The organism is Nonlabens sp. Hel1_33_55 (assembly GCF_900101765.1).
Lineage (GTDB): Bacteria > Bacteroidota > Bacteroidia > Flavobacteriales > Flavobacteriaceae > Nonlabens.
The window spans coordinates 2827231-2884901 of sequence record NZ_LT627735.1; the positions used below are offsets into that span (position 1 = coordinate 2827231).

The following is a 57671-nucleotide window of genomic DNA, read 5'->3' on the forward strand; positions in this document are numbered from 1 at the left end:
AAACAAGCTACCGGGACAGTTGTGGAAGCATTCCTTGATAAAGGTCGAGGTTATGTATCTACGATATTAGTTCAAGCAGGAACACTTCAAGTTGGAGATTATGTTCTTGCAGGCCGTACACACGGTAAGGTAAAAGCGATGCAGGATGAGCGTGGACATGATGTTGTTAAAGCGGGTCCATCAACGCCAGTTTCAATACTGGGTCTAGATGGTGCACCTCAGGCAGGTGATAAGTTCCATGTATTTGAAGACGAAAGAGAGGCAAAATCCATTGCATCCAGACGTACTCAATTACAACGTGAACAATCCGTTAGAACACAGAAAACATTGTCTCTTGATGAGATTGGAAGACGTATTGCACTTGGTGACTTTAAAGAATTGAACTTGATCCTTAAAGGTGATGTGGATGGATCTGTAGAAGCATTGACAGATTCCTTCCAGAAGTTATCTACTGAAGAAATTCAAGTCAATATCATACACAAAGCAGTTGGTGCAATCACAGAAAGTGATGTACTACTCGCAAGTGCTTCAGATGCGATCATCATTGGATTTAACGTTCGTCCGCAAGGGAATGCTAGATCTGTTGCAGATCAAGAAGAAGTGGATATTAGAATGTACTCGATCATCTATGATGCGATCAATGATCTTAAAGATGCTATGGAAGGAATGCTTTCTCCAGAGCTTAAAGAAGAGATTACTGGAGCTGCAGAGGTTCGTGCCACGTTCAAAATATCCAAAATTGGAACCATCGCAGGTTGTATGGTTCAAGATGGTAAGATCTACCGCAATAGCGGCGTGAGATTGATACGTGATGGTGTAGTAGTTTACACAGGTGAACTAGCTACATTGAAGCGATTCAAGGATGATGTCAAAGAAGTTGCCAAAGGATACGAATGTGGTATCCAGATCAAGAACTACAATGACCTTCAAGAAGGTGACGTGATAGAAAGTTTCCGTGAGATTGAAGTGAGAAAGAAACTTAAATAGGTTTCTAACAACGATAAATTAAAAAGCCGTTCCAAATTATTGGAACGGCTTTTTTTATAAATAGGGTTTAGATCTTGTTCTAGGCCTCACTCTATATTCATTAAAATAAAAATCCCTTTTGATTTAAGTCAAAAGGGATTTTCAGTATTTGAAATTCTAAGCGACTATGGTTTCAACACCTTGGCGTTAGGAAATGATTTTTTAATTTCCAACAAAGCACGGTCAGCTTCTAATCTGCTGCCGTACTTTCCTACCCATACTTTATGGTTGGGTGACTCATATCTGAGTTCTGATTTCCAATTTAAGCCTAACGCATCGTATCTAGACTTAATCGCATTGGCTTGTTGATTTTCTCCCTGGAAAATATGAATGGTATAACGATCGTTAAACGCACCGTCTTTATCCATGGAAATTTTAGTGGTTACAAGACGCTCTAAAGTGCTCTCGCTCACCTTGTCAGATGACTGTGCAACACCCAGTTGAATTGTAAAAATCAGAGCGCCAGCGCCTAATATGTTTTTAATGCTTTTTCTAATCATAGCAGTATGTTTGATGAGTTCGCTTTCGCGAAAGCGTGATTCTATTTAGAACCTTTATAAATTAATTTCTTCATTATCTCCTCCCAAAATTAAACCATTTATGACCTATTTTTGCAAGGCATTAAGGAAACAGTTGACTACTGTAAATATTGTGCCAAAGTTATCGTAATAATTATAGAACGAGATGACAAAAAAGAAATTACATATTTCACTATATCAGCTTATTATCGCATCCCTTTTTGTGGTTTTCTCCTTATCTGGAGTAACTGCTCAGGAAGATGCCACAACATCTGATGGTGAATCTGCAGCTCCTGTAGAGGCGACTGAAGCCACTGCCGATTCTGGCGCTGGAGGAAATGCAACACAAGGTGAGGCTCTTTTCAAAGCTAACTGTGCGTCGTGTCACAAGCTTTACAAGAAAGCAGTAGGTCCTGCGCTTTTTGAAGTGACTAAAAGACACGAGCGTGAGTGGTTGTACAAATGGATCAAGAATTCATCTGCATTAATTGCTAGTGGTGATGCAGAGGCTGTAGCTATCTACAACGAGTACAATCAGTCTAACATGAATTCGTTCCTTGGGCTTTCTAATAGCGATATTGATGATATTCTTGCTTATACTAATACGCCTAAGCCAGTTGCTCCAGAAATCATACAAGATGGGCCTACCGCTGCAGCAGGTGGTGGTTCTATGACAAACAATATAGTTCTAGGTGCACTAGCATTGGTTCTTGTTGTTTTGATAGTTGTTCTTTTTGCAGTGAATACAACTCTAAAAAGATTTGCTGCTGCTAATGGAATACAAACTGAGTTTGAAGAGGATAAGCCAGCAAGAACTCCCATCTGGCAGTCGTTTATTCAGAACCAATTCTTGGTTTTGGTTTCTGCGGTGTTCTTATTGTTAGCAAGTGCCTACTTTGTATACGGCGGCTTAATGAGTGTAGGTGTGGATCAAGGTTATGCACCTGTGCAACCTATTCACTATTCACACAGGATTCACGCTGGTGTGAGCCAGATTGAATGTAAGTACTGTCACTCAAGTGCTAGAGAATCTAAGCACTCTGGTATTCCATCTCTTAATGTGTGTATGAACTGTCACAAGTCTATCGCACAAGTTGCAGATGCAACACAAGCTGAAGGATTAGAAGAATACGGTATCGATTATAACAAAGAGATTCAGAAACTATACAAAGCAACGGGCTGGTCAGATGCAGAACAAGCTTTTGTAGGTGAAGAAGAGCCAGTTCGTTGGGTACGCATTCACAACTTGCCAGATCTAGCTTACTTCAATCACGCGCAACACGTTACTGCCGGTAACATCGCTTGTCAGGAATGTCATGGTCCTGTTCAAGAAATGGAAATAATGTATCAGTACTCACCATTAACCATGGGATGGTGTATCAACTGTCACCGTGAGACTACTGTTGATCTTGCTGGTAACGGATATTACGAAGAGATTCATAAAGAACTATCTGAACAACGCGGCGGTCGTCCATTGACCATCGCAGATTTAGGAGGACTTGAATGTGGTAAGTGCCACTACTAATATTATAGCTTAAGAGATTTATGGCTACTACTAAAAAATACTGGAAAAGCACGGCGCAACTCGATGAGAGCAATGAGATGATTAAAAATCTCGAGCAAAACGAGTTTGCTACTGCAATTCCTACTGAAGAATTCTTAGGGAAAGAAGAAGTGTTGGAATCATCCAGCACATCACGTCGTGATTTCTTGAAGTATGTTGGATTCAGTACCGCAGCAGCATCACTTGCTGCCTGTGAAGGTCCTGTAATTCATTCAGTTCCTTATGTGAACCAACCAGATCGTATCATTCCTGGTATGGCAAATTATTATGCCACTACGATTGCTAATGGTTATGATTTTGCAAGTGTTCTAATCAAAACTCGCGAGGGTCGTCCTATTAAAGTAGAAGGTAATAGAGATATACCTTCAAGAGGTAATGCAAATGCACGTGTTCACGCATCTGTACTGGATTTGTACGATAATAACAGGTTGAAAACTCCTTTAGTAAAAGGTAAAGAAGCAACCTGGTCAGAATTAGATAAAGAGGTTCGTCAGCAATTGAACGCAAACGCTGGAAAGCAGATTGTTTTCTTGACGCAAACTTTTGCAAGTCCATCGATTGCCCGTTTGATGGAAGAATTCAAAGCAGCTTATCCCAACGTTCGCCAAGTAACATACGATACGGTTGGAGAAGATGCAGCCCTTGATGCATTTGAAGCAAAATATTTCCAACGTGGTCTTGCAGATTACGATTTTGAAAATGCAGAATGTATCGTAGGTGTAGGTGCAGATTTTGTTGGTGACTGGCAAGGTGGTGGTTTTGATACCAACTACGCACAGTCTAGAGTTCCTAAAAATGGTAAAATGTCTCATCACGTTCAGTTTGAGGCAAACATGACATTATCAGGAGCTAACGCAGATAAGCGTTATCCAGTAACTCCTACAGAACAAAAACAAATTATAGCTGCTCTTTATAGTAAGGTAGTTGGTGGATCTGCCAACAATAACCTTTCTGAGAAAGTAAGCAAGGCTGTTGAAGAAACAGCACAAAAATTAAGAAGAGCTGGCAGCAACGCTGTGGTTCTTTGTGGATTGCCAGATCAAGGTGCACAACAATTAACGTTGGAGATCAATGAGCGATTAGGTAGCTCCATTATTGACACTTCTGCGCCTATTCTGACACGTCAAGGTAGTCGTCGTGCGGTGGAACAATTGGTTAGCGATATGGAAAGCGGTGCTGTAGGTGCTGTATTTGTCGCTGGCGTGGATCCGGTGTATAGCTATTCTGATAATGACGCTTTCGCGAAAGCGTGGAAAAATGTTCCTCTAACCGTGTCATTTGCATCTCGCTTGGATGCTACTGCAAAGGAGTCTATGTACGTTGCAACGACACCACATTATCTAGAATCTTGGGGTGATGTTGAAATGAAGAAAGGAACAGTTTCCTTGATGCAACCAACGATCAAACCATTGTTTGATACGCGTCAAATGCAGGATTCATTACTGACCTGGTCAGGAAGTGACGTTTCTTATAAAGATTACATAAAGACATTCTCTACAGGAAATGGATCTTCATGGAACCAATCATTACAAGATGGTTTCTATGCAGCTTCTGTTTCAGAGACATTATCTAATGGTGAACAAGTACCTAATATCAATAATGCATCTGCATTAAGAGATCTTTCAGGATCTAGCAATGATGGAGGTTTTGAATTGGTGCTTTATACTAAAATATCAATGGGTGACGGTACACAATCCAACAACCCATGGTTGCAGGAATTACCAGACCCGATAACAAGAACTACTTGGGATAACTATCTAACTATTTCTCAAAAAGATGCGGATAGATTAGGTATAGAGAATTATAACGTAGCTAATGGTGCCTTAGACGGGACTTATGCTATCGTAAAAATGGATGGTGTTGAACGTAAGATTCCAGCATTAATCCAGCCTGGACAAGCGCCAGGAACCATAGGTGTTGCTTTAGGATATGGTAGAACTGCCGGTATTCAGGAAGAAATGCAAACTGGTGTGAACGTTTTCCCTTTCTTTAAGAATGGTGTATCAGTTCAATCAGTAAGTGTCGAAGCAGCTGGTGGTATGCATGAGTTTGCCTGTACACAATTACAAAATACTATGATGGGTCGCGATATTATTCGTGAGACTGATCTGGCTACTTATATCACAGGTGACCAGCATGAATTTAACCCAATGCCTGAAGTTTCTTTGAATCACATTGAAACTCCGGTAACATCACCAGATGTCGATCTTTGGGAAAGTTTTGATAGATCTGTAGGACATCATTTTAATATGTCGATCGACTTAAATGCCTGTACCGGTTGTGGTGCTTGTGTGGTCGCTTGTCACGCGGAAAATAATGTACCTGTAGTTGGAAAAATGGAGGTACGTAGATCAAGAGATATGCACTGGTTGCGTATTGATAGATACTACTCTTCCACAGACAGCTTTGAGGATGATGAGTCTAAAAAAGACGGTTTCTCTGGATTGTTTGGAGATAATGGATCTTTAGGTGGATTTGGTGAGTTGGAGATTCCAGCAGACCAGCCACAAGTAGCTTTCCAACCATTGATGTGTCAACACTGTAACCACGCTCCATGTGAGACGGTTTGTCCAGTTGCGGCATCATCGCATGGTCGTCAGGGTCAAAACCACATGATTTATAACCGTTGTGTGGGTACGAGATATTGTGCTAACAACTGTCCATATAAAGTTCGCCGATTCAACTGGTTCCTTTATAATGGCAACGATGAGTTTGATTACCACATGAACAATGACTTAGGTCGCATGGTTATCAATCCAGATGTAACGGTAAGATCTCGTGGTGTGATGGAGAAATGTTCTATGTGTATTCAAATGACACAGATGACTATTCTTGAAGCTAAGAAAGATGGAAGAATGATAGAAGACGGTGAGTTTGCAACGGCATGTTCAAATGCTTGTTACAACGGTGCGATTAAATTTGGTGATATCAATGATAAAGATTCAGAGATTGCCCAATTGAAAAAGCAGGATCGTATGTATCACTTGCTGGAAGAAGTAGGAACAGAGCCTAACGTGATGTATCACGTTAAGGTAAGAAACAACGCATAATAACTAAGAAACTAACAAACGCATTATGGCTCATTACGAAGCGTCCATAAGAAGACCACTAGTTACCGGCGACAAGACGTATGCTGATGTGACTAGAGATATTGCCTTTCCTGTAGAAGGACCGGCAAATAAGCAATGGTGGTTGGTATTTACCATCGCCTTGATTGCTTTTCTTTATGGAATAGGATGTATCACTTACACGATATCTACCGGTATTGGAGTTTGGGGATTGAACAAGACCATCGGTTGGGCTTGGGATATTACTAACTTCGTTTGGTGGGTAGGAATTGGTCACGCAGGAACATTGATTTCGGCGGTATTGTTATTGTTCCGTCAGAAATGGAGAATGGCGATCAACAGGTCAGCAGAAGCGATGACTATTTTCTCAGTTATTCAAGCAGGATTGTTTCCAATCATTCACATGGGTCGACCATGGTTGGCTTATTGGGTATTACCTATCCCTAACCAATTTGGTTCTTTATGGGTGAACTTTAACTCACCATTACTTTGGGATGTATTTGCGATCTCTACGTACCTATCAGTTTCATTGGTGTTCTGGTGGACTGGTTTGCTTCCTGACTTTGCAATGATTCGTGATAGAGCTATCACTCCTTTTAATAAGAAAATTTACGGTATCCTGTCCTTTGGATGGTCAGGTAGAGCCAAAGACTGGCAACGTTTTGAAGAAGTATCCCTAGTACTTGCAGGACTTGCAACACCATTGGTACTTTCTGTACACACTATCGTATCCTTTGACTTTGCAACCTCAGTAATTCCAGGATGGCACACGACTATCTTTCCACCATACTTTGTGGCTGGTGCGGTATTCTCTGGCTTTGCAATGGTAAACACGCTTCTTATTGTAATGAGAAAAGTGTGTCATTTAGAAAATTACATCACTATACAGCACATTGAATTGATGAACCTGGTAATCATGATTACAGGTTCGATTGTAGGTGTCGCATACATTACAGAATTATTTATGGCTTGGTATTCTGGAGTAGAGTACGAGCAGTATGCTTTCCTTAATAGGGCGACTGGTCCTTATGCTTGGGCATACTGGGCGATGATGACCTGTAACGTATTCTCACCACAATTTATGTGGTTTAAGAAATTGAGAACCAGTATTATGTTCTCCTTTGCAATTTCCATTGTAGTAAACATAGGGATGTGGTTTGAGCGTTTTGTAATTATCGTTACCTCATTGCATCGTGATTATGTACCATCATCATGGACGATGTTCTCACCTACATTTGTTGATATAGGTATCTTTATAGGAACTATTGGTTTCTTCTTTGTCCTATTCCTTTTGTACTCTAGAACATTCCCAGTAATCGCTCAAGCGGAAGTAAAATCCATACTTAAATCGAGTGGAAATAAGTATAAGGAATTGAGAGAAAATAAAATGACGTCTAATCACGATGAAGCTTCCGGTGACCCGATAGCTCATCCTAGCGAGTAAATAATATGGCGACACATAAAATACATGCTTTATATAACGATGACGACATTTTGTTGAGCGCAGTAAAGCAAATTAGAGAGCAACATTATCATATTGAAGAGGTCTTTTGCCCTTTTCCCGTTCACGGTCTTGAGAAAGCAATGGGTCTTTCTGACACCAGATTAGCGATCAATGCATTTCTTTATGGAATAGTTGGTCTTGCTGTAGCTACGGTTATGATGAATTATATCATGATAGAAGACTGGCCTCAGAATATTGGTGGTAAACCTAGTTTTTCATATCTACAAAACATGCCGGCATTCGTGCCTATTATGTTTGAATTGACGGTATTTTTTGCAGCACACCTTATGGTGATTACTTTCTACCTACGCAGTAGATTGTGGCCATTTAAAAAAGCCGAAAATCCTGATGTAAGAACTACAGATGATCACTTTTTGATGGAGCTGGATGCGCATGGAGAAGATATTGATTCCATTACTAAGTTTTTATACGATACAGGTGCTGTAGAGCTTGTACTAATTGACAAAGAGAATCACTGATGAATAAGTTATTGAACATATTTCTAATAGCATTTGGAGCTTTGGTCGTTGTCTCTTGTGGAGATGATGGGACGAGAGAAGTGAGCCCTAAATCTGGCCGTAGTGTCCAGTATTTTCCTAACATGTATGAAGATGTTGGATACAGCACCTATTCAGAAGGTGAAGTTTTTAACAATGACATGGAAGCCCAGAAACCGGTTGATGGTACCGTTTCTCGAGGTTGGATGCCATATGATTACGAAGATACTAATGAGGGTTACGCTTCCGCGAAAGCGAACTTAAACAATCCTGTACCACTTACAGAAGCTCACTTAACTAACGGTCAAGCATTGTACGGTATTTATTGTGCGATTTGTCACGGCGCGAAAGGAGACGGCCAAGGACACTTGGTTCAAACTGAAAAGATTTTAGGGGTTCCTAGTTATGACGCTCGTGAGATTACACAAGGCTCTATTTACCATGTTATGTATTACGGTATTAATTACATGGGATCTTATGCATCTCAAACAAGTATAGAGGAGCGCTGGGAAATTGCCCATTATGTGGAAGCCTTACGTGCTGATTTAATGGGTGTGGCTAGACAGCCAGTGATGGATGAAGATGGTAAGGTAATGACGGTTGAAACTCCGGTAGCGCAGCAGGAAACTGATTCCCTTTCCACTCAAAATACAGATAATGATTCTGAGATAGAAGCAGATGTACCCCCAACTACTGGAAGTGCAGATGAAGAAAATGATAACACAAACCAAGGCCAGTAATAGGGTTCAAGAAGATATTATATATGTATACTCTTACAACTAAATTAAAAGTATTTGCTATTGTCCTTATAGTGTTGGGCGCTGTGTTCACCACGATAGGTTTTCTTGCAGTACCTGCAGATGAAGCTGCGGTAGAACAAATGCTTGCTGACGAGGCTGCCGCTCACGGTGGCGGTCATGGAGAATCCCATGAAATGAGTGAAGATCATTCAGGAGATCATAGCAACAACATGCATGAAGCAGAAGAAGCGCATATGGAGACTGGTTATGTAACTGACAATGACGTTGCTCACAGTGAAAATGCACATACTACGACACCTCATGAGGCAGAGGATCATACAGGTTCTCATGCAGAACATGTCTATCACCAATTGGTAAACCGTCCGTGGGCAGCTGTTTACGTCGCATGTTTCTTCTTTTTCATGATAGGATTGGGAGCGCTTGCTTTCTATGCAATTCAAAAGGTTTCACAGGCAGGTTGGTCACCAGTTCTTTTTAGAGTAATGGAAGGAATTAGCAGTTATATCCTACCAGGTGGTATATTAATGTTCATTTTATTGCTTGTCACTGGATTGGGATTGAATCATATTTTTACCTGGATGACTCCTGGTATAGACGATCCTACTAGCGAGGCATATGATCATATTGTTGCAGGTAAGACAGGATTTTTGAATGTTCCATTTTGGTTGATTCGCGCGGGTATATTTTTAGTAGGTTGGAATTTATACCGTTGGAACATACGTAGATTTGGTTTAAAACAAGACGATAAGCCAGAAGGTAATGTATGGTACAAGAAGGCGTTTAAGCACAGTGCGATGTTTTTAGTGTTCTTTATTGTAACTGAATCCATCATGGCTTGGGACTGGATCTTAAGCTTTGATCCACACTGGTTCTCTACATTATTTGGATGGTACGTATTTGCAAGTATGATTGTATCTGCAGTAACAACTATTGCTCTAGTAACGATTTTCTTGAAAGGAAAAGGTTATTTAGAATTTGTGAATGATTCACACATTCATGACTTGGCAAAGTTCATGTTTGGTTTCAGTATTTTCTGGACATACCTATGGTTCTCCCAATTCATGTTGATATGGTATTCCAACATTCCAGAAGAGGTGACTTACTTTGTAACTCGAATCGAAGACTACAACTTGTTGTTCTTCGGGATGGTAGCAATTAACTTCCTTTTCCCGTTATTAATCCTAATGAATTCCGACTTTAAACGAGTGAATTGGTTTGTTGTTACAGCTGGTATTTTTATCCTAATTGGTCACTATTTAGATATCTATGTGATGGTCATGCCGGGTACTGTTGGAGCATCTTGGTTTATTGGATTCCCAGAGATTGGTGCATTTATGTTCTTTGCAGGAATATTTTTGTGGTACGTTTTCAACACAATGACAAAAGCTCCATTACTAGCTAAAGGTGATCCATATCTAGGTGAGAGCAAACATTTTCATTATTAAAATTTCATAGAATAAAACTGTAATGACAGCATTTCTAATCATATTAATTGCAGCACTTCTTGCCGTTTCTATCTGGCAAATATCCAAGATTGTTAAACTTGGAAAAGCTCCAGATCCTGATACGGATCAAAGCGAAGTTGCTAACGATCTAGACAACAAACGTAATGGTCAAGGTATGTTGATCTTTGTGATCGCCATGTATATCATGATGATCGCATGTTTTATTGGCTATCAGGACTTTTTCTTACCAGATGCAGGATCTGCTCATGGTGCAGAATATGATAACCTTTTGTTATTGACAACGGTGGTTATCATGATTGTTCAATTTCTTACACAAGCACTTCTACATTGGTTCTCTTATAAGTATCATGGAAAGAAAGGTCAAAGAGCGTTGTTCTATGCAGACAATGATAGACTTGAATTTATTTGGACTGCCATTCCCGTTGTAGTATTAGCTGGATTGATTTTGTGGGGTCTATTTTCTTGGAACGATATCATGGATGCAAATCTGGACGACGATCCATTAATAGTTGAAGTTTACGCTTATCAATTCAATTGGAGGTTTAGATATAGTGGTGTAGACAACACTTTGGGAGACGCTAATGTCCGTTTTATTGATGGGGAAATAGGGAATTCTCTTGGAATCGACCCAACTGATGCAGACGGGATGGATGATTCTGTCACCACTGAACTTCATCTTCCTGTTAACCGACCTGTATTATTCAAGTTTCGTTCGCAAGATGTATTACACTCTGCGTACATGCCGCATTTTAGAGCACAGATGAACGTAGTACCAGGAATGGTAACTCAATTTAAGTTCACTCCAACGGTAACTTCTGAAGATTACAAGTCCACGGAATTTATGACTGAAAAAGTTCGTAAGATTAATGGGATTCGACGACAAAAAAGTAAGGAAATGATCGCTGCAGGAGATGTAGGTTTGGATCCTTATGAATTTGAATATTATTTGCTTTGTAACAAAATTTGTGGAATAACCCACTATAACATGCAAGCAAAAATTGTCGTAGAGACAGAAGAAGAATTTAATGAGTGGTTAGCTGCTCAGGAAACATTTGATCAAACATTAGCGAAAGCTGAAAATTAATATTTATGGGACAAGCTGTTGCAGTTGCGCACGATGACCACGGACATGATGATGGGCATCACCACCACAAAGAAACCTTTGTAACTAAATACATTTTTTCTCAAGATCATAAGATGATCGCAAAGCAGTATTTGATTACTGGTTTGATCATGGGAACAATTGGTATTGCAATGTCTCTATTGATGAGAATGCAAATTGCCAATCCAGAGGAGCCTAACGTAATCTTTCAAGCATTATTAGGAAGCTGGGTAAAAGAAGGAGTAATGGAACCTAGTATTTATCTAGCCCTTGTTACTATTCACGGTACCATCATGGTATTCTTTGTTCTTACCGCTGGTTTAAGTGGTACGTTCTCAAATTTCTTGATTCCCTTACAAATTGGTGCGCGAGACATGGCCTCAGGATTCCTCAATATGGTGTCTTACTGGTTATTCTTTGTGTCTTCTGCGATCATGATTGGATCATTATTCGTTGAATTAGGACCAGCAGCAGCAGGTTGGACAATTTATCCACCGCTTAGTGCATTACCAGAGGCGATGCCAGGATCTGCAATGGGTATGACCTTATGGTTGGTTTCAATGGCGATCTTTATTGCATCTTCTCTTTTGGGTTCCTTGAACTATGTAGTTACGGTAATCAATTTGAGAACAAAAGGTATGTCCATGACGAGATTGCCTTTGACCATTTGGGCATTCTTTGTAACGGCTATTATTGGAATTGTTTCTTTCCCAGTATTATTTGCAGCCGCTTTACTTTTGATAATGGATAGAAGTTTTGGAACTTCTTTCTTTTTGTCTGACATTTATATACAAGGAGAGGTTCTTGCTAATCAAGGAGGTTCTCCAGTTTTATTTGAGCACCTTTTTTGGTTCTTAGGTCACCCAGAGGTTTATATTGTATTACTTCCAGCACTTGGGATTACCTCAGAGATTATTGCAACCAATTCACGTAAACCTATTTTTGGTTATCGTGCGATGGTAGCTTCCATACTTGCGATCGCTTTCCTATCTACGATTGTTTGGGGTCACCACATGTTTATTTCAGGTATGAATCCATTCTTGGGATCTGTATTTACATTTACTACGCTATTGATTGCTATACCATCAGCGGTAAAGGCATTTAATTACATAACAACGCTTTGGAAAGGTAATTTACAGATGAATCCTGCGATGCTGTTTTCCATTGGACTGGTATCGACTTTTATAACAGGTGGACTTACTGGAATCATTCTAGGAGATAGTACACTCGACATTAACGTTCACGATACGTACTTTGTAGTTGCTCACTTCCACTTGGTAATGGGTATATCTGCTCTTTACGGACTGTTTGCTGGAGTTTATCATTGGTTCCCTAAAATGTTTAACCGCATGATGGATAAGAATCTAGGTTACGTCCATTTCTGGATGACTGCAGTTGGAGCTTATGGAGTATTTTTCCCTATGCACTTTGTAGGTATGGCAGGTCTTCCTAGACGTTACTATACTAACACTAACTTCCCGTATTTCGATGATCTAGCAGATACGAATTCCTTGATCACATACTTTGCAATCTTCACAGCAGTAGGTCAATTGTTCTTTGCTTATAACTTTGTTAAGAGTATCTTCTTTGGTAAGAAAGCACCGGCAAATCCATGGAAATCCAATACATTGGAATGGACAACTGGAGACAAACACATTCACGGTAACTGGGTTGGAGCAATTCCACATGTTCACAGATGGCCGTATGACTATTCTAAACTGAATGAAGAAGATGAATATGTAATCGCTGGACAAGACTATGTGCCGCAGCATATACCTTTACAACCTAAGGAAGAAGAAATGAATCACTAGGTGAATTCAAAACCTAATAAAAAAGGTGGAGCAATTGCTCCACCTTTTTTGATTTACATATGTTCCATTTAATCACCTGTCAACTTTTACAGGATTACAGGATTTGATTAGCTATGGAATTGTTTATTCCATCTGCTAAGTGACAATTATGCCTCACCTCGTGCAGGATAATCCTTATCCTCTATAAAGTCGATTGCTTTAAGAAGATCATCCAACTGTGGTCTTGCAAATGGCATGGTTTGAACAGCACTGCAATAGAGCGTCCCATCTTTTTTAATCAGAAATAGTCCTGGTTCAGAGAATAATTCTGGCTCCTTATCGCTTATTCCTTTAGACAGATAAAGTCCCCATTCTTTTGCCTGCTCTTTACTCAGTTCAAATCCTACAGGTATACTCTCAATATCCCATTCCTCGCCAGTTTTTTTAGCTCGCTCTTCTGTATCCATACTTACTGCGATCACATTGACGCCGCGATCTACAAATTCTGATAATTTATCCTTGAGAGATTCCAGTTGCTTCTTACAAACTGGACAGTGATAGCCACGATAAAATACCATTAAGGTATACTTTTCTGGGTCTTGCTTTTCCATCGACCACTTTGTGTCGTTAATCAAATCAAGCTCTAAATGCGGTACTTTTTGAGTAGGTTTCATATTTTTATTTTCAATATAACACCAGCTGCTTTTCTTTCTACTAAAATTAAGGTAATTGGTAAAATGTTGAGAAGTGTACCGCTTTCGCGAAAGCGAAAATCCAACTAACAAATCTACTATCGACTATCTTTGACATATGAATGAGCATCTTGACGCGACCAGTGAAAATTTTTCCAATGAAGAGCACGATATAGAACGTGCGTTGAGGCCACTTTCCTTTGACGATTTTGCCGGTCAAGATCAGATTCTTGAAAACCTCAAGGTTTTTGTTCAAGCCGCAAATCAACGCGGTGATGCACTTGACCACACGCTTTTTCATGGACCTCCAGGATTAGGTAAAACAACACTCGCTCATATACTAGCGGCAGAATTAGGTGTTGGGATCAAGGTCACATCTGGACCAGTTCTTGACAAACCTGGAGATCTCGCTGGATTACTGACAAACCTTGATGAGCGCGACGTTTTATTCATTGATGAGATCCACAGACTTAGTCCTATAGTAGAAGAGTACCTCTATAGTGCTATGGAAGACTACAAGATCGATATCATGATCGAGACTGGTCCCAATGCGCGTACGGTGCAGATCAATCTCGCACCGTTTACATTGATAGGTGCAACTACACGTAGCGGTTTGCTCACGGCTCCCATGCGAGCTAGATTTGGGATTTCGTCAAGATTGCAGTACTATACGACTGAACTTCTTTCCACGATCGTAGAGCGCAGCTCTGAGATTCTGCAAGTTGAAATTGACAAGGAAGCTGCTATTGAAATCGCAGGTAGAAGCCGCGGAACACCTAGGATTGCAAATGCACTTTTAAGACGCGTACGTGATTTTGCCCAAATCAAGGGAACCGGGAATATCGATCTGGATATCGCCAGATATTCGCTAAAAGCTTTAAATGTTGACGCGCACGGATTGGACGAGATGGACAATAAGATATTGACTACTATTATTGATAAGTTTAAAGGTGGACCTGTAGGAATTACTACCTTATCTACGGCAGTATCAGAAAGTGCAGAAACTATTGAAGAAGTCTACGAACCATTCTTGATTCAACAAGGCTTTATCATCCGTACGCCACGCGGACGTGAGGTCACAGAACACGCCTACAAACATCTAGGTAGAACACCTAATGCAAGAATGGGCGGTCTTTTCGACCAATAGATCTATGCGTAACATTCACAAAGTATCGGCGATAAGGTTTTTGTCTAAATCTGCTCAGATTTATAAAGACCCATTACCATTTCACAGAGAAAACTTCCAGCGTTACGGCCAGACATTCAAGATTAGCCCAAAACCTGGATTGACCATTCATTTTACCTGCGATACAAAGCTCACACAACATATTCTCCAGAAGAATCAGCGCAATTATCATAAATCCAGCTTACAAACACACGACCTGGCAAAATATATAGGTCATGGATTGCTCACTGCAAACGGTGAAGAATGGAAAGCAAACCGAAAGCTAGTTCAACCTGCTTTTTATAAAAAACAACTCGCTGGTATCATGGATTCCATGCATCAGGTGATACAGCAGGAATTAAGGAATATTGTCCCTGGCAAAGCCATGGATATTCATAAAGTCTTTAGTGACCTCGCATTTAAGGTCGTTGCCCGCAGTTTGTTTTATTTGGAGGACATGGACGAGCGCATCAATCGGTTACAGCAAATTACTGAAGAAGCTCAAAAGATGCTCATCAAGGAATTGCGATTGCCATTCCTGCAATGGTATTACAACCGTCGCTGGCTTTCTGGAAATAGGAGTATTGCCTATCACATGGAATTGATTGATGAGGCAAGAGGCATTCTCTTGGATATTATCGAACAGCGCAGGAAAGAAAATAAAACCTATGGAGACCTGCTGGATATGTTATTGCAATCTACCTATGAGGATGGTACCCATATGAGCGATGAACAGCTCATAGATGAAATTTTGGTATTATTTATTGCAGGCCATGAAACAACAGCAAATGCGTTGACATTTGCCACTCAACTATTGGCACATCACCCAGAAAAAGCACGAAAGGTTCAGGGTGAGATTTCAAAACTCGATAGTACAGATTTAATGGAACAGGTGCGATCCATGGAGTATACAAAGCAAGTGCTGGATGAAACCATGCGTTTGTATCCACCAGCATATGTAACCGATCGCGTAGCGGTAGAAGCTGACGAGTGTGATGATATCTCCATTCCAGCCGGTAGTATATGGCTCATTAGTTTCTATGAAATGCACCGCCGCGCCGATTTATGGCAACAACCAGAAGCGTTCATCCCAGAACGATTCGATCCAGATAAGCGCAAGGAATACAGCGATCAATATTTTCCTTTTGGTGCTGGACCTCGTATGTGCATAGGGAATAATTTTGCGATGTTTGAAATGGCACTCGTGGTTAAAAACATACTCGAGAAATACGACTTGGAAGCCATTGGCGATATCATTGAATACCATCCATTGATCACGCTGCGACCCAAGAATGCTCGGGTGGTTTTTAGGGAAAGGACCTAATCTCAAATCAAATAAGAAGCAAGAAATTATAGATAGTCTATCTAAATATATTATTGCAATGGCTATTGGAAATTTTGCTTTCACACGTTGCGCTGAGTTCATCGAAATGAAAGCGAAAACATCAAAAACAAATAGAAACATCTAATAACCTTAGGTGATTCAAAATCCTCGCTCACACGTTTAATCGCTACCTTTGTAATCGCTTAAAAAGCATTTTATGAGCAGCAAACCCAGCAGAAGAAGAGAAGCACTGGTTTATCACGCAAAACCTACACCTGGAAAAATCAAGGTGGTCCCAACTAAAAAATACAGTAGCCAGAGAGACTTGTCATTAGCCTACAGTCCTGGTGTGGCAGAACCTTGCCTTGAGATTGCTAAGGATCCAACCAACGCCTATAAATACACTACAAAGGGGAATTTGGTAGCCGTAATATCTAACGGTACGGCAGTATTGGGATTAGGAGACATAGGTCCTCTTGCGAGCAAACCAGTTATGGAAGGTAAAGGTTTGTTATTTAAAATATTTGCAGACCTGGATTGTTTCGATATTGAAGTTGACACCAAGGATGTAGATCAGTTTATTGAAACGGTCAAGAATATCGCGCCCACTTTTGGAGGAATCAATCTAGAAGATATTGCAGCTCCCGAGGCCTTTGAAATTGAACGCCGACTCAAAGAAGAATTGAACATACCGGTCATGCATGATGACCAGCATGGAACAGCGATCATTTCAAGTGCTGCACTTCTCAATGCATTGGAACTTGCTGAAAAGAATATAGAAGATGTAAAAATCGTTGTTTCTGGCGCTGGTAGTGCCGCAATTTCATGCACCTCGCTGTATGTAAAATTAGGAGCACGACTAGAAAACATTATGATGTTTGATGTTGACGGTCTTATTACCAAATCACGCACAGACCTAGGTAAAATGCAAATGCAATTTGCTACTGATCATAAACCAGTTTCCATGGCAGACGCCATTGTTGGAGCAGACGTGTTTTTGGGACTCTCTGCCGGGAATATAGTTTCCCAAAAGATGGTGCAATCCATGAGTGATAATCCTATTGTTTTTGCAATGGCAAATCCAACTCCAGAGATTGATTACGACCTGGCTATGGCAGCTCGTGAGGATATCATTATGGCAACAGGACGTAGTGATAATCCCAACCAAGTAAATAACGTATTAGGGTTCCCATTCATTTTTAGAGGTGCCATGGATGTGCGCGCCACAATGATTAATGAAGAAATGAAGCTAGCTGCGACTTATGCACTGGCAAACCTGGCAAAAGAACCTGTGCCAGAACAAGTAAATATTGCCTATGGAGAGTTGAAGCTCAACTTCGGGCGTGATTATATAATTCCAAAGCCTTTTGATCCACGCTTGATCTCAACAGTGCCACCGGCGGTAGCTAGAGCTGCCATGGAATCTGGAGTTGCTCAAGAACCTATCACAGACTGGGATAAGTATGAGGAGCAGTTGCTTTCTAGAATGGGATCTGATAACAAGCTTGTCCGTTTGTTATTAAACCGCGCGAGAATCAATCCAAAACGTATTGTCTTTGCAGAAGCTGATAATGTAGACGTACTCAAGGCGGCTCAAATTGTTCTGGAAGAAGGAATAGGTACGCCCATATTATTGGGAAGAAAAGATGTCATTGAAGAAATGATGGCAGAGCTTGATTTTGATCAACCATGCTTAATCATTGACCCCAAAACCGATGAAGAGTCCGCAAGGCGTGATCGATATGCACGCGAGTTCTGGAAGTTGAGACAACGCAAAGGTGTGACTGAATTTGATGCTAGCAAAACCATACGTCAGCGTAACTATTTTGCCGCGATGATGGTTAAGGTAGGAGATGCAGATGCATTGATAACTGGTGTTGCGCAATCCTATCCGCGATCTGTGCGTCCTATGATGGAAATTATAGGAATGGCTCCTGGAGTCGATAAAATTGCGACCACCAACTTAATGGTCACTGATCGTGGCCCGCTATTTATCTCAGATACTTCTATTAACATTGATCCAGACGCCATTGAGCTTGCTAAAATTGCACAGATGACTGGTAGAACGGCAGGTATGTTTGGAATCGATCCCGTAATTGCCATGATTTCTTATGCAAACTTTGGATCCAGTAAGCACCCTAATGCTACTAAGGTTACAGATGCTGTAAAGTATTTGCACCAGTATTATCCTAGTATAGTTGTAGATGGTGAAATACAGACAGATTTTGCCTTGAACGCTACGATGCTGGAGCAAAAATTTCCGTTTTCTAAATTAGCTGGGAAAAAGGTCAACACCTTGATTTTTCCTAATTTGGAGAGTAGCAATTCTACCTACAAATTACTAAAGGAATTGCGAGGCATAGATTCGATTGGTCCTATTATGATGGGAATGCAAAAGCCATGTCATATTCTACAGTTGGGTGCCAGTGTGGACGAGATTGTGAATATGGCAGCTGTGGCTGTCATTGATGCCCAACAAAAAGAAAAACGAGCTGCAGAACAGTCTGCAAAAGGTAGATCCTAAAAGTAAAATACATCTTACATTAATTAACAAGGTTGACTGCGATTATAGCAGGAAACCTTGTTTTTATTTTGTTACATTTGAGCGATTGCTAATATCCTGTTAAATGATTGCCCAATTGCAAGGCCAGCTGGTCGAGAAAAACCTTACTGATGTCGTTATAGATTGCGCTGGTGTAGGGTATTTCGTAGAAATTTCTTTACATACTTATTCACTCATTCCAGAAGGTGACCTCGTCAAGCTTTACACCTACATGATGGTGCGTGAAGATGCGCAGCGGCTTTTTGGATTCGTTGAGAAAAGCGAGCGTGAGGTTTTTAAGTTGCTTATTTCGGTTTCTGGGATAGGTGCAAATACGGCTCGCACGATGTTGTCCAGTCTTGATCCATCACAAATTGCCCAGGCTATTGCAAATGGAGATGTTAGAACGATTCAAAGTGTTAAAGGAATAGGTGCAAAAACGGCGCAACGCGTGATCCTCGATTTACGTGATAAGATTTTGCAGGTGCTGGAAGATCCGCAGATTTCTGTTTTACCGAGCAATAGAGGACGAGAAGAGGCGTTATCTGCTTTGGAAACGCTTGGTTATTTGCGCAAACAGTCTCAAAAAGTGATCGATAAGATCCTGTCAGACAAGCCAGATGCCACCACTGAACAACTTATTAAGGAAGCACTTAAACAATTATAGGATTTGAGATACGAATATATTAATCTGATACGCAAGTATTTATATGTCGTAATGTGTTTCTTTGTTTTCGCTTTCGCGAAAGCGCAACAACCCACAACCACTCCTGCAGATTCTACGGCATCGCAAATCCAACTGGGTAGAATAACACTACCTGATCCGCCTAGTATCACGTCGCTCTATATTTATGATGCAGATCTTGATCGCTATATTTTTAATCAGCGTTTTGGAGAATACCGTATTGATTATCCATTTACACTGACCCGAGAGGAATATCAAAAAATTGTGATCAAGGAACAAATGCGTTCCTACTTCAGAGAAAAATCTAAACTGCTTGCAGGAAGGACAGAGGCAGATAAAGAGCAGCAGAGGAATCTCTTGCCTAACTTTTATGTGGATTCTGATTTGTTTGAAAGCATTTTTGGCGGTACAGAAATCAGTATCATACCGCAGGGAAATGTGGCCATTGATTTAGGTGTTCTTTATAATAAAACAGACAACCCTAGTTTTTCTCCAAGAAATAGACAGAACATTACGTTTGATTTTAATCAGCGAATCAATCTTAGTTTGTCTGGTACCGTAGGAACGAGATTGAATGTTAATGCGAACTATGACACTCAAGGTTCCTTTGATTTCCAGAATCAGATAAAGTTGGATTACACACCTACTGAGGATGATATCCTGCAAGGGATTGAGGTAGGTAATGTGAGTATGCCGCTTAATTCTCAATTAATACGTGGTGCACAAAGTCTCTTTGGTGTCAAGGCAGATCTTCAGTTTGGTAAAACCCGTATAACCACGGTTTTTTCTGAACAACAATCAGAATCCAGAACAGTACAAGCTGCTGGTGGAGCAACAGTAAATGACTTTGATTTTTTCTCACTGGATTATGATGAGAATAGACACTTTTTCTTAGCTCATTATTTTAGGGATACTTATGATCAATCTTTGGTCAACTATCCCTTTATCAATAACAATATTCAAATTACTAGAGCTGAAGTATGGATCACCAATAGAGGTAACCGTACTGAGGATGTTCGTAATCTAGTCGCTATTCAGGATATTGGAGAATCAGACCCAACTAACATTGGATTAGATCAGCAACCTCCAGGTTTTATAAATGTTCCTGCTGGTAGTTTCCCGAGTAACGGTAACAATGATTTCAATCCTATTGCTATAAATTCTGGTGGTGAAACTGTCTTAAACAGGCAAATAAGAGACATCGCGACGGTAGAACAAGGTTTCGGAAGCGTACAGGTCAATGAAGGTTTTGACTATGTGACTCTGGAAAACGCTCGCCAGCTGAATCCGAATGAATACAAATTAAACACACAACTAGGTTATATCTCCTTAAACCAGCGATTGAGTAATGATGAGATTGTTGCTGTGGCTTTTCAATACACCGTTGGTGGACAAGTGTTTCAAGTAGGTGAATTTGCAAACGATGGTGTCACCGCAACAGAAGTCAATCAAAATCCAGATGCCAATCAACAAGTGGTTACCAACCAAAATCTAGTTGTAAAACTACTGAAAGGTAACCTAACTAATGTTTCAGAACCTATCTGGGATCTGATGATGAAAAATATCTATAATCTAGGAGGCTCTAGATTATCACAGGAAGATTTCAAACTGAATATCTTTTACCAATTCCCACCAGAATTAAATTACATCACTGCAGCAGAAGGTACATTGGCTAATCCTGCCGTGCCGTTACCTGATGATGTTGATGAAACCACATTGATAAGAGTGTTCAATCTAGATCGATTGAATAAACAAAATGACCCACAACCAGCTGGTGATGGTTTCTTTGATTATGTAGAAGGACTCACCGTAGATTCCGAAACCGGTCGTGTGATTTTTACCAGCGTGGAACCTTTTGGAGAATACTTATTCAATAAGCTCGACAATACACCTAATAGCGGCCCAGAAAATTATAATAACCCAGATACATATAACGCTAATCAAGCTAAGTATGTCTATCGCGATATGTATCGTACTACTAAAGCCCAGGCGCTTCAAACAACGGAGAAAAACAAATACCTAATTAAAGGTGAATACAAAGCAACTGGTCAGCAGGGTATTCCTATCGGTGGTTTTAATATCCCAAGAGGTTCCGTTACGGTAACAGCTGGTGGTAGAACACTGCAAGAAGGGATCGATTATACGGTTGACTATGCTCGTGGTAGCGTTATCATTCTGGATCAAGCATTATTGAATTCCAACACGCCTATCCAGGTTTCTACGGAGAATAATTCGACGTTTAATCAACAGACCAAACGATTCACGGGTATCAATGTAGAACACACATTTAACGAGAACTTTATAGTAGGCGGTACTTTCTTGAATCTCAAGGAACGACCTATCACCCAAAAGTCCACTTACGGTACAGAGCCAATCAACAATACCATTATTGGAGCCAATTTCCTTTATAATACAGAAGTACCGTTCTTAACCAGGCTTGCTAATAAGCTTCCCAACATCGATACTGATGTCATTTCCAATTTGTCCATACGTGGTGAAGCGGCATACCTATTTCCAGGTTCTCCAGATAGCGATAATTTTGACGGTAAGGCAGCGGCTTATGTGGATGACTTTGAAGGATCTCAAACTTCCATCAATATCTTATCTCCATTAGCTTGGAATTTAGCCAGTACACCAGTAGCCTTTGAAGGTGCTGGATCGCCAGCTAATCCATTAGCGTATAATTTCTCTCGTGGTCGATTGGCTTGGTATACTATCGATCCAATATTTTATGGGAATCAGCGTCCTGATGAAATCACAGATGCTGATGTGTCTGATTACCGAACACGACGTGTTTTTATAGACGAGATTTTCCCTCAGGTAGATATTCAGCAAGGTCAGACACAAGTTATCAATACGCTGGATTTATCATTCTATCCAGATGAGCGTGGATCTTACAACTACAACCCTGCAGCAGCCGGCACCGATATTCTTCCAAACCCAGCAGACAATTGGGGCGGAATCACTCGTAGCTTTTTAAGTACAGATTTTGAGGCGACTAACGTGGAGTACATTCAGTTTTGGGTCATGGATCCATTCCAGTATGATGCTACTAACGATGGCGGAACTATTTCTATCAACCTTGGAAGTATTTCAGAAGACATCTTAAAAGACAACCGCAAGCAATATGAAAATGGATTGCCGGAAGAAGGTGGAACTGATTTAACGGTTTCTACGGCATTCGGTAAAGTGCCTTTAAATCAATCGCTTATTTATGCCTTTGATACAGAAGGTCAGGAGCGAACCAATCAAGACATTGGATTGGATGGATTTAGCGATGCTGAGGAAAATGCGCAGTTCTCAGAATTTGGTCCTATAGATCCAGCTGCAGATAACTATGAATATTTCATCGCTGCTGACGGTAACATACTAGATCGCTACAAGAGATATAACAATACTCAAGGTAATTCACCTACTGATGTCACCCAAACAGATCGAGGTTCTACTACTCAGCCTGATGTTGAGGATATCAACCGTGACAATACCATGAATACCATCGATAGTTATTTTGAATATGACATCGAGATAGGTCCTGGTTTGATGCAGGTAGGTACAAATCCATATGTAAGCGATTCTAGATTGGTCACATCTACTTTACCTAACGGTACCACGATTGACACTAGATGGGTTCAGTTTAGAGTTCCTTTAAATGATCCAACACGGGAATCCATAGGTGAAATCGCAGACTTTAGAGCCATACGATTCATGAGAATGTACCTTTCAGATTTTGAAGTGGATACGTTCTTGAGATTTGGAGCGATGGATCTTGTCCGTGGTGACTATAGAAGATATACGGCCTCCTTGGATCCAGATGATCCTAACGTAGATAACGATCAGACTTCTTTTGAAGTTCAGGCAGTTAATATTGAGAATAACGATAGAAGAGAGCCCATTCCATATGTGCTGCCACCTGGAGTTATAAGAGAAGAATTACGTACCCAAAACCAAAACATTCGTCAGAACGAACAATCACTCGCATTAATAGTAGAAGACTTGGAAGGTTTTGATAGAAGAGCCGTTTTCAAGAACATACGCATTGACATGAGGCAGTATGAAAACCTTGAGATGTTCGTGCATGCAGAATCTCTAAGCGATAAACAAGCATTGGTTGATGGTGAACTAGAGGTATTTATACGCATAGGTGTTGACTTTACTGACAACTACTATGAAGTAAGATTGCCATTGACTCCTACACCATTTGGTGCTACAGATCCAACGGTGATCTGGCCAGCTGCAAATAACTTTGACATTGATCTTTCCCTACTTCAGGAAATCAAGTCTCTGGTTTTAGGTGATCCTAATCTTATTAATAGCGAAGTAAACTTTTTCAATCAAGCAGATCTAGATCCAGATTCTGCGGGTGAGCCTAATCAGCAGATATATGGTATCAAGGGTAATCCAAATTATGGAGATGTAAGAGCCGTGATGTTGGGTGTGCGCAATAATGTGAAAAATACCATTAGTGGTGAGGTGTGGTTCAATGAGCTCAGGCTTTCTGGACTTCAAAACCAAGGAGGTTATGCGGCCGTACTTAACCTTGACGCAAACATGGCAGATTTTGCTACGGTTAGTGCCAATGGTAGACGCAGCACCATAGGATTTGGATCCATTGAGCAGGGACCTAATGAACGTAGCCGTGAGGATCTGACTCAATACGATATTACTACAAGTTTAAGCTTAGGACAGCTCTTTCCGCAAAAATGGGGATTGAACCTACCATTTTCTTACCGCATAGAAGAGCAAACTGTCACCCCACAATTTGATCCACAATTTGAGGATATAGAACTTGATACACGTTTGGAAAATGCTACCTCAGATCAGGAAAGAGATGCTATAAGAAATCAATCTGAAGATTATACAAAGCGCCAAAGCGTCAATCTTATAGGTGTTAGCAAGGCTCGTACTGGCGACAGCAAACCAATGCCTTATGACATAGAAAACTTTGTGTTTTCAGGATCTTATAACCAGACAGACCAGCGCAATTTTGAAATTGAGGAGTTCAAAGATCAATCGGTTAATGTGAATGCTACGTATAACTATGCGTTTCCAGAACTTAAGTTTGAGCCGCTTATCAAGGCAGACACGACACTTTCAGGTGACTATTTCAAGTTTTTGAGAGAGTTTAATGTAAACCTACTGCCTAATGTGTTTACCGCTAGCGGTACGGTTCGTCGTCAGTTCAACACACAAACCTTTAGGGATTTGCAGCTGGATACTAATCCAGTGGATCTTGATGGCGATGGCATCCCAGATGCTCAAAACATTGCACTAGCACCACTTACCAATCGCAACTTTACTCTTTCCAATCAGTATGCGATAACTTGGGATTTGACGAATTCCTTGAACCTGAACATTTCTGCTAACAACGATCGTATCGTGCGCAGCTACATTGACAATCAGGATAATACTATTGACGAAGGTTATACTTTGTGGACAAACTTTTTGGATGAAGGGATTCCGGACTCGCACTCCAGACAGTTCAGAGCGACTTATGAATTGCCATTGGAGAAGTTTCCTTTTCTCGCTTTCGCGAAAGCGACATACACATACACAGCAGATTTCAACTGGCAGCGTAACTCCCAACAATTTGCACAACTGGATGGCATTCCCAATCTAGGAAACAGCGTGCAAAATGCCAACACGCATCGTATCAACGGAAATCTTGACCTATCCAAATTATACACCTTTGCAGGATTGGACAAAAAGAAATTTGGAGCAGCAGCACGCAAGGAAGCTCAACAACGCACCGCGAGCAGATCGCGCAGCCGTCTACCTACAGCAAGACAGGAAAGCGGTGCTGAAGCACCACCGCAAGAAGAAGTGAAAATCCCTAAAAAGAATTTTGCAAATCAAGCGTATAACACATTCATTGGTATTGCTACATCTGTAAAGCGAGCTACTATCAATTATGAAGAAGGCAATGGTATTTTCTTACCAGGTTATACACCTAGCGTTGGTTTTATAGGTACACTAAGGCCTACCACGGGATTCACCTTTGGTAGCCAGGCAGAGGTTCGTGACCTCGCCGCCAGACGTGGCTGGTTGACATTGTATCAGGACTTTAACCAACAATATGCTGAGATCGAGCGTAAAAACTTAACGGTTAACCTCACAGTAGATTTGTTACCTGACTTGAATATTGATATCGTTTCCAACCGTCAATATCAAGAAACATTTACTGAGAATTACCGAGTTGATCCTACTGATCTGACATACCAATCGCTAACACCACAGACGTTTGGAAACTTTAGTATTTCTACCTTAATGTTGGGAACAGCTTTTTCTAGAAGTATCATCGATGATTCCCAGACATTTGATGAGTTTAGAGGTAATAGGCTGATAGTTGCAAATCAATTGGCACGAGAATTCTATGGCAATGATAACTTCTCTAGGGACGAAGACGGTTTTCCTAATGGTTTTAGCCGTAACAGTCAAAGCGTTTTACTGCCATCTTTCCTTGCAGCCTATGAAGGTCGCGGTGTAGAAGATCAAGACGATAATGCCTTTAAAGATATACCGCTACCCAACTGGGACATCAAGTATACCGGTCTTATGAAGTTGGCTTGGTTTAGAAAAACGTTTAAACGTTTCTCATTACAACACGGTTATAGATCTGCCTACACGATTAATAGATTCCAGACAAATCTTAATTTCTCTGCAGCAAACAGTGGTTTGGAATATGAACAGCAAAATCAGCAGGTGCTTAATCAAAATGGTGATTATAAGCCAGCAAACTTATTCTATAACATCAACCTCACCGAATCTTTCAGTCCATTGATAAAAGTGGATTTTGAAATGAGAAACTCTCTATCCATAGCAGCAGAATGGAGAAAGGATCGTGCGATATCCTTGAGTTTTGATAATAATTTGTTGACAGAAATTAGCGGTAACGAACTTGTATTAGGTGTAGGTTACAGAATAAAAGATGTTCCTTTTAGAACCAGTGTGGGCGGACGCAGTAGAGTGATAAAGAGTGATCTCAATTTGAGATTGGATGGCTCCGTACGAGATAATGTGACCATCATTAGGTATTTAGATCTAGATAATAGTCAAGCAACTGCAGGTCAAACGATTTATGGAGCAAAATTCACTGCAGAATATGCCTTTAGTAGAGCATTTCAAGCCTTATTCTATTACGACCATTCATTCTCTGAGTTTGCTATCTCAACGGCTTTCCCACAAACAACTATTAGAAGCGGTATTACTTTACAGTATACTTTTGGGAATTAATATTGTCTAGGCTTTTTTAACCACAGACTTTTTTACTTTTGTCGCTTATAAATTGAACTATGAACATTCCAGCAGAATTAAAATATACTAAGGATCACGAGTGGATCAAAATTGAAGGCGATACCGCTACGGTAGGTATTACTGACTTTGCCCAGGGCGAGTTAGGTGATATTGTTTACGTGGAAGTAGAGACCGTTGATGAAACCTTAGAACAAGAAGAAGTTTTTGGAACGGTGGAAGCAGTAAAAACGGTTTCAGATCTTTTCTTGCCTTTGTCTGGTGAGATCATTGAGTTCAATGATAAATTAGAGGACGAACCAGAATTGGTGAATTCAGATCCTTATGGAGACGGCTGGATGATCAAGATGAAATTCTCAGATGAATCTCAATTATCTACCTTGATGAGTGCAGATGACTATCAGGCTTTAGTCGGGTAGATGCAAAAACTCATCTATTGGATAGCGCCTTTCTATACCGCATTTATTGCCTATGGATCGCTGGCTGATAGTACAGTTCCTTCCATTAAAATTCAAAATATTGATAAGGCATACCATGCTTCCGCGTATTTCTTGATGATGATGTTCTGGTATTTATTTTTCTATCATCGCTATCTAGAACGACAAATTCACTTTGAATATAACTTGAGCCTTATTTTTTCTCAGTGGTCAAAAACCATTGGTATAGCAGCGGCAATCTTTTCATTAGTAATTGGAGGACTTCTAGAATTAGGTCAAGGCTTTATTTCTGAGAATCGTACCATGGATGCGTTCGATATGATGGCAAATGGGACTGGCATCATAATTGCAGTTTTTGTATTGTGGTTGATATCTTTAATTATGAGCCGTAGATAAAAGTCCAATTGCTTTTATTTGAAATAGTATTTATATATTTTTAGCCTTTAATCTAATCCATCATGGAAGTAAAAAAATCAGAAAACGCAGACTTGCGTAAAAACATTACCATCTATGCCCTAATGGGTCTAGCATTTATGTTGCTGCTGTCATGGCAAGGGCTAGAATATGAATCAACACAGGTTGACGTAGAAGAAATCTACGATGAGCCTATGGTTATGGAAGAGGTAGAGGATATTCCAATCACACAGATGTTGGACACGCCACCGCCACCACCGCCACCGCCACCAGCACCGGAAATCATCGAGGTTGTTGAGGATGAGGTAGAAATTGAAGAAGTTGAAATTCAAGATACTGAAACTGACGAGCAAGAAGAGATCGTTGAGGTTGAAGAAGTTGCAGAAGAAGTAGGCGTGGTTGAAGAGATTGCAGATGTACCATTTGCGATTATCGAAAACGTTCCTGTTTATCCTGGATGTGAAAGCGAGAAAAACAATGCAGACCGTAAGAAGTGTATGCAAGAAAAAATCACTCGCTTTGTAAGAAAAGAGTTTGATACAGGAATTGCTAATGAAGTTGGACTTTCAGGAAAACAAACGATTAGCGTACAGTTCAAGATCGATAGAGATGGAAAAGTGGTAAACATTGTTTCCAGAGCAAAAGATCCAAAACTTCAGACTGAAGCTGCTAGAGTAATCAATAAGCTTCCTAAAATGACTCCAGGTAAGCAAAGAGGTAAGCCAGTTGGTGTAATTTATGGACTTCCAATTATCTTTGAAGTACAAGACTAAAACACCTTTTTAAAATATTAGAATCCGCTTCATTTTATGGAGCGGATTTTTTTATGGTATGTTTCTTGAAGTTGGTTTTATATAACATAAAACCATTATTATGAGAAATCTAGACTCCAATGTCGGTGCTGCAACACCGACCGGAACAAGTAGAGCGGACAAGAAATCTGCAAGTATCAAAACCAATTCAACAATAAATTTCCTCATCGGCCTCTGCGCAGTGTTGATGTTTTCTTTTGTGGTAATTGAGTTACAAACGCCCAAGGTGGAACGAGAATTCACCAAGACCTTCAAGGACAATTTTGTGATGGAAACCAATATGGGTGAGTATAGGATTGAAAAAGCTGATCCAAAACCAGAACCACAAAAGAGAATTCAAGAACCTAAAATTTCAGAGCCTAAGGTTAACAAGATTAAGCCGCCTGTGGTTATTGATAACAACGACCCAGAACCTACCACAGATCCTGATCCAACTCAGGAACCATCCACAGATACAACTAAAGATGCGATAGTTGTAACGAGCGGTGACATCTCTAATGATATTCCAGTAGTGAATTCAAATACTCCTCTCAACATGCTCTCAGTTTCTGAGGTGCCGCTTTATCCTGGTTGTAGCGCAAAGTTGGATAATGAGGAACGTATCTCATGTTTCAATGAAAAGATGGCCCGGTACGTACAGCGACGTTTTGATACCAGCCTAGCCAATGAATTGAATGGAAAAGAACTCGTCAACATTACCGTATTATTTACCATAGGTACAGATGGGTTGCCCCAAGACATACAGGTAAGAGCACCTAATAAGAAGCTGGAAACAGAGGCGTATCGTATCATATCAAAATTACCAAAGATGACTCCTGGTAAATTTGAAGGTGCAGATGTGAACACTACTTATGCATTGCCTATTAAATTTAGGGTACAGTCTTAAATGCAAAATTCGTAATCCTTTCAAGATTGATTTTTTGGTTTTATAGAATTTGAAACTCAAAGGTTCAATGAATTCAAAGCCTTAATGTCAACTGCACAAAGGAATTCCAGTATATTTAGCCCAGATTTGCCATGTTCTATGAAAATGATATGCGCCGTTTGGGCTCTTTTTATTGGAGGTTTTGCATTTGCTCAAAGCGAGCTGGAAACCTTTCCCGTTTTTCCCGCTTGTGACAGCATAACCACAGCTTCCTCATTAGAAGAATGCTTCTATCAGGAGTTATATAACAGCCTGTATGATGTGATGCAAACCACAGCAGCAGACAGTACATCTGCAAAGGCGACTTTGCGTTTTGAGGTTGATCGCGAGGGAAGTTTTAATCCCATCATTTTTGATGCTCCTACAGCGTCTATTAAAGAATCGCTATATACCGCATTTGGCGAGCTGGAAACGATAGAACCTGCCATCTACAACGGCAATCCTACCTTCATGCAGTTTATCGTCAACCTGCAACTTCCTATGAAGGAAAATGGATCCTTTTACATCTTCAATAGAAATGACGAGCAAGGCGATTCAAAGATGCAGGATGCTGGTGATGATATCGCTTTCGCGAAAGCGAACAACAATTACAGCACCATACAATCTGATAAATATGATGGACAAGAATTAAGGTCCAATGCAATAATCCCATTTTCATACCAGCGATACCAGCGGTATGAGGCAGCAATGAACAGAATAGGGAACAATGCACACACAGCCGTTAAGCCATACACGTTCAATTATGTAAGCGAATATTTTGACCTGGAAGAAGAGCGTAATTCGTTGCTTAAAGATGCCGGAACGTGGTTCGGTCGCAAGTTATGGAACGAGCATTTCTTTGAAGTAGCTGGAGAGGATTACTGGTTCGTGATCGATCCAGGAGTGGATCTACAGATAGGAAAAGACACAGGTGAGGAAGTAAATACTTTCAACAACACAAGGTTGGTGGCGTTGAATGGAGGCGTTGGGAAACAAATCACTTTTGGAGCAACCATACAGGAATCTCAAGGTCGTTTTGCCCAATATTTCAATAGGGAAATAACCCAACGTGCACCAGATGGTGGTAATCCAGGTATTGTTCCTGGCCGTGGTATTGCAGAAGATGGCGGCGAAAATATCTATGATTATCCGGTTGCGACAGGTTATGTGAATTACAAGCCCAGCAAGTATTTTGATCTACAAATAGGTCATGGTCAACATTTTATAGGCGATGGTCATCGCTCACTGGTTTTGAGCGATAACTCGCAGCCGTTTCCGTATGTGAAAGTAAATGCCAAATTTTGGAAAATCGATTATACCGTTTTGTACACTTCGCTTAGAGACGTTCGTCCAGAAGTCACCGCAGATGATTCTTTCAGGACTAAATACATGACACATCATTATCTAAGCTGGAATGCCACTAAGCGTTTAACGCTTGGCTTCTTTGAAAGTGTGTTGTGGCAAGATGATAATGGAAGAGGTTTTGACTTCAACTATTTGAACCCATTGATCTTTTACCAGACGGTTGAACTTGAAACGGGATCTCGTGGCGGGAACGCATTATTAGGTGTCACTGGAAAATATAAAATCACAGACCGCTTGACAGGTTATGGACAATTAGTTCTAGATGAATTTTCTAGCGAGGCTGTTACTAGCGGGAATGGAAGTTATCAAAACAAAAGCGCTTATCAGCTAGGTCTTAAATATCAAAATGCCTTTTCTGTTCCCAACCTTATGCTTCAAGCAGAATACAATCGGGTTAGACCTTATACTTACAGTCACAACACGATCGTTTTAAATTACGGCAACAGTAATCAGGCGCTGGCGCATCCATGGGGCGCGAGTTTTTATGAGGCCATTTTCATTGCTAGATATAGTAAGGATCGATGGTATGGAATTGCCAAAGCTATTTTAGGAGAACGTGGTTTTGATTTCTTGGCAAACGGAGACAACGCTTATTATGGCGGTAATATTTACAGGACTGAAGATGATCGTATCGCAGATAATGGAAATGCAGTTGCTCAGGGTAACAATGCACCTTTTTATTATGGTGAGTTGGAAGCTGGTTATCTCATTAATCCCGCAAGCAATCTAAAGGTTTATGGACAGTTTATCTATCGCAATATTTCCCCAGAAATTGATAATGCTGTGGTTCAAGATGCGACGACAACCTGGTTTAATTTTGGTATAAGAACTGATATCAGCAATTGGGGTTTTGATCGATAACCCAATACTTTTAAGATCAGATTACGATAGGATCAATAGCGATTGCGCTAATTTTAATTAGAATACATTATCATGATAGGATATTATATAATAGGTGGTCTGGTATTTTTGATCAGTGCCTATGTGAGTAATAAGCTCAAATCGAAATTTAAGGAATACTCACAGATTCAACTCCAGAACGGATTAACAGGAGCACAAATCGCTGAAAAAATGCTGTCAGATAACGGCATTACTGATGTTGATGTGATCTCAGTTAAAGGTCAGCTTACAGATCATTATAATCCATCCAAAAAAACAGTCAATCTTAGTGAACCTGTATATTCTCAACGTAACGCAGCTGCAGCAGCGGTTGCTGCACACGAGGTAGGTCATGCGGTGCAGCATGCTCGTGCCTACTCGTGGCTGGGAATACGTTCAAAATTGGTTCCTGTAGTAAGTATCGCCTCTAAATATTCTCAATGGGTACTTTTAGGTGGACTGGCACTTGCTGCGAGTACCGCTTTTGGAAGTTATGTATTGTTATTAGGAATTATTATGTACGGTATGGGAACGCTTTTTGCCTTTATCACATTGCCGGTTGAATATGATGCCAGTAACCGCGCACTAGCCTGGTTGGAGAATGAAAACATGTTGACGCAAAACGAACATGCAGGAGCAAAGGACGCGCTCAAATGGGCAGCGCGCACCTATTTAGTAGCTGCTATAGGTTCATTAGCCACCTTGCTCTATTTCATCTCAATCTATATGCGTAGACGCTAGCGATGTAAAGCGTTGTAGCCTAGATAGGGAGTTTTGCTTTCGCGAAAGCGAATTCCATATTCCTCAAGTTCTTCTAGAATAGGTTCGTAGATTTCTTTGGAAATTGGGATTTGCACGCCATAAGATTTAATCGTTCCATTCAAGATGGCAAGTGCCGCAATGGCTACGGGAAGTCCAACGGTTTTTGCCATGGCTGTTTGATGGTCGCCATCGCCCAGGCAGACCATTGTGCTGTCAATCTGCTTTTTCTCACCATCAATTTCATAACCAAATTTGTGATACATGACAATCATATCCTTTTCGCCTTCTTTGAGCGTCCAGCTGTCTTCCAATATTTTCTGAAGCGCCATTGCTGGGGTCGCTTCTTGAATACCGATGGTTTTCTGGTTGTTAAAAAGATCTAGTTCAGCTAGTTTTTCCCACATGATGTCATCTTGATCAATTTTCAATTCATGACGCATTTTGAGCTCCACACTGTCAGTAGGTGAATATGGTAGAAAACTGTTTACAAACTCGCGATAAGTCATATTCATGGAATCATCGAGAATATAAGAGTCGTCTGTCATTCCCAATTGCACGAACATGTTCCACGCCTTGCTAAAACCTACACGACGCATTGTGCCGCGATACAAAGTTGCTATATCGTCTAGACCATAAATCTCTCTGTACTGTAGGCTATTTCTATTAGCATAAGCTTCAAATCGACCATAATCATCCACTTCCAGAAATTCTGTCCTACGGAAAAGTCTGTGGTAAGGAATGTATTTATACTTATGTTCCTGAATAAACTTTGCAGCGCCACCTTGTCCAGCAACCACCACATTTCTGGGATTCCAGGTGAATTTATAATTCCATAGGTTGTTATCATCTTCTGGAGCCACAAGGCCACCAGTAAATGATTCAAACAAAATCATTTTGCCACCTTTGTTTTTAATGCGATCAATCACTTGCATGGCGCTCATATGATCAATTCCAGGATCAACTCCTATTTCATTCATCAGGACGAGTTTCTTTTCCTTGGCTTGCGCGTCTAAAGCTTTCATTTCTGGACTCACATAGCTTGCAGTAACCATGTTTTTTCCCATTTCAACACAGTCTTTTGCAACCTCAATATGAAATCTAGCGGGCAGCATGGAGATAACAATATCGGCCGCTTTGATTTGTTCTTTTCTAGCTTGGGCATTGAAGATGTCCAGCTCAATCGCGGCGGCATTTTGATTATCCTGAGTAAGCTTTGTTGCCGCTTCGATGGATTTGTCTGCTATTGTAATTTTTAGATGTTCCTTTTCTGCTTTCTTTATTAGGTAATCAACTAGTACTCCTGTGGATTTTCCAGCACCTATAATTAAGATGTGTCGCATTGCTGTTGTAATTTTGGTTGAAGTTAAAATTCTTCACTTACATAACCCTTAAAATGGAAAAGAAGTTATTGATAACAGGTAGTGTTTTTATGCTCGTAGCGGTTGTGCTAGGTGCAATGGCTGCCCATGCCTTAGAGAACTACCTAACTGACGATCAGCTGCGTAGTTTTGAGACTGGAGTGAGGTATCAAGTGTATCACGGTCTCGCGTTGATGATATTTTCCCAGGTAAAGATTTTATCTAATAGCTCCAAGAATGTTTTGTGGATCCTATTTACTGCCGGTACTGTCTTATTTAGTTGGAGTATTTTTTTACTATCAACGGGATCTATTTATGGAATCGATGCTCGTTTTTTAGGCCCCATTACACCCATTGGTGGTTTGTTGTTGATCAGCGGTTGGATTTATGGAATTGTTAAAGTTAGCTTATATAAATTATAGAATGCTTGCCTGAGAGGACTTTAAATTTCTACTTTTGCAAAAACAACTTGAATTTCACTAAATTATGGCTTCTAACAAAGTAGCAACGCAAACGATTTCGTTATCTAATTTTGGTATCAACAATTCAAAAATCAATTATCAATTAAGTCCTGAAGAGCTTCAGGCAATTTCGGTTAAAGATTATGGAGGTAAAGAGACTAATAATGGTATTCTTGCCATCAACACTGGTGAATTTACAGGGCGATCGCCTATGGATCGATTCATTGTAAAAGATCAAGTAACTGATGAGTTAGTCTGGTGGGGAAATGTAAACATCCCATTTAATAAAAAAGACTTTGACAATCTATTGGTTCGCGTTACAGATTACCTCGATGGTAAAGAACTTTTTGTACGCGATGCATATGCTTGCGCACATCAGGATTACCGTTTAAACTTGAGAGTCATTAATGAGTATCCATGGTCAAATATGTTTGCTTATAACATGTTTTTGAGACCTGATCAGGAAGAATTGAATTCATTCTCTCCAGAATGGACGATTATCAACGCTCCAGGTTTTATGGCAGATCCTAAGATCGACCGCACGCGCCAGCACAACTTTGCGATTTTAAACTTTACTGATAAAATTGCACTTATTGGTGGTACTGGTTATACTGGCGAGATCAAAAAGGGAATATTTAGTGCACTTAATTTTATACTACCCGTTTATAAGAATACATTGCCTATGCACTGTAGTGCAAACGTTGGTAAAGATGGAAATACAGCCATATTTTTTGGATTGAGCGGTACAGGAAAAACTACCCTTTCTACAGATCCAGAAAGAGAATTGATAGGTGACGATGAACATGGCTGGACTGCCAGCAATGAAGTGTTCAATTTTGAAGGTGGTTGTTATGCAAAAGTGATAAATCTTAATGCAGAACAAGAGCCAGAAATCTTCAACGCTATCAAACCAGGAGCAATCCTTGAAAATGTGGTTTTGAATGATGATGGATCTGTAAATTTTGAGGATACTTCTATCACACAAAATACACGAGTTAGTTATCCTATTCACCATATTGATAACATCAAGGAGCCTTCAGTTGGTAAAAATCCAAAGAATATTTTCTTTTTGACGGCAGATGCTTTCGGTGTTTTGCCTCCTATCTCTAAACTAACGCCAGGTCAGGCAGCTTACCATTTTATTAGTGGTTATACCGCAAAAGTTGCGGGAACTGAAGCTGGAGTTACAGAACCACAGCCTAGCTTTTCTGCATGCTTTGGTGCGCCATTTATGCCACTACACCCAACTAAGTACGCACAAATGCTTAGTAATAAGATGAAAGAACAAGGTGTCACTGTATGGTTAATAAATACCGGTTGGACTGGTGGACCTTATGGTGTAGGTCACCGCATGCCTCTTAAGTATACAAGAGCTATGATTAAGGCGGCATTAGATGGTTCACTTGAAGCGGCTAATAAAGATAATTACCATACTCATTCTATGTTCGGACTTGCACAGCCACGAGTGGTTCCCAATGTCCCAACTGAGGTGTTGAGTCCAAGAAAATCATGGAATAATGATACAGGTTACTACGAGACTGCGGCTAAATTGACGCGCTTTTTCAGAGAGAACTTTAAGAAGTTTGAAGGTCAGGCTAGTCCAGAGATCATTGCTGGTGGTCCATTGAAATAATAGATTTTTCTTTAAAGTAAAAACGTCCCATTCAGCTGAATGGGACGTTTTTTATTATTTAGGATTTTGAGAAGTTACGCTTTCGCGAAAGCGTCATCATTCAACAAATTATATCAACCTAAGGTCTTTATATAATTTTCAATAGCCATGGTCATGGAAGGTGATTCTGGAGTAGGTGCTTGAATATCGATGCGCAGGCCTTTATCCTTAGCAGCCTGACTGGTCGTGTTTCCATAAACAGCGATTCTAGTGCCGTCTTGCTTGAATTCCGGAAAATTCTGAAACAAGGACTCTATCCCACTAGGGCTAAAGAAAACCAAAACATCATACTTCACATTTGCAAGGTCTGAAAGATCGCTGATGACAGTTTTAAAAAAAGTAGCCATTTTCCATTTGATACCTAACTCATCCAGTTGCTCAGGAACGAGGTCCTTAAGTTTATCTGTAGTAGGTAAAAGGAACGATTCGTTTTTGTGTTTCTTGATCAATGGCATCAACTCTGGAAACGTGCGTTTGCCTACATAGATTTTACGCTTTCTGTACACCACGTATTTTTGAAGGTAATATGCTACAGCTTCACTCTGGCAGAAATATTTTAGGGTGTCTGGAATTTTGTAACGCATCTCTTCTGCCACTCTAAAAAAGTGGTCCACACTATTGCGGCTAGTAAGAATGATGGCAGTGTATTTACTGAGGTCGACTTTCTGCTCGCGAACCTCTTTTGCAGATACGCCTTCTACATGAATAAAGGAGCGAAAATCAATCTTGACCTTAGTCCGATCAACGAGACTTTGGTAAGGTGAATTTTCCATTTTAGGTTCAGGTTGGGAAACTAAAATCGTTTTCACTTTCATACGCATTTTTCTTTATTGGTAAAGGGTTCACACCGTAATGTACTTATACAAAAGCAGGTAGGGTGCGATTTCAAGCGCGCAAAGATACAAAATAAAATAGAAAAATGAAGTGGTGATCAGATTGAGGTGGTTATAAAAAACCAAAAAATGATAGATAAAAATTACGACGCCAGCGATGGCAGCGACCACTAATATAAAACTGTTTGAGGATGGGAAAACATAGTACATAAAAATCACTACGACCATCAATAAAACACTTAAAGCAGCACGGTAAAGATTGCGTTCATGGTCAATGGATGTCAACAAATCATCAAAACTTGCCACTGTTGCCAACAATTTTGAGAGGTAATGTTTAAAGATTAGAAAAGCGCTTACTGCAGTTAGAATAAGAACGAAATCTGTGAAGCCTCTATCGCTAGATGGAGTGTCAACTAGCTTGAAGATGATTAAGGAAATACTAATCCCATAAATGATTAGACCAATGTATCTGTAAGAATGATGATTGTCAACCCTTCCATCTTGTGATATCTTGATAAATCTGGAACTTACATAAACGCTCAAGAACTCTGTGAGTGGCAGTGTGGTAAATTGTCTTGCCAGTGCCACAGATAGCATACACCCAAATATGATCAGGCTAATCCAGTCAAGCGATTCAGTAATACGATAGAGCGCATCCATAGGATCGTAAAAATAAGAGGATTTTGTGATCGTCAAGAAAAGTCAGCAGTATAATTTCTTACTTTTGTGAGCTTCTATGAACCCTACAATAGTCATCATACCAACCTACAACGAGCGGGAAAATATCACGCTCATGATTGATGCGGTATTAGGCGATTATCCGGGAATTCATTTGCTGGTAGTAGATGATAATTCGCCAGATGGAACGGCTGCATTAGTAAAGGAAAAAATGGCAGATTTTCCTGATCGACTTTTTCTTGAGGTTAGAAAAAAAAAATCGGGATTGGGAACGGCCTATATCCATGGTTTCAAATGGGCGATGTCGCGTGATTATGAGTATGTATTTGAGATGGATGCAGATTTTTCACACAATCCGGCAGACATTCAGCTATTGTATGACGCCTGTGCCATTCACGGTGCAGATCTCGCTATAGGAAGCCGTTATGTGAAAGGAGTAAATGTGGTTAATTGGCCCATGTCAAGAGTTCTTTTGTCTTATTTGGCTTCAAAATATGTCAGATTTGTCACTAGAATGGACATTCACGACACCACGGCTGGATTCAAATGCTTTAAAGTTTCGCTTTTGCGAAAGCTGAATCTCGACAAGATTAGATTTGTAGGATATGCTTTTCAGATAGAAATGAAATTTAAGGCCTACTTATTGAAAGCAACTATTGTAGAAATACCAGTCATATTTACTGATCGCCGAAGAGGCCAGTCAAAAATGAGTACTGGAATTATAGGAGAAGCCGTTACCGGTATATTGAAAATGAAAATGAAAAGCCTAATAGGCACGTTGGAAGTATGAAAAAGACATTGATAAAGAACGCCAGAATAGTTACGGACATGCAAGTGTTTACCGGTGATATTTATATTGAAGGCGATACCATTGTTGAGATAGCAGATAGTATAAGCGCAAAAAGCGGTGACACATCCATCATTGATGTAGAAGGTAAATATGTGCTTCCAGGTGTGATTGATGATCAGGTCCATTTTAGGGAACCAGGATTGACTCACAAAGGTGATATTGCCAGTGAAAGTGCGGCTGCAGTTGCAGGAGGAATTACTTCATTCATGGAGATGCCTAATACGATACCACAAACCACGAGCATGGAAGAGTGGCAAAAAAAGATGGACATAGCTGCTCAAGATAGTTATGCCAACTATGCTTTTATGCTAGGTGGCACCAATGATAATCTGGAAGAAATTCTCAAGGCAGATACCTCCAGAATTCCAGCACTTAAATTGTTCTTGGGATCTTCTACGGGAAATATGCTCGTTGATAATGTTGAAGTGCTTAAGAAGATCTTTTCTAAAGTCAAATTAAGAATCGCATTGCATTGTGAGGATGAAGAAACCATCAAAGAGAATCTTCAAAAAGCTATTGATACCTACGGTGAAGAAATACCTTTTGATCAACATCCAGTCATACGTAGTGTCGAGGCGTGTTACAAGAGTAGTTCCCAAGCGATAAAGCTGGCTCAAAAAACCGGAGCGCGTATCCATGTGTTTCATTTATCAACAGGTAAGGAAACGGCTTTATTTGAGAAGAAAGCATCTCTTAAAGACAAGCAGATTACAGCAGAGGTCTGCATCCATCACCTATGGTTTACAGATGAGGATTATGCAACCAAAGGTTCAAAAATCAAATGGAATCCCGCTGTAAAGTCAGAGGATGATCGTGAGCAATTATGGAAAGCATTGCTGGATGATAGGATTGATGTCATCGCCACAGACCACGCGCCTCATACTATTGAAGAAAAATCAAACTCTTATTTAAAAGCACCTAGCGGTGGACCGCTCGTGCAACATGCGTTGACAGCTATGCTGCAATTTGTGCATCAGGAACGTATTACCATTGAGAAAGTAGTACAGAAGATGTGTCACAATCCAGCAATACTATTTGATATTCCAGATCGCGGATTCATACGTGAAGGATTCAAGGCAGATTTAGTGGTCGTGGATACGAACAATCCTTGGACAGTAACTAAAGAAAACATTCTTGCAAAATGTGGGTGGTCACCTTTTGAAGGTGTTACTTTTAAAAGCCGTATTTCGCATACCTTAGTGAACGGACAGGTCGTTTATAAAAACTTTAAAGTCCATGAGGCTAAGGCAGCTCAGGCATTAACTTTCAAAAGATGAAAAGACTAGCAATTTGTATTGCCCTATTCACAATGGCCGCATGTGCAGACATTCAAAATGCGCCCAAGCCAGATGAGTTTTACGGTGATGACAAAATGGTAGATATCATGGCAGACCTCTATTTAATGGAAGCCTCCATGACAAACAATCGTGCTACATTTACAGAACTCAAATTGCTACCCCACGATTTTATCTATGATAAATACGATACAGATAGTATCACGTTTACAGAGAACCTATTCTACTATACAGATCGCAACGACAAATACCTTGAGCTGATGGAAATGGTACAAGCTCAAATGGAAGTTTTGAGAGATACCGTTGATAATAAGATAAGAAATCAGGACCAAGAAAAGCCAAAATTGCTTAAGCCTGAAGGAAAGCTCGAAAGAGATCCAGAAAATGAATAGCTAGGCTATCCAACTTAAGCTTTAAAATCTAAAGCTACTCTTTCAATACTTTCCTTCAAATTTATAAATTCATATCCTAGAGTCGTATTGATCTTATCATTGCTATAAGTCGTTTTAGAAGTTAGGGAATGAATTTGCGCGCGGCTTAGTCCTTTTGTTATTCCTAACCACGATGGTATTTTAAGTATCAGATAGGCGCTATAAAGCATCCATTTACGCAGTTTGATAGAGGGTTTTTTAACTTCAAGCTTTTCAGCGATTAGATCTAGCAGCTTTTTAAACTTCACGTTCTCAGCAATCAGAATGTATCGTTCTCCTTTAATATCAGATTCCATGAGTTGCTGCATGATGGCAACTACATCACGAACATCCACAAATCCAGAACTTCCTGAAGTGTAAAACGGTTGTTTTTCGTTCGTTTTCTGGAATAATTTGCCACTTCCTTTGTCGTATGCGCCTTCTCCTAGAATAACTCCAGGATTAACAATAATTACAGGTAATCCTTCCTGTGAGGCACGCCAGACTTCCATTTCACCACCATATTTTGAGATAGCATAATCGGTATTTTTGGCATCTGGATTAAAGAAATCCTCCTCGTTAATTGGTTTTTTAGCTATCGGATTCCCCAATGTCGAGATACTGCTTACATAACAAAACTTCTTAATGTTTAGAGCTATCGATAAATCAACGAGATGCTGGGTTCCCGTGACGTTGACTTTTTTCATTTCTTCAAAAGAATCTGCCTCCAGCGCTGCAGCGCAATGATAGACTTGGGTAATGCCTTCCATGGCTTGTTCAAGACTTGGCAAATCAAGAATATCGGCGTGGATCCAGTTGATGTTATCTACCAGCGCAGCGTCTCCAGTATTATAAGTATCAAAGATGCGCCTTGTGATATCAATGGACTCCGTGGTTCTGTAAATAGCATTGATGATTTGTTCGCTTTCGCGAAAGCGATATAACAAATGGCCGCCTACCAGACCAGTTCCTCCTGTGACTAGAATCATGTCTGTAAAAATACGGAATAGCCGCCGTTGTGCGCCCGCAAGTTGCGTAAAGCCCATATATTTGCAGGCTTTAAACCTAGATTATGTCCTACGATTTTGTCAAAGAACTGCAATGGCGCGGTATGATTCACGATATCATGCCAGATACGGAAGAATTGCTCAACGCTGAAACGGTGAGCGGTTATATAGGCTTTGACCCGACTGCAGATTCCCTGCACATAGGTAGTATGGTGCAGATTATTCTATTGATGCACTTGCAGCGTGCTGGTCATAGACCTATTGCGTTGATAGGCGGAGCGACTGGTATGATAGGTGACCCATCAGGTAAAAGCGCAGAACGTAATTTGTTGACTCAAGATATTCTGGACAAGAATATCGCTGGTGTGAAATCGGTTATTTCAAGATTTATTGATTTTGAGGATGGCCCCAAGGAAACTAGAGCGCAGTTAGTGAACAACTACGACTGGATGAAGGATTTTAGCCTGATTGATTTTGCTCGTGATATAGGGAAACACATCACAGTAAATTACATGATGGCTAAGGACTCTGTAAAGAAAAGAGTTTCTGGTGAAGGTGATGGGATGAGTTTTACTGAGTTCACTTACCAACTATTTCAAGGTTATGATTTTGTACATCTATATAATGATCTCAATTGCAAGCTACAGATAGGTGGTTCTGATCAATGGGGAAATATAACCACAGGAACTGAATTAGTTCGTAGGATTACTGGTGGTAAGGCTTATGCACTCACAACACCGCTAGTCACTAAAGCTGACGGAACAAAATTTGGTAAAACCGAAGCTGGTAACATCTGGCTAGATGCCGATAAGACCAGCGTTTATAAGTTCTACCAATTCTGGATCACAGCAACGGATGAAGATGCCATCAACTGGATCAAAATCTTTACATTTCTAGATGAGAAAACCTGCAACGAACTAATTGAAGAACACGCCAAAGATCCAGGCTACAGAGTGCTCCAGAAAAAACTCGCTGAAGAAGTGACCGTCATGGTTCACGGTCGCGATGCGTATGAGACTGCGGTTGAAGCGAGCAGCATATTATTTTCTAAAAAGGTTTCCATGGAACAATGGAACAAGCTGGATAAAGAAACGTTATTTGAAATTTTTGAAGGTGTTCCACAAACCACCATTTCAAGATCTGAAGTTGAGAAAGGTATTGAGATCGTTCCATTTTTAACAGATGTCACAGGCTTTCTACCTTCCAATAGTGAAGCGAGAAGAGCATTGAAAGAGAACAGTCTCGCCATCAATAAAGAAAAGTTTGACGACGACAAGATTGTTGGAGTCAACGATATCATTGCTGGCAGTATGATTTTGGTGCAGCGTGGTAAGAAGAATTACTTTCTTGTGTTGGTAGAATAATTTTCGACTTCCCATCATCAGGTGCGGAATTAATTCCGCACCTGATGATTAAAACGATTGTGTTTTAGGTCTTATAAATTTCGTCTTATGAAAAAATCACATCAACTAATGGCGCGTTTTTTAATGATCGTTGCTTGCGTTGTGGCGATTATATTCTTTTTTACTCAACCACTGGGTTCCACCGAGATGCGTTTTGTTTATGGAATAGGTGCTGGCTTGTTAGGATTGTTTACGGTTCTTGTTTTCAAACGAACAGCTTAGTAAAGTACAATATCTGCTTTTCAATATAATTTCTGAATTGCCAGCAATTAATTGATAGCCATCAGATTACAACCACGTATATCAGAATTATCAAATCTTCCCAGAACTTCAAAGGTTCCGTCTGCATGGGTTTTGCATAAATCTTGTGTTGCGATGAATGGGCAAGATTCATAGTTCGCCAGATCAATAACGTTCAAACCTCCAGTTTTCCCATGACCTAGTTTTGATAAAGGATCATTAGTTTCTCTAGCATTCACGCGCATCCATGGTGGTAATTTAAAATGAATACCATCTGGTGCGTAGGCTTGAGAGAGAAGTTCTGTCATGCCGTATTCACTGTGAATTTGCGCTTTCGCAAAAGCGGACTTCAATATACTGTGTAGTTCTGATTTTATCATTTCCTTACGCATGCCTTTCATGCCGCCTGTTTCGATAATGATGGTGTTGTTGAGATCCATCGGGAACTGCTCGGCGAGTTGAAGTAATGCAAACGTAACGCCTATCAAAATCACCTTGCGATCAGATTGCTGCAGATCCTCAAGGATTGCGGCAAGGTCAGTCAGATTGTTTAAATAAAATCCGCTTCTTTCATCATCTGATTGCTGGATCCAGCGATCCACCATATATACTAACGACGATCCAGTACGTTCCAAATAATGCGGTAACAAAGCAAGGATAACATAGTCTTGAGGATTTCCATAGAATTTTTTAAAACTGTGATCTAGGCTCTGATTATAGATTTCTAGGTTAGAAACGAGATGTTTTGAGGTGGTTGATCCTGTGGTTCCACTGCTGGTGAAAATTATTTCTGGCTCCACGTCAGGAATTGTTGTTATCTGATGGGATTTGAAAAAAGAAATAGGTAGAAATGGTATCCCGTTTACTCTAGTCGCTTGAGTCTTTTTAAGATAAGAACAATATTTCTTGTAGACCTGATTTTGTTCCAATTGATAGCGATAGATTTCCATGGCCATATCGTTGAATTGGTTATCAGAATCAATATCAAAAACTGGAAATTTCACTTGGTCTATTTTGGTTCAAAAATAAACAAAAAGCGCCGCTGGATTTGCAGCGGCGCTTCTATTCATAAGTTGTTTGTTACTACTTCACTACTAGCTTTCTAGTTTGTGATGCATCTCCTTGAGAGATTTTAACGATATACATACCAGTTGTCAAGCTGCTGATGTTGATCGCTCTTGCTACTGATTTTTGTGAAATTACTTGTTGTCCTAAGGTTGAATAAATTTCTACATCAAAAGATTGACCGTTAGAAGAATTGATATTCAAAGTTCCAGAAGTTGCTGGGTTAGGATAGATAGAGAATTGAATATTTTCAATGCTACCATTAGAAAGAGTGGCATCATTCACTGCTCCAGGAGTTCCTAAATCACCATCACCGTAAGTTGAAGTAGCTGCAAACCAATTGTTCGAGTCATCGTTTGAAGTTGCATCTAAGCTGTTGTTAGCAAGTTCCATGGAAACTCCGTTTGAATATGGCCAGTCTCCACTATTGTATGCAATCTCATCAATTATAGCGCCTCCACATTCAATAACAATTTCATCGCCACCATTTGCAAGTGCAAATGAACTGTAAACATAAAGCGGTGAAAGTCCACCGTTATCAGTTGCACTTGTAGCAAGCAGTGCATAACCATTTGCTGGCACAACAACTGATTCAGTAACGGTATGAGTATCAGAATCTTGATCTCTCAAGATCCAAGATTGAATATCAATATTTGTGTCTGTTGTGTTGTATAACTCGAAATATTCACCGGAAGAATCTCCTGTAACTCCAGGATTAGGTAATACCTCTGTAACAATAATACTACCTATTGCGGCACAAGTTGCTGCTGCATTTACAGTCCCGCTAGCAGATAAAGTCTGGTTTTCAGCTCCAGTTGACGTTGCTGTTATTGTGCCAGTGTAATCTCCAGCAGTCTCACCGGCTCTTAAGCGTATGAAAACGGTGGTATTTTCAACTGTACCATCTACTGGTGCAATAGAAACAGCGCTTGAAAATGAACCTTCTTCATCTAGGGATAATTCAAACTCATTATCTACGGCAACCGTTATGCTTTCAGTCAAGAACATACCAGATACTCCAAATGCATCCAATCCAGAAGGACCAGATCCTTCATTGTAACTTAATCCCTCTACATTTCCTGCAATCGTAATAAATGGATCGTCAGCGGTAACTGTTCCTGAAACATCAACAGTTTCTTCTGTTGCGTTAGTAGAATTCACTGTAATTAAATCTGAGTAGTCATCAGGCGTTAGACCAGCAGGTAATCTTACGAAAACATCTGTAGTAGGAAAAACACCATTAGATGGAAATGCAATTATTATTTCTTTTGAAAATCCTGCTCCACTAGTAAGTGAAATCTCAAAATCCTCTGAAGATATAATAACAGAGCTTTCTAAGTTCGTCGCCGAAACCGTAAATACACCTTCCTCAGATGGTCCGTTGTTTGTGAAATAATCTAATCCAGTTATCGGGCTCCCATTGACATTTAATGTAGGCTCGGTAGAAGCGGTTGGAGAATATGTGCCTGTATTAGTAACAGTCTCTAAAGTTTGACTACCGTTATTACAGATTCCTTGAGTATCTAGGGCGTTTATTGGAGCGTATGACCAGTTTGCAGAATTGAAACCTGCATCTGGACCAGTTCCATCAACGCGATTTGCGTAAGTGTCAAGATAATCCCAAACTGTATCCGAACCATCGGTACCTTCTTCACCGTATTGGTCTACCACCGTACCGGTTGCTATCTCAATAATGCGTATACGATCATCACCATTGAAGTTGGCAGCACCAGAAAGCAATGTAGCTTCGGTTGAAACTCCTGGATATTCGGCTTCAAAAGTCGTGAGACTTGAACTGTTTGCTATAACGTAAACAAAGTTAGTCGTACGAGATTCAGAAAATGTGTACTCTAATGTAGTGGTGTTGCTCCATGTGGTGTTACTGTTGCTTTGAAGCTCAACGGCGTATTGAGATAGGTCCACATCTGTATCAGCATAAATTTCAAAAAATTTGGGTGTACTTGAACAGCTACCATCTACTATCGCAGTAATTATTGGTTGTTGTGCAAAGGCGATCGCTGCCATAAAGAACATCACGATCAGAGAGTAAGTTTGTTTCATTTGTATAGGATTTTCCGCAAATATATAAGGTTGAAGCGATTAAATCTGATTGGCTTTTGGGATTTAATGATTAGATAACGTTGTGTTCGATGAAGTGCGTTGATATGCGATAGGATGAAGGTTAGCACGCTTTCGCGAAAGCGATAACGTCAAAAAACATCTTCAAAAATTACCAATTTGATACTTAACCATATGCTAACCTTGATCAGGTCAAAGTGTTTGCAAAGTTGAGTAACTTAGCTATCCAGAAAAACCATTATGAAAGAATCCAAAGTAAAGATCCTGCTTGTTGACGATGAGCGTGATATTCTGGAAATCGTAAGCTATAACCTCAAAAACGAAGGTTATCAAGTCTATACGGCAGAAAATGGTGAAGAGGCTATCAAAAAAGCCAAAAAGAAAAAACCAGATCTTGTCATCCTTGATGTTATGATGCCAGTAATGGATGGAATTGAGGCTTGCGAGAAAATGCGCAAGATGCCTGAGCTGGATAAAACCATCATTACTTTTTTAACCGCCAGAGGCGAGGATTACTCCATGATTGCAGGTTTTGATGCTGGTGCAGATGATTATATCACAAAGCCGGTGAAACCTAGGGTTTTGGTTTCTAAAGTAAAATCACTCTTGCGACGCAACGTAGCAGAAAAAGATACTGAGGAGAACGTCAAAAAGTTGGGCGATCTTATTATTGATAGAGATCAGTATAAAATTTTCTTCAAAAAGGAAGAACTCATACTACCTCGCAAAGAGTTTGAACTTTTATCGCTTCTTACCGGGCAACCTGGTAAAGTCTATACAAGAGAAGAAATCCTTGATGTCGTATGGGGAAATGAAGTGGTTGTAGGTGGTAGGACCATCGACGTTCACATCAGAAAACTGCGTGAAAAACTGGGTGATAAACGTTTTAAAACCGTTAAAGGAGTAGGCTATAAATATGTCCAATCCAAGTAAAAGTAGCACAAGGCCCAGCTATAGATTTGCGTTAAGATCTTCTGTTTTTATTACGCTCATTGTTGCTGTATTGCTGCTAACTCTACACTTAAGCGGTGCGACTATTCAACCATGGCAATTTGCAGTCTTTTTACCCAGCGTTTTGATTATATGTTTTCTGGTCATTCAATACCGTGTTCAAAAATTTATTTATCGCAGGATCAAGAAAATCTACGAGGATGTCTCACTTCTTGAATCTACCAATTTTGCAGATCGCGAGATCGCAACAGACATGCGCACGCTTACAAGACAAGTAGAGCAGTTTGCCCGCAACAAAAAGATTGAGATTGAAACATTAAAAGTTCGCGAGGCATATAGGAAAGAATTTCTCGGGAATATTTCTCATGAATTGAAAACTCCATTATTTACGGTGCAAGGATACATTGATACTCTTATTGAAGGAGCTCATAAGGACAAAGCAATACGTAAAAAATATCTTGCCCGTGCTCAAAAAGGAGTGGAGCGCTTGACCTATATCGTGAATGATATGGACATGATCACAAAATTGGAGATAGGTGACATGAATCTCGATAAAACAGATTTTGATATTGTGGAGCTGGTGCGCCAGACTTTTGACCAATTTGAGATGAAGGCCGCAAAAAAAAGCATATCGCTCGTTTTTGATATGATCTATCCCAATCCTATTATGGTGCATGCAGATCAGGAACGCATCCAGCAGGTCATCGCTAACCTTTTAGTGAATTCGATCAAGTACGGCAAGAAAAATGGAACTACTGAAATTGCTATCGAGGATCTCATCAACAGTAAAATTATTCTTAGAGTAACCGATAATGGTGAAGGTATTGACAAAGCGTACATCCCAAGACTCTTTGAGCGATTCTTTAGAGTAGATCGTACAGGGTCAAGACGTGAAGGTGGTTCTGGATTAGGCCTTGCGATAGTTAAACACATCGTAGAAGCCCATCAGGAAAGGATCTATGTTGATAGTGAATTAGGTATAGGCTCTGAATTCTCATTCACTCTAGAAAAAGTCAACTCTATCAAAGAAGTAAGTGAGAGCGCTTCTTCTTGAAGTTTCCCTAAACCTTTGTAATCATCTAGCTGGTCAAGCATTTTAATCTCAAATTCATCTTGAGTGGCAAATGGCGCCAATCCTTGTACTTTGAGATGTTGGGCTAGATATTCCTGCTCAAACTGGCCAGGTGTTGGAATTAAAAATGCCTTTTTTCCCAGTTCACATAAATCCATGATGCTTGTGTAACCACTACGGCATAACACAACCCGAGATCGTTGGATAGCTTTTTGTAGTCCTGTGGTGGATAGATAATTGTAATAGGTAATTCTACCTTTTATTTCCACACGTGGCTCTGGTTCTATGACACCGGCTACGAATAAAACTTTACCATGATAACTCTTTACTTCCTGCAGTAGCTTTTTTTCGAGAATACTGCGTTGAGGTTCTGGACCAGATAATAAAACGAGAAGATCATAGGTAAACTGTTCTTCAGCTAATTTCTTGAACCTACTTATTGGCCCCAGATATACTTTCTCAAGGGTAGGATCTGTATTTAAAGAAAGTTTACCCGTTAGGTTTGGTGCTGTTTGATGATCAGGAATCCAGCAAGCATTGAATTTTTTGATATAATGCAAGTGTAGTTGCGTGCTCAACCATGTCGTTCCGCCAGACAGGACTTGCAACTGGTGAGACATAATAACGCAAGGAACCGTTCTGGTATAGAGCCCCAATCTGTTGTCACTAATAACTCCATGTAATTCATGTTTGTGAATGAGATGCTGGAGTAGTTGATGCTCCAGTCGTATCGCGTTCCATATTTTAGGGGAATCTTTTAGCAGTTTCAGTTTGAGGTTTTCGCCTTTTTCTGCATAGGTAACATCGTATGCCGGCAACTCAATAGCGGTAAGATGTGGAAATTCCTTTTTAAGTAGAGCAAGCGCATCACCATCGCTCCCAATAATAGGGTGATCTCCATTGTCCAATAATGCTTGGATAATAGGAATACATCGGGTTGCGTGACCTAAACCCCAATTAAGAGGTGCAACCAAAATGTTTTTGGATATTTGCATGCGGTAAAAATACACCTTGCCTTTGTGCAGTATCAAAAACGCACTTTATCTAACCTTTAAATAATTGTTGTGGGAAGTAAGAATAAAATGAAGCGATTTAAGGAGAATGAAACCTTTCCAAATGTCGTACAACCTACACGGGAAGAGATGGTTGAAGGGTTTGAGTGGAATGGTAAATGGTCACAATTCTTCGGTAATGATAATCCCATCACGTTAGAATTGGGCTGTGGTAAAGGCGAATATACCGTTGCGCTCGCCCGCAAATATCCCAATCGCAACTTTATAGGTATCGACATTAAGGGTGCGCGTTTCTGGCGTGGTGCAAAAACGGCCGTAGAGGAAAAGCTGGATAATGCTGCTTTTTTGAGAACACAGATCGAGTTGGTAGATCTCGCTTTCGCGAAAGCGGAAATATCAGAAATATGGATCACATTTCCAGATCCTCAGATTAAATACAAGCGCACCAAACACCGCATGACCAACCCTGAATTTTTGGATCGCTACAGAACGATCTTGAAGCCCGACGGATTGATCCATCTCAAAACCGATAGCGAATATATGCACGGTTACACACTGGGATTACTGGAAGGTCTAGGTGAGGAAATCCTCTATGCGCATCACAACATCTACACAAATACTGAGGCACCAGAAGAAGTCATAGGCACACAAACATTTTATGAAAAGCAGTATCTTGAGACAGGAAAAGCCATCACTTATATGAAGTTCAAGCTGCGTCAATGACCTATTTTTTACACTTGTTGTTCGGTTTTACAATTGGGTTCTTAGGTGTGATACCGCCAGGATTACTCAATTTGACAGCCGCAAAAATAAGTGTTGAAAGCGGCAAGCGAGCTGCCATACTTTTTGCAATAGGAGCTTCATCAGTTGTGATTGCACAAGTTTATATCGGCGTGTTTTTCTCAAAATTGTTGAGTCTCAATCCAGATGTTTTGCTGCTGGTGGAACGCTTTGCTATTATTATATTTTTTGGCCTTAGTATTTTCTTCTTCATTAGAGCCAGATTGGATAGTAAACCAGAGTTCAAGACTGTTCATAAATCTGATTTTAAGCTGGTAGGTCAAGGAATTATTTTATCTGCTCTTAATATCTTTCCCATTCCGTTTTATTTGGGTTTTAGTTCTTTTCTCGCAAGTAGGGACGCCTTTATCTTTGAATTTCCTACCGCACATCTTTTTATTATAGGTGCCAGTATAGGAACATTTTTAATGCTTTGCGCTTACATTAAATACGTGAAAAAACTGAAATTTGATAGCGATACATTTGCTAGAAAAGTTCACTACCTATTATCTGCGTTAACGCTAGCAATTGCTGTTTTTACTTTAATAAGAATCAATTAATGGCAACAGATTTTTTTGAAAAAGTTTACAAGGTTGTAAAGCAAATTCCTGCTGGAAGAGTCACTAGCTATGGTGCTATTGCATCCTATCTAGGAGCGCCGCGCAGTAGTCGTGCGGTAGGTTATGCTATGAATGCGTCGCATTCAGATGCTGATGTTCCAGCACATAGAGTCGTGAACCGTAAAGGATTACTTACTGGGAAGCATCATTTTCAAGGCTCTAATTTGATGAATCAATTATTGGAAAGTGAAGGAGTCAAGGTCGTTGACGATCAAGTGCAGGATCTAGCTTACGTTTTCTGGGATCCAACAGATGAGTTGGACGAAATGGAATAGGACTTGAAATATCACATAATAAAAAAAACCACGGCATCGCCGTGGTTTTTAATTTTATGCAATTGCTATTAGTCTTGCAATCTCATGATTGCTTTGACATTTACAAATTCCTTCATACCAAATCCTCCATGCTCACGACCAAAACCTGATCTCTTCACACCACCAAATGGCATATTAGGTTGTGCAAGTCCAAAGGAGTTTACAAATACCATTCCTGTATCAAAATGTTTGCTAGCCATTTCAAAGGCTTTGTCTTCGTCTTTTGAAAAGATTCCACCACCTAACCCAAAGCGGCTATCGTTTGCAATACGCATTGCATCATCAGCATCTTTTGCCTTAATAAGTGAGGCAACTGGTCCGAATAGTTCATCATCATATCCTGGTTGTCCTGGTTGGATATTCTCCATCACTGTTGAAGGATAATAATACCCTTTTCCTTCTGGTAGCTCACCGCCACATAGAACTTTAGCTCCGTTTTTTACACTGTTTTGTACTTGTGTGTGTAAATCTTCTCGTAAGTCTTTGCGTGCCATAGGTCCCATATCAAATTCATCACTTGTAGGATCACCATGTTTGATGTCTTTCATAGCTTTTACAAATTCTCTTTTGAAATCTTCATAAATAGCGTCCACAGCTATAAATCGTTTTGCAGCGATACATGTTTCTCCGTTGTTGTAGATTCTTCCTTTTACGCAAGCTTCTACCGCTACTTCAAGGTCTGCATCTTCCAGCACGATATAAGCATCATTTGATCCCAATTCTAGAACCATAGGTTTTAACGCTTTACCAGCTTTCTCTCCAATAATCTCACCTGCTGTTGGGCTGCCTGTTAAGGTTACTCCACGCACAAGATCATTATTGATTACTTTGTCAGATTGATTATGGCTAATCACCAATGTTGTAAATAAATTTTTGGGTAATCCAGCTTCTTCAAAGATCTCTCTGATTTTTTCACCACATCCAGTAACAGATTCTGCATGCTTCAATAAAACACCGTTACCAGCTACAAGATTTGCAATAGCATAGCGTATTACTTGATAAGCAGGATAATTCCATGGCTGAATTCCATATATAACTCCAATAGGAGAATAGGTAATCAGTCCACGACCACCATTAGGTAACTCACGCTCCTCATCTGCAAGTTCTTTAGGGGCAATTTTAGCGGTGTGATCACAGATACCGGCACAAAGATCAACTTCTTGTTCGCTTTGGGAAAGTAATTTTCCCATTTCAGCAGTCATTAGTTTGGCAAGTTCAGCTTTGTTGTCTTTCAGTTTCTTCCCAATAGCTTTTAAAACCTTACCTCGTTCTTCAACGGTTTTGGTTTTCCACTCTAGAAAAGCTTCATGACATTTTGCAATAGCTCCCGTCAATTCATGATCTGTCATGAATGGATAGAAGTCTAGTTTTTCCTCTGTAGCTGGGTTGATCGTTGTTATTCCTTTATCACTCATAGTTTTTTCTTTTAAAAATAAAACCAATTTGTAGGAATAGCTTTGCCTTTAAGTCAACCTTATCATGGATTTGTAGAAAGCTTAATACTTCGGGTGATTCTAGCTTACAAAAGCACTATAGCCGGTAATTGCTCTACCTACAATCAAACTATTGATTTCCTTAGTTCCTTCATAACTGTAAATCGCTTCTGCATCTGCTACAAAACGGGCGACGTTGTGTTCCAATAAAATTCCATTACCACCTAAGACCTCACGTGCGCGAGAAACAATGTCTCTGGTGCGCATGGAACAGATGACTTTAGCCAGTGAGGCATGTTCGTCTTTTAGAATTCCTTGATCCTGCATCACACTCAATCTAAAGCACAGTGTTTGCATGCTGGTTAAATTGGATATCATTTCAACCAAATGGTTTTGAACCAACTGGAAGCTAGCAATAGGGCGACCAAATTGCTCTCGCTTTTTAGTGTACTTCAATGCATTTTCATAAGCACCGCGAGCACAACCTACAGCTTGCCACGCCACACCAGCGCGAGTCATGCGCAGGACTTTTGCGGTGTCCTTAAAACTATCTGCTTTTTGTAGGCGATCACTTTCTGGAATAACGCAATTAGTCAACGTTATGATCGCATTTTGTACAATACGCAACGCCATTTTATCTTCCATTTTTTCTGCGTGGTATCCTGGATTGCCTTTGCGTATCAAGAATCCTTTGACTCTATTGGAATCGACATCTCTTGCCCACAATATAATAACATCAGCAAATGTGGCATTACCTATCCATTTTTTCTGACCATTCAAGATCCAGTTCTCTCCATCCCATTGACAGGTAGTTTCCATACCACCGGCGATACCGCTTCCCACTTCTGGCTCAGTCAACCCAAAGGCACCTATCTTTTCCATTCGTGCCATTTGAGGCAACCATTCCTCTTTTTGTTCCTCACTACCACATATATAAATGGATCCCATGGCGAGTCCACTGTGAACGCCAAAAAACGTCGAAATCGATACATCAACACGTGCGACCTCTTCTGCAATAATTCCTTCGGTCACAAAGTCCATTCCTGGACAACCATAACCTTCATAAGCAATACCAGCAATATTTAGCTTGGCCATTTTAGGAATCAGATCGTGTGGGAACGCGGCACGATTCCAGTAATCGTTAGCAATAGGCTGCACTTCATCTTCCATAAAGTTGCGCACTTTCATTTGAACCTCGCGTTGCGCTTCAGTCAATTCTAGACTTAGGTTATAGAAATCACCATCAATAGGCGGCAGCTTATGTTGTCCCTTTTTCTTTTTAGTAGAGAGCATTTTCATTAATCCAGCAAGCTGGCGATCGTCAAGTTCGCCTACCGTATCCATAACTTTAGATAGGTCAACTTTTGCATTGAGCGCGGCTAATTTTTCCAGATCGATATTTTTCATCAAGTCGATCGTTCCCTTTATTTTACTGAAAATGGACATAGTTTGAAATTTACTTCAAGTTATCGTTGGTGGTAGTCACTTGCTGTTAATGAAAGCGTAATATTACTGTCGCTGCATTTGAAAAAGCGGATCAACTGCAAGTAACTGCTGGCTGATTATATCGTTTTCGCGAAAGCGTAATTTCCATCTACCATCACTGCATCATTACATCATTCTATTATTGATGTAAATGGCGTTAAGGATAGCAGCGTAAATCCTTTTTAAGGTTTAGGAATGCACCACGTGCTATTCAAAAAGCTTAAAAAGATTGTAGCGAATAGCCTGCCCGCAGGGAACGCCCAAATCGTGGTACGCATATTGAAACATGTATTTATTCAAACAAGAAATGACCATGCTAAGCAATGGGCTTGTCAAGTCGTTAAACCGCTCTTAAACAGCAAGAACTTACCTTCAAAATCCTATTTTTGAATAATGAAGAAAATTACACTTTCCCTATGTGTCCTTTTGATATTTTCAATGTCAGCCGTGGCTCAAGAATTTACCAACGACCGCATTGCAGCGATGATCGAGGAATATCGAGATTTAGATCGTGGTCCCTACAAAAGAATCGAATGGTTTTGTGAAGATGGAACCCAACGTGGCTCAAAAGATCCATGTCCAGACGCTATAGGCGGTGGTATCCAGCACGCAAGTTATAAAGCCGAAATCGAGCAACTTGCAAGGCGTAATCATATTTATTTTGGCGAGATTCTAGCAGCTGCAGACCTATGGAGTTTTTGGGATGGAGACAATGATCACTCGCGGTTAAAACAATACCAAATCAACAATTATTTAGTAGCGGCAGATAATGGATGGATTCAGGAAAAATCTCGTTTTTATCGCGGTGCCAAACAAATTGAGGATGAAGAAGAATGGGGTCGCAAATTCTATTATACGATCTTAGGTGACGATGATTTGATTGATCGTGATTTCTTTTTATTGCGAGAGAGTTTGAGAGATTTACCGCACGATGGAGATACAAATCTTGCTCAAGAGGTACGCAGTATTAGTAAAACACTAGCAGAAAAACACCCAAAATTCATGGATCTTCGCATCAAGATTCACGGAAATCCAGAAGCAAAAGATATAGCATCAACTCAAGAATGGGTCAAAGAATATAATGATGACCTGACTTTTAAGCAAAGAGAAGAGTTTGAAAAGCTCATTGATGTGATGCAGGAATTCTTTGAACCGGTACCGGTTGCAGGTCTTCAAAAAATGGTTGCTGACTGGGATAAGGATTCTTACATACGCAAGCAAGCAGAATTGTTCTCGTCAAGCTATACAAACGAGACAGAACCTTCCATTCTAATTCCCGCAGCGGCATCGTTGATGTGCGACATTAGAAGCAATATCAAGGATGATAAGCGTGGCACGCGCAGAACTTCTGCATTGGAATTGAGCTTGCGACTGGAAGAATTAATATTTCAAACAGTGCCTAATTGGGAACCAAATACACTACAAGAACACCTTGACAAAGTATACGCAATTAGCGAGGCACTTGCCGCTGGTGGTTATGTAGAACAATGGGAATGGGATGCGATAGAACCAAGACTTTTTTCTACAGAAGGAGAAACCATTAAAGCGCATGACTTACTCGATTTTATAGCTGCAGCACGTAGCCAGGTAGAATGGGGAACAGGAATGGTGAATGCTATTTATGGAGATGTGGTTGAGGAGTATGTGCAGTTTGAGCCTTTGGCATATGGATTTTACGATGACCGCATTCGTAGTTCCTTACTGTTACCTTTAGGAGACTCTATAGGAGAACTAGGCGGTCTTGTCTCAAGACAAATAGGATTGACTAGTCAAGTAGAGAATGTTAGCAATCCATCAACAGTGCGCGGACTGAATGCTGGTTATGCAAAAGGAGAACTGGTTGTCGTAGAAGGAAATGCAGAAGGCATGACCGTTGACCCTAATAAAATCTACATATTTGACAGACCACCTAGTGACTTGAAACCAGTTGCTGGAATTGCAACCGTTTCTGAAGGTAATTTGGTATCGCACGTTCAACTACTAGCTAGAAATCTAGGAATACCAAATGCAGCTATTTCAACCGATAACCTGAGTGATCTCAAAAAATTTAATGGAAAGGAAATCTTCTATGCGGTAAGCGGTCGTGGTACGGTCGTAATCAAATCTGTTAGTGAGATGTCTGACGTTGAAAAAGGACTTTTTACAGATAACAAAAAAGAAAAGAAAACCATCAGGATTCCAGAAGGTAAACTTAAGCTTGATGGAACCATGCCACTCAACATGAGTAAGGTTTCCAGCTCTGATAGCGGAATTCTAAGCGGTCCAAAAGCGGCTAATCTTGGACAATTGAAACAGTTGTTTCCAGAACACGTGGTCAATGGAATTGTAATTCCATTTGGGGTTTTCAGAGATCACATGAATCAGCAGATTCCTGGTCAAGGTAAATCTTACTGGCAATATCTTACAGAGATTTTCAATACGGCAAAATCAATGAGGGATGCTGATGTTCAAGAATCGTCTGTTATTAAATATCAGCTAGCAGAATTCACTAAACTTAGAGCTGCCATCAATGAAATGCCTATGAAGCCTGCATTCATTGGTCAATTAGAAAGTGATTTCAAAACTGTATTAGGTGATAAGATAGGATCAGTACCTGTGTTTTTACGTAGCGATACCAACATGGAAGATCTTGAGGAATTTACGGGAGCAGGTTTGAATCTTACTGTCTTTAATGCTGTGGAAAGAGATAAAATTATTCAGGGAATTAGAGATGTATGGGCATCACCTTATACAGAGCGTAGTTTCAAATGGAGACAAGCTTACCTTGAGAATCCAGAAAATGTTTATCCGTCAATACTAATTATCCCAACCGTCGATGTGGATTACAGTGGTGTGTTAATTACAAAGGATTTTATCAATAATGACGATAATAAAGTTACTGTAGCTATGAGTCGAGGTGCTGGTGGTGCCGTTGATGGCCAGTCTGCAGAGACCTATCTTATCGATCAAGATGGCAAAGGTGAACTCATCTCTCCAGCACGTGAGAATAAGCAACGCAAGTTGCCGGTAACCGGTGGATCTGTTATGGAACATGCAGATTTCAATAGCAGCATTTTGACTAATGCAAACCTAATAACCATCAAACAGTTTGCGGAAGAAGCACATAAAACCATGCCTGGATCCAAGAATGGAACTTATGATGGAGCCTGGGATATTGAATTAGGTTTCAAAGACGGCAAGTTGTACCTGTTCCAGATCAGACCATTTGTAGAAAATGATCAGGCAAAGAATTCAGAATATCTATCATCCATAGACAGTGATGTGAACTTAAACACACAGCTGTATCTTAATAAAAACATCAAAAATTGAAAAAGCATTATTACATCGCGTCCATATTGATTGTAGCTATAATCGCCATGGCCGTTTATCCTATTGATGGATACGAAAGAACAGGAATCAAGCGCCTGAAGCGACTTGAAAAAACATTGGACAGTACCATTACGGAATATTATCTGAAACCAGGTTCCTTCAAGAAAACAGAAGAAATCAATCTTTGGTTGTGTGAAGACACTACTTCTACAGAGGATTTCATGGTGGTTGATGAAGACTTCCAGGACAAGATGACCCGATTGTTTCCTAGACGTAGCGGTTATGCTATCACGGTTCTCGATATAACAGATCCAGATAACACCCGATATGCAGAAATGAATGAGCAGAGCGGTTTCCAGCCTGGTAGTGTTGGAAAGCTTGCTGTAGCAACGGCATTCTTCACTCAAATAGCGGCTCTGTGCCCAGAGGATTTTCATGTACGTACCAAGTTGATGAGAGATAAGGTAGTCAAATCTGGAGTTTGGGGAGTTGGTGATCATCATACAGTACCTATCTATAATATGGAAAAGGACAAGTTGGTTAAGAGACAAGTAGTTGCCAGCGATGAATTCACGCTCTATGAATGGGTCGATCATATGTTGAGTGTAAGTAACAATGGTGCCGCAAGTATCGTGTGGAGAGAAGCTTTGTTGATGAAATTATTTGGCGATGAGTATTTTGACCTGACCCAAGAAGAAGCTGATGCTTATTGGGAAACAGCCGACAAGAAAATGTTGTCAGAGGTCGCTACAGAAATTGTGAATCAGCCGTTGCGTGACTTGGGTATCACTCATGATGAATGGAGATTGGGAAGTTTC

General features: G+C 40.2%; 45 protein-coding genes (2 of these 45 only partly in view). 34 read left to right on the forward strand and 11 right to left on the reverse strand.

The genetic code is table 11. The features are described 5' to 3' along the window. On the forward strand, window positions 1-987 hold the end of the coding sequence (infB, locus tag BLO34_RS12785; RefSeq protein WP_090755849.1) for a translation initiation factor IF-2. The gene continues 1803 nt to the left of window position 1, outside the view; only the last 987 of its 2790 coding nucleotides appear in the window; the start codon falls outside the window, past its left edge; the stop codon is at window positions 985-987. 164 nt (window positions 988-1151) lie between these two features. On the opposite strand, the gene BLO34_RS12790 is transcribed toward infB, so the two are convergent. Continuing rightward, a complete protein-coding gene (locus tag BLO34_RS12790; RefSeq protein WP_231959496.1) occupies window positions 1152-1526 on the reverse strand; it encodes a translation initiation factor IF-2 in 375 nt (124 codons plus the stop codon). A 184-nt stretch (window positions 1527-1710) separates the two neighbouring features. On the opposite strand from BLO34_RS12790, the gene BLO34_RS12795 reads away from it, so the two are divergent. Genes BLO34_RS12795 through BLO34_RS12830 form a run of 8 tightly spaced genes read left to right on the forward strand, consistent with a single transcriptional unit; the run spans window position 1711 to window position 13317 of the window. Continuing rightward, window positions 1711-3069, forward strand: coding sequence for a c-type cytochrome (locus BLO34_RS12795; RefSeq protein ID WP_090755850.1), 1359 nt, complete (start codon window positions 1711-1713; stop codon window positions 3067-3069). Window positions 3070-3089: 20 nt separating this feature from the next. After that, window positions 3090-6158, forward strand: a complete 3069-nt coding sequence (locus BLO34_RS12800) for a TAT-variant-translocated molybdopterin oxidoreductase (RefSeq protein WP_090755852.1) — start codon at window positions 3090-3092, stop codon at window positions 6156-6158. Window positions 6159-6183: 25 nt separating this feature from the next. Next, window positions 6184-7620, forward strand: a complete 1437-nt coding sequence (gene nrfD / locus BLO34_RS12805) for an NrfD/PsrC family molybdoenzyme membrane anchor subunit (protein WP_090755853.1) — start codon at window positions 6184-6186, stop codon at window positions 7618-7620. 5 nt (window positions 7621-7625) lie between these two features. Beyond that, window positions 7626-8159, forward strand: a complete 534-nt coding sequence (locus tag BLO34_RS12810; RefSeq protein WP_090755855.1) for a DUF3341 domain-containing protein — start codon at window positions 7626-7628, stop codon at window positions 8157-8159. Continuing rightward, window positions 8159-8917 (forward strand): c-type cytochrome, encoded by a 759-nt coding sequence (locus BLO34_RS12815; RefSeq protein WP_090755856.1) that lies wholly within the window; start codon window positions 8159-8161, stop codon window positions 8915-8917. Before BLO34_RS12810 ends, BLO34_RS12815 begins: the two co-directional genes overlap by 1 nt. A 23-nt stretch (window positions 8918-8940) precedes the next feature. Further along, the gene (locus BLO34_RS12820) at window positions 8941-10383 is read left to right on the forward strand and encodes a quinol:cytochrome C oxidoreductase (protein ID WP_090755857.1); all 1443 of its coding nucleotides are present in this window, start codon (window positions 8941-8943) and stop codon (window positions 10381-10383) included. Window positions 10384-10405: 22 nt separating this feature from the next. Next, window positions 10406-11488 carry a cytochrome c oxidase subunit II gene (locus BLO34_RS12825; protein WP_090755859.1) on the forward strand — a complete coding sequence of 361 codons (1083 nt, stop codon included), beginning with the start codon at window positions 10406-10408 and terminating at the stop codon, window positions 11486-11488. Between the two features lie 5 nt (window positions 11489-11493). Next, the gene (locus BLO34_RS12830) at window positions 11494-13317 is read left to right on the forward strand and encodes a cbb3-type cytochrome c oxidase subunit I (protein ID WP_090755860.1); all 1824 of its coding nucleotides are present in this window, start codon (window positions 11494-11496) and stop codon (window positions 13315-13317) included. A 146-nt stretch (window positions 13318-13463) separates the two neighbouring features. Here the strand turns inward: BLO34_RS12830 and BLO34_RS12835 are convergent, their stop codons facing one another. After that, window positions 13464-13970: a peroxiredoxin-like family protein gene (locus BLO34_RS12835; protein WP_090755862.1), complete on the reverse strand. Its 507-nt coding sequence runs from the start codon at window positions 13968-13970 to the stop codon at window positions 13464-13466. Between the two features lie 136 nt (window positions 13971-14106). On the opposite strand from BLO34_RS12835, the gene ruvB reads away from it, so the two are divergent. The 11 genes from ruvB (at window position 14107) to BLO34_RS12890 (ending at window position 32504) form a co-directional block, all read left to right on the forward strand. Beyond that, window positions 14107-15135, forward strand: a complete 1029-nt coding sequence (gene ruvB, locus BLO34_RS12840) for a Holliday junction branch migration DNA helicase RuvB (RefSeq protein WP_090755863.1) — start codon at window positions 14107-14109, stop codon at window positions 15133-15135. Between the two features lie 4 nt (window positions 15136-15139). Further along, entirely contained in the window at window positions 15140-16477 is a 1338-nt protein-coding gene (locus BLO34_RS12845) for a cytochrome P450 (protein WP_090755865.1), read from the forward strand. Window positions 16478-16694: 217 nt separating this feature from the next. Next, window positions 16695-19001, forward strand: a complete 2307-nt coding sequence (locus BLO34_RS12850) for an NADP-dependent malic enzyme (RefSeq protein ID WP_090755866.1) — start codon at window positions 16695-16697, stop codon at window positions 18999-19001. A 103-nt stretch (window positions 19002-19104) separates the two neighbouring features. Beyond that, window positions 19105-19686, forward strand: a complete 582-nt coding sequence (gene ruvA, locus BLO34_RS12855; RefSeq protein WP_090755868.1) for a Holliday junction branch migration protein RuvA — start codon at window positions 19105-19107, stop codon at window positions 19684-19686. 51 nt (window positions 19687-19737) lie between these two features. Continuing rightward, window positions 19738-26934 carry a cell surface protein SprA gene (sprA, locus tag BLO34_RS12860; protein ID WP_410503931.1) on the forward strand — a complete coding sequence of 2399 codons (7197 nt, stop codon included), beginning with the start codon at window positions 19738-19740 and terminating at the stop codon, window positions 26932-26934. Between the two features lie 59 nt (window positions 26935-26993). Next, window positions 26994-27371 carry a glycine cleavage system protein GcvH gene (gene gcvH / locus BLO34_RS12865; RefSeq protein ID WP_090755871.1) on the forward strand — a complete coding sequence of 126 codons (378 nt, stop codon included), beginning with the start codon at window positions 26994-26996 and terminating at the stop codon, window positions 27369-27371. Continuing rightward, window positions 27372-27785 (forward strand): hypothetical protein, encoded by a 414-nt coding sequence (locus BLO34_RS12870; RefSeq protein WP_090755872.1) that lies wholly within the window; start codon window positions 27372-27374, stop codon window positions 27783-27785. Between the two features lie 62 nt (window positions 27786-27847). Continuing rightward, entirely contained in the window at window positions 27848-28576 is a 729-nt protein-coding gene (locus BLO34_RS12875) for an energy transducer TonB (RefSeq protein WP_090755874.1), read from the forward strand. A gap of 100 nt (window positions 28577-28676) precedes the next feature. Beyond that, window positions 28677-29501: an energy transducer TonB gene (locus BLO34_RS12880; protein ID WP_090755875.1), complete on the forward strand. Its 825-nt coding sequence runs from the start codon at window positions 28677-28679 to the stop codon at window positions 29499-29501. Between the two features lie 138 nt (window positions 29502-29639). Beyond that, window positions 29640-31745, forward strand: a complete 2106-nt coding sequence (locus tag BLO34_RS12885) for a capsule assembly Wzi family protein (RefSeq protein ID WP_231959497.1) — start codon at window positions 29640-29642, stop codon at window positions 31743-31745. Window positions 31746-31817: 72 nt separating this feature from the next. Then, window positions 31818-32504 carry a zinc metallopeptidase gene (locus tag BLO34_RS12890; protein WP_090755877.1) on the forward strand — a complete coding sequence of 229 codons (687 nt, stop codon included), beginning with the start codon at window positions 31818-31820 and terminating at the stop codon, window positions 32502-32504. Here the strand turns inward: BLO34_RS12890 and BLO34_RS12895 are convergent. Beyond that, window positions 32501-33865 carry a saccharopine dehydrogenase family protein gene (locus tag BLO34_RS12895; RefSeq protein ID WP_090755878.1) on the reverse strand — a complete coding sequence of 455 codons (1365 nt, stop codon included), beginning with the start codon at window positions 33863-33865 and terminating at the stop codon, window positions 32501-32503. The two genes, BLO34_RS12890 and BLO34_RS12895, sit on opposite strands and share 4 nt — an antisense overlap. 53 nt (window positions 33866-33918) lie before the next feature. On the opposite strand from BLO34_RS12895, the gene BLO34_RS12900 reads away from it, so the two are divergent. Next, window positions 33919-34305, forward strand: coding sequence for a DUF423 domain-containing protein (locus tag BLO34_RS12900; RefSeq protein ID WP_090755880.1), 387 nt, complete (start codon window positions 33919-33921; stop codon window positions 34303-34305). Between the two features lie 64 nt (window positions 34306-34369). Further along, on the forward strand, window positions 34370-35977 hold the full coding sequence (gene pckA / locus BLO34_RS12905) for a phosphoenolpyruvate carboxykinase (ATP) (RefSeq protein WP_090755881.1): 1608 nt from the start codon (window positions 34370-34372) through the stop codon (window positions 35975-35977). 113 nt (window positions 35978-36090) lie between these two features. On the opposite strand, the gene BLO34_RS12910 is transcribed toward pckA, so the two are convergent. Together BLO34_RS12910 and BLO34_RS12915 are read right to left on the reverse strand one after the other, a co-directional pair. Further along, on the reverse strand, window positions 36091-36831 hold the full coding sequence (locus tag BLO34_RS12910) for a uroporphyrinogen-III synthase (protein WP_090755883.1): 741 nt from the start codon (window positions 36829-36831) through the stop codon (window positions 36091-36093). Between the two features lie 27 nt (window positions 36832-36858). Beyond that, complete coding sequence (locus BLO34_RS12915; RefSeq protein ID WP_172823971.1) at window positions 36859-37545, reverse strand: DUF4271 domain-containing protein; 687 nt, start codon at window positions 37543-37545, stop codon at window positions 36859-36861. 40 nt (window positions 37546-37585) lie between these two features. Here BLO34_RS12915 and BLO34_RS12920 point away from each other — a divergent pair, with 40 nt between their 5' ends. The 3 genes from BLO34_RS12920 to BLO34_RS12930 are packed head-to-tail and all read left to right on the forward strand — an operon-like array spanning window position 37586 to window position 40064. Beyond that, window positions 37586-38317 (forward strand): polyprenol monophosphomannose synthase, encoded by a 732-nt coding sequence (locus BLO34_RS12920; RefSeq protein ID WP_090755885.1) that lies wholly within the window; start codon window positions 37586-37588, stop codon window positions 38315-38317. Further along, a complete protein-coding gene (locus BLO34_RS12925; protein ID WP_090755887.1) occupies window positions 38314-39654 on the forward strand; it encodes a dihydroorotase in 1341 nt (446 codons plus the stop codon). The genes BLO34_RS12920 and BLO34_RS12925 overlap by 4 nt, the downstream gene beginning before the upstream one ends. Further along, window positions 39651-40064 carry a DUF4296 domain-containing protein gene (locus BLO34_RS12930; RefSeq protein ID WP_090755888.1) on the forward strand — a complete coding sequence of 138 codons (414 nt, stop codon included), beginning with the start codon at window positions 39651-39653 and terminating at the stop codon, window positions 40062-40064. Before BLO34_RS12925 ends, BLO34_RS12930 begins: the two co-directional genes overlap by 4 nt. Window positions 40065-40078: 14 nt before the next feature. On the opposite strand, the gene BLO34_RS12935 is transcribed toward BLO34_RS12930, so the two are convergent. Beyond that, window positions 40079-41128, reverse strand: coding sequence for an NAD-dependent epimerase/dehydratase family protein (locus BLO34_RS12935; protein WP_231959498.1), 1050 nt, complete (start codon window positions 41126-41128; stop codon window positions 40079-40081). A 26-nt stretch (window positions 41129-41154) separates the two neighbouring features. Between BLO34_RS12935 and tyrS the strand changes: the two genes are divergently transcribed. Both tyrS and BLO34_RS14600 read left to right on the forward strand, forming a co-directional pair. Beyond that, window positions 41155-42453 carry a tyrosine--tRNA ligase gene (gene tyrS / locus BLO34_RS12940; protein WP_090755891.1) on the forward strand — a complete coding sequence of 433 codons (1299 nt, stop codon included), beginning with the start codon at window positions 41155-41157 and terminating at the stop codon, window positions 42451-42453. Window positions 42454-42540: 87 nt separating this feature from the next. After that, on the forward strand, window positions 42541-42714 hold the full coding sequence (locus BLO34_RS14600) for a hypothetical protein (protein ID WP_157686827.1): 174 nt from the start codon (window positions 42541-42543) through the stop codon (window positions 42712-42714). A gap of 47 nt (window positions 42715-42761) precedes the next feature. Here BLO34_RS14600 and BLO34_RS12945 read toward each other — a convergent pair whose 3' ends face one another. Both BLO34_RS12945 and BLO34_RS12950 read right to left on the reverse strand, forming a co-directional pair. Further along, window positions 42762-43736, reverse strand: a complete 975-nt coding sequence (locus BLO34_RS12945) for an acyl transferase (protein WP_231959499.1) — start codon at window positions 43734-43736, stop codon at window positions 42762-42764. Between the two features lie 79 nt (window positions 43737-43815). After that, a complete protein-coding gene (locus tag BLO34_RS12950; protein ID WP_090755893.1) occupies window positions 43816-45858 on the reverse strand; it encodes a lamin tail domain-containing protein in 2043 nt (680 codons plus the stop codon). 258 nt (window positions 45859-46116) lie between these two features. Between BLO34_RS12950 and BLO34_RS12955 the strand changes: the two genes are divergently transcribed. Next, window positions 46117-46809: a response regulator transcription factor gene (locus BLO34_RS12955; protein ID WP_090755895.1), complete on the forward strand. Its 693-nt coding sequence runs from the start codon at window positions 46117-46119 to the stop codon at window positions 46807-46809. Continuing rightward, entirely contained in the window at window positions 46793-47881 is a 1089-nt protein-coding gene (locus BLO34_RS12960; protein ID WP_090755896.1) for a sensor histidine kinase, read from the forward strand. Before BLO34_RS12955 ends, BLO34_RS12960 begins: the two co-directional genes overlap by 17 nt. On the opposite strand, the gene BLO34_RS12965 is transcribed toward BLO34_RS12960, so the two are convergent. Beyond that, entirely contained in the window at window positions 47785-48930 is a 1146-nt protein-coding gene (locus BLO34_RS12965) for a glycosyltransferase (protein WP_317039233.1), read from the reverse strand. The two genes, BLO34_RS12960 and BLO34_RS12965, sit on opposite strands and share 97 nt — an antisense overlap. Window positions 48931-48963: 33 nt before the next feature. Between BLO34_RS12965 and trmB the strand changes: the two genes are divergently transcribed. The 3 genes from trmB to BLO34_RS12980 are packed head-to-tail and all read left to right on the forward strand — an operon-like array spanning window position 48964 to window position 50587. Then, the gene (trmB, locus tag BLO34_RS12970) at window positions 48964-49635 is read left to right on the forward strand and encodes a tRNA (guanosine(46)-N7)-methyltransferase TrmB (protein WP_090755899.1); all 672 of its coding nucleotides are present in this window, start codon (window positions 48964-48966) and stop codon (window positions 49633-49635) included. Further along, window positions 49632-50252, forward strand: a complete 621-nt coding sequence (locus BLO34_RS12975; protein WP_090755901.1) for a LysE family transporter — start codon at window positions 49632-49634, stop codon at window positions 50250-50252. The genes trmB and BLO34_RS12975 overlap by 4 nt, the downstream gene beginning before the upstream one ends. Then, window positions 50252-50587, forward strand: a complete 336-nt coding sequence (locus BLO34_RS12980; protein WP_090755903.1) for an MGMT family protein — start codon at window positions 50252-50254, stop codon at window positions 50585-50587. Before BLO34_RS12975 ends, BLO34_RS12980 begins: the two co-directional genes overlap by 1 nt. A 68-nt stretch (window positions 50588-50655) precedes the next feature. Here the strand turns inward: BLO34_RS12980 and BLO34_RS12985 are convergent, their stop codons facing one another. Together BLO34_RS12985 and BLO34_RS12990 are read right to left on the reverse strand one after the other, a co-directional pair. Continuing rightward, on the reverse strand, window positions 50656-52041 hold the full coding sequence (locus BLO34_RS12985) for an NAD-dependent succinate-semialdehyde dehydrogenase (RefSeq protein WP_090755905.1): 1386 nt from the start codon (window positions 52039-52041) through the stop codon (window positions 50656-50658). A gap of 99 nt (window positions 52042-52140) precedes the next feature. Further along, a complete protein-coding gene (locus tag BLO34_RS12990; RefSeq protein ID WP_090755906.1) occupies window positions 52141-53505 on the reverse strand; it encodes an acyl-CoA dehydrogenase family protein in 1365 nt (454 codons plus the stop codon). Window positions 53506-53937: 432 nt separating this feature from the next. On the opposite strand from BLO34_RS12990, the gene BLO34_RS13000 reads away from it, so the two are divergent. Together BLO34_RS13000 and BLO34_RS13005 are read left to right on the forward strand one after the other, a co-directional pair. Further along, window positions 53938-56853: a PEP/pyruvate-binding domain-containing protein gene (locus BLO34_RS13000; RefSeq protein ID WP_090755910.1), complete on the forward strand. Its 2916-nt coding sequence runs from the start codon at window positions 53938-53940 to the stop codon at window positions 56851-56853. Then, window positions 56850-57671: the 5' portion of a serine hydrolase gene (locus tag BLO34_RS13005; RefSeq protein WP_231959500.1), read on the forward strand. Its footprint extends 411 nt past the window's final position; the window shows 822 of its 1233 coding nt (coding positions 1-822); the start codon lies at window positions 56850-56852; its stop codon lies beyond the right edge, outside the window. The genes BLO34_RS13000 and BLO34_RS13005 overlap by 4 nt, the downstream gene beginning before the upstream one ends.

Bases quoted from the DNA above. Each gene is read 5' to 3' on its own strand.
- BLO34_RS12790 (WP_231959496.1), bottom strand. From the start codon at position 1,526: ATGATTAGAAAAAGCATTAAAAACATATTAGGCGCTGGCGCTCTGATT.
- BLO34_RS12795 (WP_090755850.1), top strand. From the start codon at position 1,711: ATGACAAAAAAGAAATTACATATTTCACTATATCAGCTTATTATCGCA.
- BLO34_RS12800 (WP_090755852.1), top strand. From the start codon at position 3,090: ATGGCTACTACTAAAAAATACTGGAAAAGCACGGCGCAACTCGATGAG.
- nrfD (WP_090755853.1), top strand. From the start codon at position 6,184: ATGGCTCATTACGAAGCGTCCATAAGAAGACCACTAGTTACCGGCGAC.
- BLO34_RS12810 (WP_090755855.1), top strand. From the start codon at position 7,626: ATGGCGACACATAAAATACATGCTTTATATAACGATGACGACATTTTG.
- BLO34_RS12815 (WP_090755856.1), top strand. From the start codon at position 8,159: ATGAATAAGTTATTGAACATATTTCTAATAGCATTTGGAGCTTTGGTC.
- BLO34_RS12820 (WP_090755857.1), top strand. From the start codon at position 8,941: ATGTATACTCTTACAACTAAATTAAAAGTATTTGCTATTGTCCTTATA.
- BLO34_RS12825 (WP_090755859.1), top strand. From the start codon at position 10,406: ATGACAGCATTTCTAATCATATTAATTGCAGCACTTCTTGCCGTTTCT.
- BLO34_RS12830 (WP_090755860.1), top strand. From the start codon at position 11,494: ATGGGACAAGCTGTTGCAGTTGCGCACGATGACCACGGACATGATGAT.
- BLO34_RS12835 (WP_090755862.1), bottom strand. From the start codon at position 13,970: ATGAAACCTACTCAAAAAGTACCGCATTTAGAGCTTGATTTGATTAAC.
- ruvB (WP_090755863.1), top strand. From the start codon at position 14,107: ATGAATGAGCATCTTGACGCGACCAGTGAAAATTTTTCCAATGAAGAG.
- BLO34_RS12845 (WP_090755865.1), top strand. From the start codon at position 15,140: ATGCGTAACATTCACAAAGTATCGGCGATAAGGTTTTTGTCTAAATCT.
- BLO34_RS12850 (WP_090755866.1), top strand. From the start codon at position 16,695: ATGAGCAGCAAACCCAGCAGAAGAAGAGAAGCACTGGTTTATCACGCA.
- ruvA (WP_090755868.1), top strand. From the start codon at position 19,105: ATGATTGCCCAATTGCAAGGCCAGCTGGTCGAGAAAAACCTTACTGAT.
- sprA (WP_410503931.1), top strand. From the start codon at position 19,738: ATGTGTTTCTTTGTTTTCGCTTTCGCGAAAGCGCAACAACCCACAACC.
- gcvH (WP_090755871.1), top strand. From the start codon at position 26,994: ATGAACATTCCAGCAGAATTAAAATATACTAAGGATCACGAGTGGATC.
- BLO34_RS12870 (WP_090755872.1), top strand. From the start codon at position 27,372: ATGCAAAAACTCATCTATTGGATAGCGCCTTTCTATACCGCATTTATT.
- BLO34_RS12875 (WP_090755874.1), top strand. From the start codon at position 27,848: ATGGAAGTAAAAAAATCAGAAAACGCAGACTTGCGTAAAAACATTACC.
- BLO34_RS12880 (WP_090755875.1), top strand. From the start codon at position 28,677: ATGAGAAATCTAGACTCCAATGTCGGTGCTGCAACACCGACCGGAACA.
- BLO34_RS12885 (WP_231959497.1), top strand. From the start codon at position 29,640: ATGAAAATGATATGCGCCGTTTGGGCTCTTTTTATTGGAGGTTTTGCA.
- BLO34_RS12890 (WP_090755877.1), top strand. From the start codon at position 31,818: ATGATAGGATATTATATAATAGGTGGTCTGGTATTTTTGATCAGTGCC.
- BLO34_RS12895 (WP_090755878.1), bottom strand. From the start codon at position 33,865: ATGCGACACATCTTAATTATAGGTGCTGGAAAATCCACAGGAGTACTA.
- BLO34_RS12900 (WP_090755880.1), top strand. From the start codon at position 33,919: ATGGAAAAGAAGTTATTGATAACAGGTAGTGTTTTTATGCTCGTAGCG.
- pckA (WP_090755881.1), top strand. From the start codon at position 34,370: ATGGCTTCTAACAAAGTAGCAACGCAAACGATTTCGTTATCTAATTTT.
- BLO34_RS12910 (WP_090755883.1), bottom strand. From the start codon at position 36,831: ATGAAAGTGAAAACGATTTTAGTTTCCCAACCTGAACCTAAAATGGAA.
- BLO34_RS12920 (WP_090755885.1), top strand. From the start codon at position 37,586: ATGAACCCTACAATAGTCATCATACCAACCTACAACGAGCGGGAAAAT.
- BLO34_RS12925 (WP_090755887.1), top strand. From the start codon at position 38,314: ATGAAAAAGACATTGATAAAGAACGCCAGAATAGTTACGGACATGCAA.
- BLO34_RS12930 (WP_090755888.1), top strand. From the start codon at position 39,651: ATGAAAAGACTAGCAATTTGTATTGCCCTATTCACAATGGCCGCATGT.
- BLO34_RS12935 (WP_231959498.1), bottom strand. From the start codon at position 41,128: ATGGGCTTTACGCAACTTGCGGGCGCACAACGGCGGCTATTCCGTATT.
- tyrS (WP_090755891.1), top strand. From the start codon at position 41,155: ATGTCCTACGATTTTGTCAAAGAACTGCAATGGCGCGGTATGATTCAC.
- BLO34_RS14600 (WP_157686827.1), top strand. From the start codon at position 42,541: ATGAAAAAATCACATCAACTAATGGCGCGTTTTTTAATGATCGTTGCT.
- BLO34_RS12950 (WP_090755893.1), bottom strand. From the start codon at position 45,858: ATGAAACAAACTTACTCTCTGATCGTGATGTTCTTTATGGCAGCGATC.
- BLO34_RS12955 (WP_090755895.1), top strand. From the start codon at position 46,117: ATGAAAGAATCCAAAGTAAAGATCCTGCTTGTTGACGATGAGCGTGAT.
- BLO34_RS12960 (WP_090755896.1), top strand. From the start codon at position 46,793: ATGTCCAATCCAAGTAAAAGTAGCACAAGGCCCAGCTATAGATTTGCG.
- BLO34_RS12975 (WP_090755901.1), top strand. From the start codon at position 49,632: ATGACCTATTTTTTACACTTGTTGTTCGGTTTTACAATTGGGTTCTTA.
- BLO34_RS12980 (WP_090755903.1), top strand. From the start codon at position 50,252: ATGGCAACAGATTTTTTTGAAAAAGTTTACAAGGTTGTAAAGCAAATT.
- BLO34_RS12985 (WP_090755905.1), bottom strand. From the start codon at position 52,041: ATGAGTGATAAAGGAATAACAACGATCAACCCAGCTACAGAGGAAAAA.
- BLO34_RS12990 (WP_090755906.1), bottom strand. From the start codon at position 53,505: ATGTCCATTTTCAGTAAAATAAAGGGAACGATCGACTTGATGAAAAAT.
- BLO34_RS13000 (WP_090755910.1), top strand. From the start codon at position 53,938: ATGAAGAAAATTACACTTTCCCTATGTGTCCTTTTGATATTTTCAATG.